Below are 55,835 nucleotides of genomic sequence, written 5' to 3'. Positions count from 1 at the left end.
CTGTCGGTCCTGCGCCCGCGAGGCATTGCCGTGCTGTTTGGCGGTTCGAGCGGAGCCGTGCCCCCTTTCGACCTGATCCGCCTGTCGACGATGGGATCGCTCTACGTTACGCGGCCCACGCTGAAGGACTACACCACGACTCGTCAGGAGCTAGAAGACAGGGCGGCAGCCGTGCTTGGCGCTGTCGCCAGCGGTGCACTGAAGCTGCGGATCGAGCACGTCTATCAACTGGCTGACGCCGCAGAGGCGCATCGCGACCTGGAAGGGCGTCGGACGACCGGCAAGCTGTTGCTGATACCCTGAGCGGGGCATCGTGTCGGATGTGCAGGTGTCTGCTGTCTCAAGGAGCGGTGATGAAGTCGAACTCCGTAACCAATCTGCTGCTTGCCGTGATCGCTGTCTTACTGGCCGTGATTGCCGTGGGGACGTTACGCGCGCCCGTGCCGGTGATGGCGCAGACGCCGGATGTGGATTATTTCTTCGAGCCGGGAACCTACATGGTGCGCGCTCCCGGATAACAGCCAGCAGGTCTATTCAAAGGTGGTCGTCGATCTACGCAACGGCCGCGTCTGGGCGTTTCCCACTTCGACGGTTTTGCCTTATCCGACTGACCCGATCAACAGCCGCCCGCAGGTCTCGCACCCGTTTCTGGTTGGCCGGTTTGCGCTCGAGGACACCAAGCGATACGTTCCTGACTCCACCCTGCGCTAGGTGTTTGGCAGTATCCCGTGCGCGAAGAAGTCTTTCTTTGACTTCCGTTGCGGCGATGCCGCACACTTAAGGTTCACCCAGTCCTGCGATTGTGCCCCTGCGCCGGTTGCGCCACATTTAAGTCTGTTCCGATACGGAGTGTTCGGGAAGCGCGGTGAAATTCCGCCACTGCCCCGCAACTGTAATTCGCGCATATTCATTCATTCGAGAGTGCAATATGAACGCCACCAGGCGAGTTTTGCCACTGACGGATACGTTGGGAAGGCGACTGGCCGGCCGGAAGACGGCGCTGGATGGCGTGGATCGCGAGAGTCAGGAGACCGGTTCCGTTACGCGCACATCAGCCACATTCCCGAGGGGGAATGGAGGAGTTGTCGTTCATGCAAGCACGTTCTGGCCGTACTGCGGCTAAGGTTTTTCTGCGCACGCCGGTTGCCCTGGTGCTGCTCTCACTCGCTGTACCCTCCGCTCATGCCGTGATCGTTCGCGGCACGGTCACCGACCCGCTTGGCGCGGCCGTTCCCGGTGCTCACGTTCAGCTGATGCAGGACAAATCTGTCGCTGGAACCGCCACGGCAGGCACCGATGGCTCCTTTGAGATTCGCAGCGCTGGCTCCGGCCGCTTTCGCCTCATGACCTCGGCGGCGACCTTCTCGCTGGGCATCGGACAGGATTTCTACGGCGGACGCACGGATGTCGTCACCCGCGACGTCGTTCTCAAAGCCAATACCGTGACCACGGACATGACCGTGACGGCAACAGGCATCGCGACGCCGCTCGAACAGACGAGCTCTGCGATCAACCTGATTCCGTTCAGCGCGCTGCAGGAGCGGGTCAACGTCACAGATGATCTGCGCCAGTCGCCTGGTGTTGCAGCCGTACAGTCCGGACAGTACGGCGGCGTGACGTCGCTGTTTATCCGCGGCGGCAACTCCGACGCGAACAAGGTACTGATCGACGGCATCACATCCGAGGACATCGGAGGACGCTTTGACTACAACACGGTCACCTCAACGGCTCTTGATGGCTTTGAGATGTATCGCGGACCGAACAGCGTTCTTTATGGATCGGACGCAGCCGCCGGTGTCGTGAACTTCCGCACGCCGCGTGGCGCAACCTCCAAGCCTGTACTGAACTACACCGGCGACGCTGGAAACTTTCACACCTGGCGCAATGAGGTCACCGGTGGCGGAACGTACAACCGCCTGGACTATTACGGTGCTTTCTCGCGCTTCGATTCGTCGAATGCTCTGCCGCTGGACCGTTATCACATCGCAACCAGCGCGGCGAACCTGGGCTATAACTTCACCGCAAATACGCAGCTGCGCTTTACCATCCGCGACGGCGTCTCGGCGACGGGTGTACCCAACGCGCACGACTTCTTTGGCATCTCCGCTGCCGGTAAGCAGGCCGATCAGAACCTGTATTCGGGAGCGACGCTTGAGAACCGTCACAACAACTGGCACAACCTGGTGCGTTACGGCATCGCCCGCAAGCGGGAACAGGCGGTTCAGTTCTACCCGGTCGGCGAACTGATCGACGTCTTCGGATTCGGAACGTACTTCGGCAACACCGTTAACATTCGCGGAGCCAATGGCTACAGCGCGACGGGACGCGCTGCCATCAACTACGCAGGCGTCTATCCCGCGGCGAACGATCAGTCGTCGCTGCGCGACGAGCTGTACTTCCAGTCCGACTACACCTTCAATCCGCACATGATCGCTCTGTTCGGTTTCCGTTACGAGGACGAGCGCGGTTCGTACAACAATCCGTCCTACTTCGAGAACGAGATCGTCAAGCGCACAAACTACCAGTACACGCTGCAGTTCCAGGGAGACATCAAGAATCGCCTGTTTTACTCGATGGGTGGAGCGATCCAGCGCAACAACCTCTACGGGACGGCGGGTACGCCGCGCTTCGGTCTGGCCTGGGTTCCGGTGCGTCCAGGCAACGGATTTCTCCGTGGCACCAAGCTCCGCGCCAACGCTGCGACCGGCGTTCAGGAGCCATCGCTCTCCTCGGAGTTCACTTCGCTCTATAAGCAGCTGCAACAGGCTGGCGCAACGGATCTGATCTCTGCGTATAACGTGCGTCCGCTGCAGGCACTGCGTTCGCGCACCTTCGATGTAGGTATCGATCAGAACATCATCGGGCAGAAGCTGGTGTTGAAGGCTGGCTACTTCCACAACCAGTTCAGCCACCAGATGGACTACGTCGACTCCGGCACACTGCTGCGTGTCTTCGGCATCGATACCAGCACAGCCTATCTGTACGGTGCGCTCCTCAACACGCTGGCCTTCCGTGCTCAGGGCTTCGAAGCAGAGGCGCAATACGCTCCCACGAATCACATCCTGGTGCGTGGCGGCTACACCTACCTGGCGACGGTGGTGGAGCAGTCGTTCTCGACCGATGCAGCGTACAACGGCAGCGCAGCCGAGAATCCAAACCTGCCGGGCGTGCCGATCGGATCAAGCTACCCTCTGGTTGGACAGCGCGCCTTCCGCCGTCCGCCGCAGACAGGCTTCTTCGCTGCACAGTATGAGGCGGCGAAGTGGACCGCAGCGTTGAAGGGTGCCTTCTCCAGCCGCTCGGACGATTCCACCTTCCTTTCGTATTCGGACCTGACTGGCGGCAACACGCTGCTGCTGCCGAACCGGAATCTTGCTTTCGGATACGCGAAGCTTGATGCCTACGGCACGTACGCGGCGACGCGTCGTGTAAACGTCTTTGTGGAGCTGTCCAATCTGCTTAGCCAGCAGCATATTGGGCCGATCGGCTATCCCGGACTTCCATTCACTTTCCGTGCCGGACTGAAGGTTCGTCTCGGAGGGAATTAAAACCCAAAGTCCGCTGCTGTGTTGCGGCATAGCAGCGGGCTTCTTTATGACATCGTGGCGTTGTTTTTCGCGTCTAATTGTTTAGGCAGTTGAAAGAGGACGACCATGATAGTTTCCCGCTTTTTTGCGATAGCATTTCTCGCCTCGGCACTCACCGTTCAGGCCCAGCAGGAAGGGCCAATTCCTACGCAATCTATCGTGACGATGGAGGCAAAGACGCCACAGCAGCTGACGTCTGCTGCGCTGACCGTGAAGGTCAACCGGCGTGCAGCGACGGTCTCGCGCGTCGAGGCTGTGAAGCCGAATGGAACGCAGATCGCCTTGCTGATCGACGATGGCCTGCGCACCTCGGTGGGAAGGCAGCTTCCTGATCTTAGAAACTTCATCACCTCGCTACCCGCAGGCGTGGAGATCCTTGTCGGATACATGCAGAATGGCCGCGTCGTTGCAGCGCAGCCGTTCACCACGGATCATGCCTCGGCAGCCGCAAACCTGCGCCTGCCATTCGGATCGCCAGGATTAAGTGCGAGCCCTTACTTCTGCGTCTCAGACTTCGTGAAGCATTGGCCCGGCGGGGAGAGCGCCGATGCCGCATCGCCGGTGGTGGGACCAAAGGCTCGCTTCGTGATGATGCTGAGCAATGGCGTCGATCCGTATAACGGCAGCGTCAGTCCGCTGAATCAGAACAGCCCTTATGTGGATGCCGCGGTCTCCGATGCACAGCGCGCAGGTGTTCCTGTCTATTCCATCTACTACGGCGACTCCGGTATTCGTGGCGGTGCGGCAAGCTTCAGCGGCCAGAACTATCTGACGCAGCTCGGCGAAAGTACGGGTGGCCGCGCCTATTACGTTGGGCTGGGAAATCCTGTCTCGCTGACACCGTTCCTGAAGCAGTTTGTCGCTTCGATTGAAGAGAGCTACATCGTGACGTTTAACGCGGAAGGAAGCAGGCTGGTCGAGGTCAACTTCTCGACCAAGCTGCCCAGGACGAAGCTCCACGCGTCGAAGATGGTGCGCCCGGGTACGGCGCTGGCGCAGGAATAACCGCTACGCCATGCTGATGCCTGCCGCCCGGTAGATCGACTGAATGCACTGCATATCACGCAGTCCTTCTTCCCCGGGCGTGTCGGGCGTCCTGTTCTCAAGGATGCAGTGGCTGAAGTGATCGGCCTGAGCGATGAAGTGGCTAGGGTCATGCGCCGGATTGGTCTCATCGACGTTGACGACAGGCGTTCCCGGACTGCTGCGATAGCTGGCCCGCAGCCGCTGCCCCTCGTAATGAAAGGGAGCCACTTCCAGCCATCCCTTTGATCCAAAGACCTTGTAGTAGCCGGGCATCTGCGCGCCATAGGTGGTTACGCAGCTGGCGACCGCGCCGGAGGGGAAGCGCATGGTCCACGCCAGGTTCTCTTCCACACCCTGAAAGCGGCCGTCGTCCTTGTCAGGCGTAGTTGCCACCGCGGTATACGCCACCGGCTCCTCGCCGGTTATCGCTCGAGCGGCGTTCAGCGAATAGATCCCGACATCCATCATCGGTCCGCCGCCGCCGAGGGCGCGGGTCGAACGCCACTCCCCGGGAGCGATATTGAAACCGTTGGCGCTGTCGAAGGCCTGTATTTTGCCGAGAGCACCGGAGCGGATGAGCGCGATCGTCTTCAGCGTGATGGGCTCGTAATGCAGGCGATAGGCGATCATCAGCTTCACGTTCGCCGCCTTGCAGACTGCGATCATGTCCTCGGCTTCGGTGACGGAGACGGACATCGGCTTTTCACAGAGCACATGCTTGCCGGCTTTGGCTGAGCGAATGGTGTACTCGGCGTGCATGCTGTTGGGAAGACAAACGATGACAGCATCGATCGCCTTGTTGTCGCGGATGCGCTCAAGCTGGTCATAGCTGTAGATGGAAGTCTTCGGAACGCCGTACTGCGCGGCGAGCTTCTCCGCCTTGTCGCGATGGCCACTGACGAGGCCCGTGATGGTAGAGGTCGATCCCTGAGCGATGCCGCGCATATGGTGGTCGGCGATGCGTCCTAGTCCGATGATGCAGTAGCCGATCTTGCGTTGGCCCGTCTGTGCCAGTGCAGGGAGGGGGACTGTATGGGCTGCAAGGCCGAGTGCGGACAGGCGGGCAAACTCTCTGCGGGAAATCGTCATTCGCATCACTCCGAAGGTCGGTTTTGTAGCGCGATAAGAATAGACACATTTCTTTTAGAACGGCAAAAGGCCCCGGATCGCTCCGAGGCCTTTTGTCATTACGGCTAAAGCCGCATGTCGCTGGACGCTACGTCCTAGTACATGCCGTCCATACCGCCGCCGTGGTTGTGTCCGCCAGCCGGAGCTTCCTTCTTCTCCGGGATCTCGGAGATGATGGCCTCGGTGGTGAGCAGCAGACCGGAGATCGACGCCGCGTTCTGCAGGGCAGTGCGGGTGACCTTGGTCGGGTCGATGACGCCGGCCTTGACCAGGTCCTCGTAGGTGCCGGTTCCGGCGTTGTAGCCGAAGTTCGCATCCTTGGACTCCAGGATCTTGCCGATGACGACCGCGCCCTCTTCGCCAGCGTTCGAGACGATGGTACGCAGCGGCTCCTCAATCGCGCGACGGATGATCGAAGCACCGATCTTCTCGTCACCCTCAAGGGTCTTGATCAACGCTTCAACCGCAGGAACCGTACGGATCAGCGCAACGCCGCCGCCGGGGACGATACCCTCTTCGACAGCCGCGCGGGTCGCGTGCATTGCGTCCTCGACACGAGCCTTCTTCTCCTTCATCTCGGTCTCGGTAGCAGCGCCAACCTTGATGACGGCAACGCCGCCAACCAGCTTGGCAAGGCGCTCCTGCAGCTTCTCACGATCGTAGTCCGAGGTGGTCTTCTCGACCTGCGCGCGAATCTCCTTCACGCGGCCCTCGATCTCAGCACCCTTACCGCCGCCGTCGACGATGGTGGTGTTGTCCTTGTCGATGGTGACGCGCTTCGCGGTGCCCAGGTCCTCGATCTTCACCGACTCGAGCTTGATGCCGAGGTCTTCGGTGATGGCCTTGCCGCCGGTCAGGATTGCGATGTCCTGCAGCATGGCCTTGCGGCGATCGCCAAAGCCGGGAGCCTTGACGGCAGCGACGTTCAGCGTGCCACGCAGCTTGTTGACGACCAGGGTCGCCAGAGCCTCGCCGTCCACGTCCTCAGCGATGATGACGAGCGGCTTTGCCGTGCGTGCGATCTGCTCGAGCAGGGGCAGCAGGTCCTTCATCGACGAGATCTTCTTCTCGTAGATCAGGATGTAGGGGTTCTCGAGAGCAGCTTCCATGCGCTCTGCGTCGGTGACGAAGTAGGGCGACAGGTAACCGCGGTCGAACTGCATACCCTCGACCACGTCGAGCTGCGTCTCCATCGTGCGCGACTCTTCAACGGTGATCACGCCGTCCTTGCCGACCTTGTTCATGGCAGCGGCAATGATGGTGCCAATCTGCTCGTCGCTGTTGGCCGAGATGGTGCCGACCTGGGCGATCATGTCGCCAGAGACGGGCTTCGAGAACTTGCTCAGAGCGCCACCCTGGATCGCACCATGCTCGTCACGCTTGCCGATGATGGCCTCAACAGCCTTATCGATGCCGCGCTTCAGAGCGGTGGGGTTCGCACCGGCTGCAACCGTCTTCACGCCCTCGCGGAAGATCGCCTGTGCCAGAACTGTCGCGGTCGTCGTGCCGTCGCCGGCGATGTCGGAAGTCTTCGAAGCAACTTCCTTCACCAGCTGTGCGCCAACGTTGGCGATCGGATCGTTGATCTCGATCTCCTTGGCAACGGTCACGCCGTCCTTGGTGATCGTCGGAGAACCGAACTTCTTCTCGATAACGACGTTGCGGCCCTTCGGGCCGAGCGTCACCTTTACTGCGTCAGCGAGGACGTTGACGCCACGTAGGATCGCTTGACGCGAATCTTCTCCATGCAGAATCTGCTTTGCCATTGCTTACTCCTGTATTCGACTAAAAGCCGAATCGAAATTTTTGATGTTGCCTGGAAATACCGTGTGCCGCAGTCTTCATTCCAACCGGAAATGGCGCCGAAAGGCGCGTCTGCCGCACGCAGTGCTTACTTGAGGATGCCGAGGACTTCTTCTTCGCGCATGATGAGGAACTCTTCGCCATCGAGCTTGATCTCGGTGCCGGAGTACTTGCCGAAGAGAATCTGATCGCCAGCCTTGACGTCGAGCGGGAATACCTTGCCCTCGTCGTTCGACTTGCCCTTACCAACCGAAACGACCTCGCCCTGCTGGGGCTTTTCCTTAGCGGAGTCGGGGATGATGATGCCGCCACGAAGGGTCTCGCCCTCTTCGATGCGGCGGACCAGGATGCGATCGTGCAGCGGTGTAAATGTCTTCGCCATTGTTTCCATCTCCTCAGTTACGGATGTTCCGGGCAAGCAGAATCGCCCGGGGTTACTGCACACGGACAAAACCGCTGGGCTGTTTTCGCAGGAGCGGCTGCCGTAAGATTGTCTGGAATTGCCGGAGACGCAGACAGTACGTGAGACCACCTGCGGGTCAGTCTGTCAGGCACTTTAGCACTCAAGCCTTCCGATTGCTAACGATAGGCGAGTGTCGTTGGTACTGTCAACTCTTCCGCGTGAAATGTGAGTGAAAGTCGCGCAGGTTCGCCGGTCGAGCTTCTTGCGCCGTGCTAAGTGTATGAAAGTTAAAGGCTAGCGTCTGCGCAATACGTACAGGCAGCAGTAGCGTTTCAGGAACCAGGGACGAGGAGGCGGATGCAGCTTTTGCCCGGAAAGGCGTAAAATATGCGTCATGCTGCAGTCGCGCCGTTCCTTCTTCTCCCGCCTCGCCATGGTTTCAATCTCTACGCTGGTTGCTTCGACCTGCCTGCTTGCGCAGGACTCCCCTGCCAAGCATGGCCGCAAGTACAAGCCACCACCGGAGACCTCGAAGGTCACGGTGATGGTGACCAAGCACTCGAACGGTAAGCCGATCATGAACGCGGCGGTTGTCTTCAATCCCTTCGATAAGGATGGCCACGACATCGGCAATCTCGAAGTGAAGACCGATCCGGACGGCAAGGCGACCATCGACATTATTCCGACCGGGTCCAGGGTACGGGTGCAGGTCATCGCCACCGGCTTTGCCACGTTTGCGCAGGACTATCAGATCGACGATCCTTCGCACGACATCGCCGTCGCTATGCTTCGTCCGCAGGAACAGGTCTCATCCTATCTCGATAACTCAGGAAAAGCGTCTTCCCGCAAGGCTGGTGTACAGGAACCGATTCGTCCAAAGGCATCGGGCTCGACGACGAAGCCTGATGCCGGATCGAGCAACTCTTCGGGCAGCAGTTCCTCCGGAAGCAGCACAACGCCAGCTCCACAGCAGTAACTGCATCGTTATGTCGAATCGTCCCCTTGAAGGTAAGACTGCGCTTGTGACTGGAGCGGCCAAACGAATTGGCCGCTCGATCGCGCTTACGCTCGCGGAGCAGGGCGCGAACGTTGCGATCACCTATCTCAGCTCTCAGCGCGAGGCTGAGCAGACAGTTCGTGACCTCGCGGAGTTTGGCGGCGAGGCAATGGGAGTCCGCTGCGACCTGCGCGAGCCCGAAGCGATCGAGGCGATGGTCGAAGAGGTTGCAGCTGAACTTGGCGGGATCGACATTCTGGTCAATAACGCCGGCATGTTCGAGTCGATTGCTCTTGAGGAGATTACGCCGGAGCTGTGGGATCGCATGTTTGCGACGAACACGCGGGCACCGTTCCTGGTGGCTCGTGCGGCGCATTCTTATCTGAAGTCAGCGCGGGGCAGGATCGTAAACATTGGCTCGCTGGGTGGACAGCATCCCTGGGCGACACATGGCCACTACTGCACATCGAAGGCGGCGCTGCACATGCTCTCGGAGACGATGGCGAAGGCGTGGGCGCCGGAGATCAGCGTCAATTGCGTGGCGCCGGGCATGATCGTGAATGGCGAGGTTGAAGAGGCTTACGAGCACTTCGCACAGAAGACGCCGATGCAGCGGAACGGATCTGCTTCTGACGTCGCCTCGGCGGTGCTGTACTTCGCAACGGCGCCGCATTTCATCACCGGGCAGCTGCTGACTGTCGACGGCGGGCTCGGTCTCTAGATCAAAAGTTATCTGGCCTCGTCGATTTCCATGCCGAAGCGCGAGAGTTCGCGCTTCTGCAGGTTGTAGTCGATGAAGAAGCCGATGCCGATGGCCAGCGGGATAAGCCCGGCGGCGGCCCCTGAGAGGACGTCGCGTTCCTGCAGGATGGCAGTCAGCGCAATAAAGAAGATAATGAGGCCCACGCCTGTCGAGGTAAGAACAATCCCGGTGCGGCGAGCGATACTGAGGCTGCGCAGCGGGTCTTTGATAGGCTTTTCTTCTTCCCGTACTTTGCCGAGCACCTTTTCGATGTCGTCGATGGCCATGCCGCGGGCCAGCATAGCCATGCGTTGATCGGCGCGGATACGCTTGGTCTGCATGTCGGACCAGATGCCGCTTACGATGGCGACGATGGCGACGACGAAGGCGCCGAGTGGAATGATGAATGGACTGTGCAGGACTTCCATAAGCAAGACCTCCCTTGATGTCAGCGTTAGACAACGAGTGGGCATTTAAGTTTCAGTCATCGTATTGAAACTTTCGCGAGGGTCGGAGGTCTAACGCTTCCTGTGAGTTTGGATCTCAGCTTCGAGCAGGTGGTGCGTGAGAACCAGGCGATGGTCTTTCGCACGCTGTATCGGTTGACCGGCAGCCGCGAACATCTTGAGGACCTCGCGCAGGATGTCTTTCTGCGCCTCTACAAAGCGCTGCCGAGCTTTCGCGGCGATGCGCTGGTTTCGACCTATCTGTACAGAATTACGGTGAACGTGGCGCAGAACGAGTGGAAGCGGCGCAAGCGTTCGGATCGTCCGCTGGTTTCGATCTCAGAGGAGACCAGCATGTGGGAGGATCGCCTCGAACACCCGGACAGGAATGCGGAGCAACTGCTGGAGGAGAGCGAGTTTCGTGTGCTGGTCGAGGCGCAGTTGCAGGAGTTGAGCGCGATTGAGCGTACGGTGCTCGTGCTGTATCACCAGGAAGAGCGGACTTATGAGCAGATCGCGGCGGCGCTCAGCATGCCGATCGGAACGATCAGGACGCATCTGCATCGCGGACGAAAGAAGCTGCGGGAGCGTTTGCAGTCATCCAAGGAAGGGAGGGCGGTATGCGGGACGACAGTCTGGAGCCGATGACGGAGGAGAAGCTTCGTTTGATGGAGGAGCGCGCCTTCGACGAGCGTGTGATCTCTGTGCTGGAGAAAGGGCCAGATTTTACGGTCACAATTCCTGAAGACTTTGCGGCTCGTGTGGCGGCGAAGGCTCCGGTGAAGAGGCCTGTCTCGGTGCGAGCGACGAGCTATGGGCGGGCGTCGATGTGGATCGGTCTGGCGGCGCTGCTTGCGGTGTTGATGGCTGTTTCGGCCAGCCGCCTTGGTCAGACGATGGGGACGATGACGGTGGAATGTGTGCTGCTGGCGCAGTTTGTGGCGATTGTCGGCTGGTTGAGCGTCAGGCGCTGGCGCGAGGGGTAGACCTGTCTACGCCGGATTTTCCTTGTGGTCGCGGACCATGTTGAGGAAGAGCTGGTGGACGCGGCTATCGTGGCTGAGCTCGGGATGGAAGGTCGCGGCCAGGAGGTGGCCTTCGCGGACGAGGACGGGGTTCTCGTCGCGGGAGGCGAGGACTTCGACGGGAGCGCCGGTTCTGGTGATGCGGGGGGCGCGGATGAAGACCATCTCCAGCGGGCCGCCGGGGAGTTTGGATTCGGCGTGGAGAATGGCGGAGTCGATCTGGCGGCCGTAGGCGTTGCGTTCGACGGTGACGTCGAGCGCGCCGAGGGACTTCTGGGCAGGATTGGTGACGTCTTTGGCGAGAAGGATGACGCCGGCGCAGGTGCCGAAGGTGGGAACCTTGTGGACGAAGTCCTTGAGAAGGTCGAAGAAGCCGCGCTGCTCGAGGAACTTGAGCATGGTGGTGGATTCACCGCCGGGCATGATGAGGCCGTCGAGTCCTTTGAGCTCGGTGGGCAGGCGGACGAGACGGGGCGTAGCTCCGAGGGCAGCGATGGTTTTAGCGTGAGCGTCGTAGGCGCCCTGCAGGGCGAGGACTCCTATGATCGGTCCTTTGGTCGCTGTCTCGGTGCTGCTGGTGGTCATGACCCTCCCCTTGTTTTTGCGCAAAATCTTCGAACGATTGAACTTATTTCGACGGTTACCAAAGTGGTATGCCGCTCGCGGCTCTTCACGATGGAAGGCCCCACTTCCAGTATAGAGAAACGTGGAGATGAATCGGCATCCGGCAAGTGTCTTACTTTGATGAGCTTGCACTGGAATGAGGCTTGACAGCCTGTTTCTGTGGATGGGCATCGTTCCTATCGAATCCGGCGGACCACCAAACATATATTTCAAACGAACGCAGAAGCTCATCTCCGCTTCGGCTGGTCGAAGGATTCGAGCTTCGCTCGAATGCCCACTCATGCGATGAGACTGCATGAATGGGGCACCCGGCTTGTGACTCCGCTCGAAGACGAGCAAGGACTCCAATCAATTTTGCGGATGGGCATCGTTCCTATCGAATCCGACGGACCCACCAAACATATATTTCAAACGAACGCAGAAGCTCATCTCCGCTCCGGTTGGTGGGAGGGTTCGAGCTTCGCTCGAATGCCCACTCATGCGATGAGACTGCATGAATGGGGCACCCGGCTTGTGAGCGAAGCTTGACAGCCTGGTCCGGTGTTTTGGCGATCAGGTGAGGGATGCAGGCTTATTCGATCCCTGAGCTTCGGCGAGCTGGGCGCGGAGATTTTTTACCTCGGTCTCGAGGGACTGGATGCGTGCGAAGAGGGGTGTCTGCTTCAGCTCGTCGACGGTCCAGCGTTGGGGGATGTGCTGGGGACAGTTCCAGTCGAAGGCGGCGAGGTGGATGAGGACGACACGCTCGGGGCGGCCGCGGTCCGGGAGAGGGAGCTGATCCTTCCAGGCAGGGGCTTTGCCCCAGGGGATGACCTCAGTGGTACCGAGGATTTTGAGGCGGGCCTGGTGCGGGTAGTCCATCAGGAAGAGGGCGGCGCGAGGATTGGAGCGCAGGTTGCCGGTGCTGATGTACTGGCGGTTCCCGGTGACGTCGGCGTAGGCCAGGGTGTGATCGTCGACGACGTGCAGAAAGCCGACGGGTCCGCCGCGAAACTGGATATAGGGCCAGCCGGTTTCACCGACGGTGGAGAGGTAGAAGCCGTCGCGGCGGGAGATGAAGTCTTTTTCGAAGTCGCCGAGGGTGTCGTTGGGGGAGCCGCGCTCGGTGAGCTTCTCGTTGGCGGGACGGCTGCCCATCTCGCGCTGGACGTCTTTGACGTTGTCGGTGAAGGTGAGTGCGGAGAACTGGTGGGCCATGTTTCCTGGCCCCTTCCTGAAGCGGTGGACGCACGCTCTGAATATTGGAGACGAAGAAAGCCGGGAACGATTCAAGAATCATTCCCGGCGGGTTGTAACGAAGAGGTTGCGGACGGAATTACTGGTTGGACTTGGGTGCCGTCTTGGGGGTCGGGTTCAGGGTGGGCGGGGGCTGGGTCGCCGCGGGCTTGGTGCTCTGCACGAAGTCCTGCGCCAGCTTCTGCAGCTGCGGCTGCAGGGTGGTCATCTTGGCCTGCACCAGCTGCATGCTCTGCGCGGAGAGCTCGGGGCTCTTGGTGAGCATGCTCTGCCCGGCGGGGGACTTGTAGAAGGAGAGGATGGCGTCCAGCTCGGGCTCGGTGTAGGTCTTGGCGTAGAGGTCGACGTATTCAGGTCCAAGAACCTTCCAGCCGATCTGGGCTTCGGTGGCCTGCTTCAGCTGCAGCTCGAAGGCATCGAACTTTGCCTTGGAGTCGGGCGGAACCTGGCCGCCGAAGAGCTGCTGCGGCATGGCCGCGGCCTGCTTCATGATGTTGCCTTCAATCTGCTGGCTGACCCGCTCTGTGTGCAGCATGGTCAACATCTCCTGCGCCTTGACACGCTTGGAAGCTTCGTCGGCGTGTGCTGCGGTGAATGAAGCGCAGAGAACGAGGGGGAGGAGAGCGATTCGACGCATAATGACCAACCTGTGTAGTTGTTTTTTTGAGTTAAAGAACATCGCCAGCACTACACATCGTGCTGGCGACAAGAATCTATAAGATTCTAACTTTTCTGGCGGATTTTAGAAGGGGGAACTCGAATTAAGTCCTGGATCTCCGGGATCTTAAAAAGAACCCAACGCTAAGTCCTATCCATTGCAACGTTCGTGTCATCCGCTCCGGAATCCGGGCTTCGTACGGCCGAACATTATCAAGCGCCCGGCTTGCGGCATGGGCCGGATTTCGGGCTGCAAAAGATTGCAGCCCGAGTCGTTTACCAGCCGCGGGTCTGCATCAGCTGTGCTTCTTCGATGGCAGCTGCGGCGAGTCCCTTCATGGAGCCGATGACCAGTTCGGAGGCCTCGGCGACGATCTTGGGATCGTTGAAGTGGGTGGTTGCGATGACGATGGCCTTGGCGCGGGAGACGGCCTCTTCGCGCTCGAGGGGGTTGTTCTCCACATCAAGCGGCGTTGCCCGCTCCTTCATGAAGATGCCGGAGCCGACGAAGACGGTCTCGGCGCCGAGCTGCATCATGAGGGCGGCGTCGGCGGGGGTGGCGATGCCGCCGGCGGAGAAGTTGGGCACGGGGAGCTTGCCCGCCTTGGCAACCATGCGGACCAGGTCGTAAGGGGCCTGAAGATTCTTGGCCGCGGCGTAGAGCTCGTCATCGGAGAGGACGGTGAGGGCCTTCATCTCGCGGACGATGGTGCGCATGTGGGTGACGGCGTGGACGACGTCGCCGGTGCCGGGCTCACCCTTGGTGCGGATCATGGCCGCGCCTTCGGTGATGCGGCGGAGGGCCTCGCCGAGGTTCTTGGCGCCGCAGACGAAGGGGGTGGTGAAGGCGTGCTTGTCGATGTGGTGCGCTTCGTCGGCAGGGGTGAGGACCTCGGACTCGTCGATGAAGTCGACGCCGAGGGTCTGGAGCACCTGGGCTTCGGCGAAGTGGCCGATGCGTGCCTTGGCCATGACGGGGATGGAGACGGCGCCGATGATCTGTTTGATGAGCTTGGGATTGGCCATGCGGGCGACGCCGCCTTCGGCGCGGATCATGGCGGGGACGCGCTCGAGCGCCATAACGGAGATGGCGCCGGCCTCTTCAGCGATGCGCGCCTGCTCGACGTTCATGACGTCCATGATGACTCCACCCTTGAGCATCTCGGCGAGGCCGGTCTTGAGGCGAAGGGTGGAGGATCCGAAGTTGCCGTTCGAGGTGTGGTCAGCCATGACAGTTTCTCCTTGGAGCAGCGCGGAACCTGTTGGGATGTGCAGGATTTGCCGCGGGAGGCTTCAGTTTATCAGTTTTGTTGACGCAGGATGAAGGCCCTGGGTGGAGGTTAATGGCTGGGGAACGCGGCGCGAGGTTTTGCAGAGAATTCAAATGGCGTTTATGTGGCTGGAGCGGCGTGGGCGCAAGGTGGGCAGAGGGAGCGGTGCAGCTCCCGAGAGGTGGTCGCATGAGCGCTGAACTGACGATCGTGATTCCGGCGAAGAACGAACGGGAGACGCTGCCGCGTCTGCTGGAATCGTTGACCAGGCAGGACTACGAGGGGATGTGCGAGACGAGGGTGATCGTCGCGGATGCGAAGTCGACGGACGGCACGGTGGAGGCGGCGCTGAGCTTTCGCGGCAGGCTGGCGGTTGAGGTGATCGAGGGCGGGCTGCCGTCGGTGGGACGGAACGCGGGGGCACGGCTGGCGACGACACCGTATGTGCTGTTTCTGGATGCCGATGTGGAGCTGCCGGAACCTACGCTGCTGCGGCGGGCGTTGTGGCGGATGCGAAGGAGACGGCTGCACCTGGCGACGACGAATATCTCGTGCAGGGAGGGGAGCGTCTTCGACGACGCGCTGTATGCGGGGAACAACTTTATGCAGTATGTGGGCTCGCTGCTGAAGCCGTTTGCGACGGGGATGTTTATGCTGTTCGACCGGGAGGCGTTCTGGCAGCTGGGTGGGTTCAATGAGCGGGCGCTGTTTGCGGAGGACTACCTGTTGTCGAAGGGCGTGGCGCGGGTGCGGTTCCGGATCGTGCGTGGCGGGGTGGTCACGACGAATCGGCGGTTTCAGAAGCTGGGGCATGGTCGCATGGTCTGGATGTTCTTCAAGACGATGCTGCACAGCTGGAACGACAAGTACTTTCTGAAGGACCAGGGGTATTGGGAGGAGTCGGAGGTCTAGGCTGTCTCTTCGGTTGGGGGTGTGAGGCCGGCAGCGGCGAGGAGTTTTTCGTCGATGGCGATGAAGAGGCCCTGGGCTTCGGCGAGCACGGTGCCGTTGGCGAGGGTGATCTCGGCGCGGTGGAAGAGCTTGCGGCCTTCGCGGCGAAGGTGGTGTCCGGTGACGGTGAGGGGCTGGTTGAGGGGCACGGGACGCCGGTAGTCGATCTGCATGTTGCGGGTGACGGCGATGAGGCCGAGCGGGCGGTTGAGCTTGCTCATGGCCTCGTCGAGCAACGTGGCGATGATGCCGCCGTGCAGGTAGCCGGGTGGGCCTTCGTAGCGTCGGTCGAAGGTAGCCTGCGCGGAGGCGGTGGGCCTGGCGTTTGTGCCGGTGTCGACGGTAAAGGTGAGATGGAGGCCGCTGGGGTTGTCGGGGCCGCAGCCGAAGCAGTGGTTGGCGCGCTTGTCGAGCGTGGACAGCGCGGTGGCGTGTGAGGTGGTGGTTGTAGTTTCCGGGGATGTGGCCATCTTCTGGAGGGACGGCAGATGACGGGAGAAAGATGCCTGACGGTTGGCGTGAGGCGTCGTGATCTGCGAGGATGACCTTCGTCGGAGGATGTGTTCATGAGGGGATGGAGAGCGTGGCTGTTCGCAGCCATGACGGTAGGCCTGACGGCGGGAGCGAAGGCCGCAGAGAACGATGCGCGTGTCGTTCTGGTGATGACGGACGGGATGCGTTGGCAGGAGATCTTTCGCGGCGCCGATGAGAGTCTGCTGACCAAGGAGCGTTACTACAACGGTCGCAGCGTGGACGAGTTGAAGACGAAGTACCTGGCGGCGACGCCGGACGAGAGGCGACAGAAGTTGATGCCGTTTCTGTGGAGCACGTTTATTCCGCAGGGGCAGATTTACGGCGACCGCGATGCCGGATCGGAGGCGTCGGTGACGAATGGGTTCAACTTTTCGTATCCGGGATATAACGAGACGCTGACGGGGCACGGCGATTCGCGGATCGATTCGAACGACGACAAGCCGAACCCGAACCTGACGGTGCTGGCGTGGGTGGCGAAGCAGCCGGGGTTCCAGGGCAAGGTAGCGGCCTTCGGAGCATGGCATGTGATCGCCAACGTGGTGAACCCGGAGATGTGCATGGCCTGCATGGTGAACGCGGGCTATGATCCGGTGGCGATGTCTCCGATGACGAGGGAGATGAAGATCCTGAACGACGTCAAGGCGAACTCGCCCAGAGGGTGGGAGGACGAGGCGTACGACGCTCCCGTGTTTGAGTCGGCGATGGAGTACATACGGATCAAGAAGCCGAGGGTGATCTTCCTGTCGCTGGGGGAGACGGACGAGTGGGCGCATGCTGGCAACTATGGCGAGTACCTGGAGGCGTCGCATCGCGTGGATGGTTATCTAAAGCGCATGTGGGAGACGCTGCAGGCGATGCCGGAGTACAAGGGCAAGACGACGATGATCTTCATGGTGGACCACGGACGCGGTTCGGCTCCGGAGGAGTGGAAGTCGCATGGGCAGAAGGTGCCGGAGTCGAAGTCGATCTTTATGGGCTTTACCGGGCATGGCGTGCCTGCGGTGGGCGTCGAAAAGAACGTGGCACCGGTGACGCAATCGCAGGCGGCGGCGACGCTGGCGAAGTACCTGGGGCTGGATTGGGATGCGGCGGAGAAGCAGGCTGGAAAGCCGATCGATGCGGCGGTGAAGTAACTCAGGCGATACAGAGCTCGATGATGGCGGGGCCGAAGCGCTCTGCCTTGTCGAGGGTGAGGCCTTCGATTTTGCGGAGATCGGCCAGCGTCTGCGGGCGGGCGAGGACGATGTTGCGCAGGGCGGAGCTGCCGAGGACGAAGAACTGCGGCAGACCGAGGCGCTCGGCTTCGCTGGTGCGCCATTGGCGTAGTTTTTGATCGAGGGACTGCTGGGTAGGGGAGAGATCTGCCTCTGGCGCTTTTTGTGTCGGGGCGACTGGCCGCGTGAACTGCTGCGGACGCGGGGCACTCTCGGCGGTGCGAGCAAAATGCGGGGGTTCCTCGGCTGCGCTTCGCTTCGCTCGGAAGGACACATCTTTATCTTGCGATGAGGCGTTTTGCTTCGCGAAGGGCAGGTCTTTGCTGCGAGAGGGTGGCGGGGTTGTGGAGCTGCGTGAGGAGGCGGCTTTGCGTTCGGGTTCGGCTTTGCGCTGAGTCGCGTTCGCAGAAGGCTCAGTGCCGCGGCAGAGGGCGATGATCTCTGCGCCGTAGCGGTCGGCTTTTTCGGGGCCGATGCCGTTGACGGTGAGGAGCTCGTTGATGGTCTGCGGGGCGGCGATGACGATGTTGGTGAGGACGGCGTCGCCGAAGATGATGAAGGCGGGCTTGCCGGTCTTGGCGGCCTCGGCCTTGCGCCAGTCGCGGAGGCCTTTTTCGAGGGTCTGCTGGGCTGGAGTCAGAGGTGGAGAAGCAGGTCTCTCCGCTCCGCTGCGCTCCGGTCGAGATGACAGATGTTTCGATGAGGAAGAGGAACGGCCGTTGCGTTTCCGCGAGCTGGAGGCAGTGACGGCGCTGTCGGTGAGGTGTACGCCGAGCGGATCGCCGGCCTCGATGTTGCGGCCTTCGTAGGTGAGGCCGGCACGCTTGAAGTTGATGGTGTCGCCTTCGGCGTTGGTGAAGCTGTCCTGTGTGAGCGAGACGAGACCGGCGCGGGTGAGGGCGTTGAGATAGGCGTCGAACTGGCGCCGGTCGACACCGAGGGCGAGGTCGGAGTGGAGCTTGCCGGTGGCGCGCGGGGACTGGCCGTCGAGGGTGCGCAGGATGGCGCGAAGGTGGCGGTCTTCCTGGGAGCTGGGTTCGCGAAAGGTCTGCGCGGTGGCGCGCTCGGGGGAACAGAAGTCGCAGTGACCGCAGGGGCGGAGGCCGTCTTCGGTGTCGCCGAAGTGCTGGATGAGTGCGCTCATGCGGCACTGCGGGGTCTCGGCGAAGCGGGCCATCATGTCGATCTGTGAGCGGCGGAAGGAGAGCTGACGATCGTAGCCGGATTGCCAGCTCTTGTTCTCGCCGGCGCGAAGGTTTCCGGCGATGTCGAAGGCGGCGGCGGACTGGGCGACGAGCTTTTCGGCGGTGCGTTCGAAGGTCTCGAGGTCCATGCGGAGCTTCTTGCGCAGCGCTTCGGGCTCCTGGAACTCTTCGGAGAGGACGCGGGCGAGGCGGGCGAGCTCGGTGGGCTCGGGGTAGTCGCGCTCGAGGAAGAAGTCGTGCATCTTGCGATCGGCGAAGGAGTGCAGGAGCACGGTGCGGGAGGGGTTGCCGTCGCGTCCGGCGCGGCCGATCTCCTGGTAGTAGGCCTCGACGGAGCCGGGAAGGGCGATGTGGACGACGGTGCGGACGTCGGCTTTATCGATGCCCATGCCGAAGGCGATGGTGGCGACGACGACCTCGAGGTTACCGCCGAGGAAGTGACGCTGGATGCGCTCGCGTGTGGCTGGCTCGAGACCGGCGTGGTAGGCGGCGGCACCGCGACCAAGTTGCGAGGCAAGCTCTTCGGCGGCCTTGCGCGATGGGGCGTAGACGATGGCGGGGCGGCTCTCGGAGGCCTTGAGCAGGTTGACGGTGAACTGGCTGCGCTGCGGCTTCGACATCTCGACGACCTCGATGGCGAGGTTGTGGCGGCGGAAGCCGTGGATGAAGAGTGCAGGGTCTGAGAGGCGTAGCTGTGCGGCGATGTCCTTCTGCACGGTGGGGGTGGCGGTGGCGGTGAGGGCGATGACGGGCGCGGGGCGCAGCGCGGGCAGGTGGTCGCCGAGGGTGCGGTAGTCGGGGCGGAAGTCGTGGCCCCATTGCGAGATGCAGTGGGCTTCGTCGATGGCGATGAGGGCAGGCTTGCGTTTGGCGAGCATCTCGGGGAAGCCGGGAACGCGCATGCGCTCGGGTGCGATGAAGAGGAACTGGAGGTCGCCGGAGAGGTAGTCGCGGCAGGCCTGGCGGGATTCGTCGCGGGAGAGGCCGGAGTGGATGCGGGCGACTTTGAGGCCGAGGGCGGAGAGCTTGGCGGCCTGATCGTCCATCAGAGCGATGAGCGGGGAGATGACGAGGGCGGTGCCTCCTCGGGCGATGGCGGGGAGCTGGTAGCAGAGAGATTTGCCCGCACCGGTGGGCATGACGAGCAGCACGTCGCGGCCGTCAGAGGCGGCGCGGCAGACGGCCTCCTGATTGGCACGAAAGCCGGGGAAGCCGAAGACCTGGTGAAGCAGCTGAGAGAGGTCCTGGGGACGAGGTGCGGAGTGCATGGGCCTTGGGTCATCTTCGCATATTGTTTGCCTGCGGGTGGGCCGGGGAATCCGTGAAGGCAATTAGAGGCAGGCCGGGGAAGGAAGGGACGGTGTGTGGACTGATCTGCTCGTTCTTTGTCAGAATCCGAGCAGGCGTGAGGAGAATCTGATAGTCGTACAGGACAGGAGGCTCGAAATGCTCTGGGTTGTGGTGGCTGTTGTTCTGATTGCTGTGGTCTTCGGCGCGGTGAGCGCGAAGAGAGCGAAGGATGCCCGCGAGTACAGGGAGAACACGATCGATGCGGATGCGCTACGGGCTCTGCTGGAGCAGCAGGCTTCGGTGAAGCTGTTCGACGTGCGTCAGCCGCTGGACCTGCTGGCGTACTCGGAGATGATTCCAGGGGCGCTGCGGCTGCCGCCGAAGCAGGTGGAAGCCGATCCGGCGTTGATTCCGCGGGATACGGACGTTGTCCTGTACTGCACATGCGACGGGCAGAAGACGAGCCTTGAGATTGTGCGCAAGGCAAAGGATCTGGGCTACTCGCGTCTGAAGGTGCTGCACGGCGGGCTGGCGGCGTGGAAGGCGAAGGGATATCCGGTGGAGGTGTACCGCGAAGCTTTCCGTTTAGATACAGCGGTATGACCGTGACGGTATGATGGCTGCACGGAAGATCGCTGCAGTCTGAATACAGACACGGGAGTGTTGGTTTGAACAGATTTGCGAGGTTTGGCGGGGCGGTGCTACTGGCGCTGCTGGCGGGGACGGCAGTTGCGCAGACGGCGAAGGCGGATGACAAGCCAGCAGCCAAGGAAGCCAAGGACGATGCCGGGATTCCGATTCCTCCTGAGACAAACACCACGACCAAGCACGACCTGACGGTTGGCGGGCGGACGATCCACTACACGGCGACCGCCGGGAATCTGCTGATTCGGGACGAGCAGGGCAAGGCGAACGCGAGCCTCTTCTACGTGGCCTACACGGAGGATGGCGTCGATGCCAGGAACCGGCCGGTGACGTTCTTCTACAACGGCGGGCCGGGTGCGGCGACGATCTGGCTGCACATGGGGTCGTTTGGGCCGGTGCGGGTGGTGACGCAGGCTCCGGAGGCGACGGCTCCCGCGCCTTACAGCTATGTGCCGAACGAGCACAGCCTGCTGGACAAGAGCGACCTGGTGTTTATCGACGCGCCAATGTGCGGCTTCTCGCGGGCGGTGGGCAAGGGAACGATCAAGGACTTTGCCGGAACCGATCAGGACATCGCGGCGTTCCGGAAGTTTATCGAGCGGTACATTACGGCGAATCAGCGCTGGAGTTCGCCGAAGTTCCTGTTTGGCGAGTCGTATGGGACGACGCGGTCGGCTGGCCTGGTGGCGGCTCTTCAGAACGATGGCGTGTCGTTCAATGGCGTGGTGCTGCTGTCGTCGATTCTCAACTACAGCATTCGAAATCCAGGCTATGACATAGAAAATATTGGGTATTTCCCGTCGTATGCCGCTATCGCCTACTACTACAAGAAGGTCAAGGCTCCGGGGTCGCTGGCGGAATGGGTGCAGCAGGCGAGAGAGTTTGCCCGGGGGCCGTATGCCCAGGCGCTGGCGCAGGGGGACCGGATCTCGAAGGCGGAGCTGGATTCGGTGGCGGCGAAAGTGGCAGCATTTACCGGTTTGAATGTGAATTATGTGAAGGAAGCGCGGCTGCGGATCTCTGCGTCCCGGTTCCGCAAGGAGCTGATGCGTGGGGATGACCGGACGCTGGGCCGCTACGATGCCCGGTTCCTGGGCTGGGATGTGGATGAGGCAGGAGAGACGCCGGGGTACGATCCATCGGATACAGGGATCAGCGGGGCGTTTGTCGGGGCGTTCCATGACTACCTGGAACGGGAGTTGAAGTACATGAGCCAGGAGACGTACTACACGTCGGGGCCGGGGGTGAACGGCGCCTGGGACTTCAAGCACAAGCCCTCGGGCGGGCAGGGAGGCCGGGGGGACCAGGCGAACCCGGATACGGCGATGGACCTCGCGGATGCGATGCGAAAGAATCCGAAGCTGAAGGTGTTTTCGGCGAATGGGTACTTCGACCTGGCGACACCGTTCTTTGCGACGGAGTATGACCTGAGCCATATGAGCCTGCCGGAGCCGCTGGTGGGGAATGTGAGTTTTGGGTACTATCCGGCGGGCCACATGGTGTATCTGAATGTGGAAGCGCTGCGTGAGCTGAAGGCCGATATGGTGAAGTTTTATGCCTCGGCCCAGCACAACTGAAGCATTGAAAGAGTTTGCGCGGAGTGCACCTTTCCTGGTTAAGGAACACGGTATACCGTGAAGGCGAAACCCTTGATTTTCAAGGGAAAATGGCCTAAACTGTAAGGCGTGGTCTTGTTCTCTCCCCCGACCATTTCGGGTAGGACATCATCTAGGAAGAGGTAACTGTTAACCTATGGCAAAGCGTCGTGGAAATCCGAATTGGGGTAAGCCGGAACCTATTGGACCGGTTGTCCCAACGGTGACATCGTTTGAGCAGGTTGTGAAGGAGTTCAAGCTGACCCCGGACCAGTACATCCGGTCGACCAGATTGCGTGAGTGGGCTCGGCGGAACAAGAATTCGAAGTATATCCCTGAGGCGCTGCTTGAGGCCTGGGGCTTCGAGATCGAGTCAACACTCTAAACTGTAGACTTCCTGAGTAGAGATTTCTGAAAGAGATGCCGTCCAGATGGGCGGCATCTCTTTTTGCGTCGAACGTATGATGAAGTGAGTCGAAAGAGACAGATACAACGGCCGGGCCCGGATGCCTGCCGGAGAGGGTTGAACGACGATGTTTGCGAATGTAAAAGACGCGATTGCGGCGATTCGGGCGGGCAAGATGGTCGTCGTGGTCGATGACGAGGACCGCGAGAACGAAGGCGATCTGACGCTGGCGGCGGAGTTTGTGACGCCGGAGGCGATCAATTTCATGGCCAAGTACGGTCGCGGACTGATCTGCCTGACGCTGACGGAGGACCGTGCCGATTATCTGCGGCTGGGGCCGATGACGCAGGACAACACGTCGCGGTTCGGGACAGCCTTTACGGAGACCATCGAGGCGCGAGAGGGCGTGACGACGGGTATCTCGGCTGCAGACCGTGCGCATACGATTCGTGTGGCGATCGATCCGAAGTCGACGGCGCAGGACCTGGCGCGGCCGGGACATGTGTTTCCGCTGCGGGCGCGCAAGGGCGGTGTCCTGGTGCGCGCGGGACAGACCGAGGCGTCGGTGGACCTGGCACGCATGGCCGGGCTGGTTCCTGCGGGGGTGATCTGCGAGATCATGAACGACGACGGCACGATGGCGAGGGTGCCGGACCTGGTGACGTTCTGCCAGGAGCACGATCTGCTGATGGTGACGGTGGCCGACCTGATCCGCTACCGGCTGCAGAACGAGCGCTACATCCATCGCGTGGCGGAGTCGGTGATGCCGACCCAGCATGGCGAGTTTCGCATGATTGCGTACGAGAGCGAGGTACAGGGCGGTGAGTCGCACGTTGCGCTGGTGTACGGCGATGTGACGGGGGACGAGCCGGTGCTGGTGCGCGTGCATACGCACTGCCTGGCGGGGGATGTCTTCGGGACGACGTTATGCGATTGCAGGGAGGTGGTGGCGGGGGCGCTGGAGAAGATTGCGCGGGCCGGACGCGGCGCGTTGCTGTATCTGCATAACGGTGGCGCTGGATTCGGGATCGACCGCGGCGTAACGCCGCACCGCGTGGTGCTGCATCGCGAGCAGAGGGCGAAGGATTCGACCGAGGAGAAGAGCCAGAGAACGCTGCGCCAGGTTGGTCTGGGCGGGCAGATTCTCTCTGACCTTGGCATTCATAAGATCCGACTGCTGACCAACACGCCGACCCACGTACCTGCGCTGCAGGGCTTCGGAATCGAGATTGTGGAGCAGGTTCCGGTTACGGAGACACGGACGGTCGTGCGGTAAATTTTTCAGGGGATGATGGAGGAGCGGCGGCAGATTTTCTGCCGCCGCTCTGTGTTTAAGGAAATTGCTTTTTGATTGCCTTACAGCCTTTCTTGAGTGGCCGGGGAGGCGCTGAGAAGGTGGCTGAATCCGCGCTGCTGCATCTGGTTGAGGAAGAGATCGTGGTCTGTGTACTGGATGGCCTGCATGCCGGAAGCCTGGGCGGCGGCGATGTTCTCGGGCTTGTCGTCGATGAAGAGGATGTTGGCGGCCGGGGTCTCGAGTCCGCGCGCGGCTGCTTCGTAGATGGCGATCTCGGGTTTGGCGAGCAGGAGACGGTAGGACCAGGTGTGATGGTCGAAGCCGGAGAGCCATTCGAGCTTGCGGAGCAGGCCATCGGTCATGGCATCGCCGATGTTGGAGAGGATGCCGGTGCGGATGCCTGAGTCCTGCAGCTTCTGCGCCCACTCGATCATTGGCGTGTTGGGGATGGTCCAGAGCTCGACGTCGGCGTCGATGAGCTGCTCGATCTGGGAGGCGTCGAAGGAGACACCGGCGCTCTCTGCGACCCTGGGCCAGTAGTCGGCGGCGTTGAGCTCGCCGCGGTCGTAGGCGTGGCGGTAGGCCCAGTAGCCGTGTTCAAAGGCCTGCTGTCCGAGGCCGGAGACATCGAGCATGCGCTGCCACTGGCTGGGATCGGGGGGAGCGGAGAGGACCATGCCGTAGTCGAAGAGGATGGCGTGAACAGGTGCAGTCTGATTGGAAGTCATGGGTTGATGCCATTGTAGGGCTATCGCAGGGGAGGCGTGGTCACCGCTACATGAAGAAAAGCGTCGAGCCGATTACGGCGGCTCGACGCTTTTTCTGTTGGGGGAGGGCTGCGGTTGGGTTGCGGGTTGACGGTTTGATTAGTGAGCGTTCATCGCGGTGGTCGGTGCGCCAGACTGATCCATGTTGGTCATCAGCTTGACTTCGACGCGACGATTCTTGGCACGGCCTGCGGAGGTTGCATCGGTCGCAACCTGCTGATCCTTGCCGATGCCGATCAGGTAGAACTTGTGGGGAGCGATGCCATACTTGGTCGCCAGGTAGTTGACGACGGCGTCGGCGCGACGCTGGCTGAGGCCGTAGTTGTAGTTCGCGTCGCCGGTGGAGTCGGTGCCGCCGGTGACGGCCAGGATATAGCTGCGCTTGTCGGCGAGGCCGGCGGCGAAGTCATCGAGGGTCTTCTTGTCGTTGGCGGTGAGGGCAGACTTATCGAAGCCGAAGGTCACGCTGACATCGCCGATGGACTTGTAGTTGTCGAGGTTGGCGATGACGCCGTTGAGCGTGTCGACACGGTTGTAGGCTTCCTGCGCGGAGCGGCCTGCGGTGTCTGCGGACTGGCCTGCTGCCATGGCGTGCTGGTCGGCGGTATCAGCCGCACCCTGTGCCTTGGCGATGCCCTTCTGGGCGCGGTCGTCGGTGTCGACGATGGTGCGGTGATCGGAGGCTGTCTTGGCGTCGAGGTTGTTGGTCTGGTTGACCAGGGGAGCGGTCTGCGACTTGACGTAATTCTTGCTGGAGCAGCCGGTGGTAAAGGTGAGCAGAAGGGCTCCGGCGATGGCCGCAGTGGCCAATGAACCGGGCTTGATGATAGAAGCTACTGCAAGTTCCGTGCGCTGGGTGGAGCTCATTTGCGTCATCTCCTCTTATGTTGCAGCGACCTGCTTGATGCAGATGAACTGTCAACTACATCATGTTGAGATGCAATCGTTGTGCCAAATGCTTTTTGCTTGTAAGTGGTTGCATATAAATTGGTTATCTTTTGATGATTTTTAGGGCCTGTCGTTGGGGTTGGGGCGGCACCTGGAACTTTTGTTGCAGATTTGCGTCAAATCTACCCGGGCAACCCGGCGACGAAAACACGAATAGACTGGTGAGGTAAGTGCACACTCCGCCGTCACTTGCGTTTCCGCGGCCTAAAGAAAACTGCTATGGACCTGCACCAGAAGATACGAACGCTTCCCACCTCTCCCGGCTGCTACCTGTACAAGAACGCCGAGGGAGAGGTGATCTATGTCGGCAAGGCCAAGAACCTGCGGGCGAGGGTGCGGTCGTATTTTCTGGAGGCGTCGCAGGCGAACGCGAAGACCGGCACGCTGATGCGCGAGGCCGTCGATGTGGACTACATCACGGTGGCCAATGAGCACGAGGCGCTGGCACTTGAGAACAACCTGATCAAGCAGCGCAAGCCGCGCTTCAACATCCTGCTGCGGGACGACAAGACATATCCATACATCAAGCTGACGATGGGGGACCGCTACCCGAAGGTGTTTGTGACGCGCAAGCTGCGCAAGGACGGCAGCGCATACTTCGGCCCGTACTTTCCGGGGAACCTGGCTTACCGGCTGGTGGACCTGATCCATCGCAGCTTTCTTATTCCGAGCTGCAAGGTGGATCTGTCGCGTTATCATCCGCGGGCCTGCCTGCAGTACTACATCAAGCGCTGCCTGGGGCCGTGCGTCGAGGGGCTGACGACGCCGGAAGACTACCGGCAGGCGATTCGGGATGTGCAGTTGTTTCTCGAAGGGCGTCCGGGGGAGCTGGAGCGTCGTCTGACGGAGCGAATGCAGGAGGCGGCTGCAGCAGAGCAGTATGAGATGGCGGCGCGCCTGCGGGATCAGGTGACGACGGTCCACCAGATGCTGGACAAGCAGAGGATTGCGACGGCGGAGAACGAAGATGCCGATGTCTTCGGCTTTCATTATGAGAACGAGATGCTGGCGGTGAATCTGTTTCATATGCGCTCGGGCAAGATCGTGGACCGTCGCGATTTTTTCTGGGAGGATCTGCCGGACCTTGCGAACCTGGGCGATGTCGCGGAGGAGAGTGATGAGGAAGAGAGTTCGTCGATGGAGCCCGATCCTCGCGTCTCCGCACCGGAGGCTGGAGAGGGAGCAGCGGCGATGCAGCATGGCGCAGTGTCCGAGCCGGGAGTTCCGTTCAGTCCGTCCGGATTTTTCTCGGCTCTGCTGAAGCAGCTGTATCTGGACCAGGGGTATGTGCCGCGATCCATCCTGGTGCCGGTGGACTTTCCGGATCGCGCGGTGCTGACGGAGCTGCTGGCAGAGAGAACGGGGCATCGCGTAGAGATCGCCGCTCCACAACGCGGCGAGAAGCGTTCGCTGGTGGATCTAGTGGGGCAGAATGCGAAGCAGTCATTCGATCAGCGGTTCCGTGTGCTGCAGCCTTCGCAGAAGATGATCGCGGAGGCGTTGCAGGATGCGCTGATGCTGGAGGAGACGCCGAAGCGGATCGAGTGCTTCGATATCTCGCATATCCAGGGAGCGGAGACGGTTGCTTCGATGGTGGTGTGGGAAGACGGCGCGATGAAGAAGTCAGACTACCGCAAGTTCCAGGTGAAGACGGTGACGGGCGTGGATGACTTTGCTTCGATGCGCGAGATTATCCATCGCCGGTACAAGCGCCTGCTGGAGGAGAAGAAGCCGTTTCCTTCGCTGATTCTGATCGACGGTGGCCTGGGACAGCTGCACGCAGCGGCGGATGCGTTGAATGAGATTGGCGTGACGCTGCAGCCTTTGGCGTCGATTGCGAAACGAGAGGAAGTGATCTACGTGTACGGGCAGGAGAATGATCCTGTGGTGCTGGATCGTCGATCGCCGGTGCTGCACCTGGTGCAGAAGATCCGCGATGAGAGCCATCGGTTTGCGATCAATTATCACCGCAAGCGCCGCGAGATGCGCGACCGCGACTCGGAGCTGCTGGCGATTCCGGGAGTGGGGCCGCGGACGAGGCAGCGTCTGCTGGAGCACTTCGGAAGTTTGCGCGGGATTCGACAGGCGTCGCCAGATGCGTTGACGGCGGTGGTGAATGCAGCGACTGCGGAACGTATCCGTGGCTACTTCGAGCAGGAGAGCCGCGCGGTGCTGCCGGTGTGGCCGCAGGAGCCGTAGCGGGAGACGAGTGTCAGCATGCAGTTACTGTCTCAGGGCGACCTGCGTGGGTGGTGTGGTGTGATCGAGTGACATCTTTGCCTGGCGATAGATGCTGATGCCGGTGAGATAGATGATGCCCTGGTGATCGGCGATGGAGCGAAGGTTGTCGTCCTGCTGCTGAAGGCGACCCTGCTGGCCGAAGGCGCAGGCGCGCAGGTACGGGAGCAGGGTGGGGTCTGACGGTGAGTCGGCGCGATCGAGAAGCCGCAGCGCCTGCTCAGGCTCTTTGTGATTGATGGCGATGGCGGCGCGAAGCTCCGCCGGTCCGTAGTGGGTGACGGGAGAGCTGTTGGCGGGGATGCGCTGCAGAGCGTCGATGGCGGCTACGGCCTCTTCGTCGTGACCGCAGATGGCAGCAGCCATGCCACCCCGGAAGGTGGCGACGGGCCCGCGATCGACGGTGTTGTTCATGCGAAGCAGATCTGCGACGTCGGAGCAGCGGCCTGCGAGGGAGCGATTGAGGGCGGCGAGATTGAGGATATAGACGGCCGCCGATTGCAGGCCGGGCACGGTGGAAGCCATGGCGGCGGCGCGGGTCCAGACCTGCTCGGCCTCATCCCATCGCTCGGCGTTATCGAGGGAGACGGCGTAGGCGGCGAGTTCCCCGGGGGTGGGCGAGCGGTGAGCGGAGGAGGGATCTTCGATCGCGTGCGCCTGCTGCAGGAGCAGATCGGGGCGGTTGGCGAGGTAGCTGGCGGGGATGCCGGCGTGTTCGGGAAGGACGCCGAGGGTGCTGGCGTGCTGCTCAAGATGAAGTGCATCGAGGAAGCGATCGAGCGCGATCATGTCGAACTCCGCTTCAGTGTAGGCGCCGCCGCGGAAGGGGTCGTCGCTGTAAGCCTGTTGCGCGGCGAGGAGGGATTCGACGGGATGGCCTTGAGCGCGGAGGACGCGGGCGAGGCCGAGCATGCCGTCTGGATCGTTGGGGAAGCTGCGGTTGTAGTCGCGGATGGTCTGCTCGGCGCGGCTGTAATCTCCGGACTCAAGCATCTGTGAGGCAAAGCTTGCCAGCAACTGTATGCGTTGGCCGCTCTCCTTCGCATTGGAGCTGGCAAGCTTCGCCGATTCGGCGGCTGCGACCTCGGCGTGCTGCGCCGAGTAGAGCCACGCCAGTTGGAGATGCGCCTGCGAGAAGGCTGGAGCTTGCGCTGTGGCGTTGCGGAAGGCCACGATGGCATCGAGGGGGCGGCCGGACTGAGCGGCGATATCGCCTTCGGAGTAGCTGCGCAGAGCCGCGAGGTTGCTGGTCGCCATCACGCGAAGAGGTTGGTCGGAGCGAGTGAGCGCTGTGCGGGGCTCGCCGAGCTGGCGACGCAAGATATGGCTGATCCGGTCGAGCGCGGAGGGGATCTCCGCGGGAGTTGCCGCCTTCTCCGTCAGTGAAGAGAGGATGGCGTCGGAGCTGGTTCGCCGCACCTCGATGTGGAGGCTGTAGGCCTTGTGATCGGGTCCGTCTGGGTGGGTCACTTCGCCTGTAAGGTACGCGCTGGCGTTGACCCGTTGCGCGACGGCGCGCGGGAAGGCGGTGTCGCTGGTGCTGGCATTGAGCTGACGAAGCCCGGCCAGGTAGGTGCCTTCGCCGCGCGTGGCCAGGGTCTGCGATTGGGAGAGCGAGAGCGAGAGCCCTTCAAGGGCTACGCCATCGAGCTTTTCGCCGGTTCGATCTTCGATGCGCGTGAGCAGGAGGACGTCTCTGGAGTCGAGCGAAGAGGGGTGGAAGGGGCCACCGTGGCTGATGATGCTGGCTCCAGCGACGACGGCGAGGGCAGCGGCCAACCCGATGAGGCGTAACGTCACTCGGCGTCGAGAGGCGGGTGGAGGGGAAGAGGGAGCAGCGCTCATTGCGACGGGATCCCTGTCTTCGAATTCGAACTGATTGATGCCTGAGCCGCGAAGTACGGGAGCGGGCGGGAGGGGGTCTATCTTGTTGGCGTCCGAGCTATGGATGGTAGCTGCTTGAGAGGCGAGCTGCGGCGCCGGGGATGGTTCATTGGGAGTCTGGCCTGCCGCGATGTGATGAGAGCCGCTGCTGCGACGGCTGCGACGGCGGTCGCGCGCGACCGGCTCGAAGGCAGGAACGAGCGGAACGACGGGAGCGGCCTCCTGCTTTCGGAGCCAGCTGCCGAGAGAGATCCGGCCGGGAAGGCGGTCGAGCGCCGTCAGAAGTTCGGTGGCGGACTGGAAGCGTTCGCCACGTTCCTTGGCGAGCAGCTTCAGGATGATGCGTTCGAGGTCGCGCGAGATGGAGTCGTTCCAGTTGCGCGGGGACTCCGGTTGGCCGTTGAGGATCTGCGCGTAGACGTCGTCGTTATTGTTGCCGACAAAGGGCAGGCGGCGAGTCGCCATCTCGTACATGACGACGCCGAGCGAGAAGAGGTCGGAGCGGATGTCGAGATCCTCGCCGCGAGTCTGTTCGGGCGACATGTAGGCCACGGTGCCGACGGTGAGGCCTTCGACGGTGAGGTCGAGTGAAGAGGATGCTGTGGTACTGGAAAGTACACTCGGCGGTGCAGCCTTGCGATCGATCTTGGCGAGTCCGAAGTCGAGCACCTTAACCTGCGCGGGGGCTTTGGGGTTGCGGACGAGGAAGATGTTGGCTGGCTTGATATCGCGATGCACGATATTGCGGGCGTGTGCGGCAACGAGGGCATCGGCGACCTCGCGGGTGTACATCAGCAGTTCGTCGATCGTCAGAACGCTGCGGCGGATGCGTTCTTTGAGCGTCTCGCCTTCGAGCAGCTCCATGACGAAGTAGGGAATGCTGTCCTGCTCCCCGATGTCGAAGATTGTGCAGATGTTGGGGTGGTTGAGACGGGAGGAGGTGCGCGCCTCCTGCAGAAAGCGCTGCTCGATTCCGGGGAGGTGGTGGTTCTGCCGAATGACCTTGATGGCGACTTCACGGTGAAGGCGGCGATCCCAGGCCAGGAAGACGATGCCCATGCCGCCGGAACCGAGTCTGCCGAGAATCTCGTAGGGCCCGAACATCTGGCCGACTTCAGGTGTCATGCGCCTCTGAGAAGCAGGAGGGATCGAGGACCGGAATCTCCGGCCGCGTGGACAGGATATCGACCCAGGGGAGGGGGAGCCATGACCCGTTAGCGGTGTTTACTAAAGAGGTAATGGGTCTTTTATAATGCCGTGTGAACTTTCCCCTGACCCGCACGCTGCCGCAGACCCTGCTGATCGACGCCGACGATACGCTGTGGGAGAACAATGTCTACTTCGAGCGGGCGATTGCGGGTTTCATCTCGTATCTCGATCACAAGGTGCATACGCCGGCAGAGGTAAGAGAGCACCTGAATCATTGCGAGCACAGGACGATCGCAGCGCGGGGCTATGGGCTGGTGAGCTTTCGCCAGTCGCTGGCGGACTGCTTTGCGGAGCTCTCGTCGGAGACGGTGACGGGCGAGCAGCGGGCGCAGATCGACAGGTTTGCGGACATCATCCATGAACACGACATTGAGCTGCTGCCTACCGTGGGCGATACGCTGGCGGAGCTTGCGAGGCGTCATCGTCTGGTGCTGGTGACCAAGGGCGATAGTGCGGAGCAGACAGGGAAGCTGAAGCGCTCCGGGCTGGAGCGCCACTTCGCGGGTGTCGAGGTTCTGCCGGAGAAGCATCCCGAGGCGTATCTGGAGCTGACAGAGCGGCATCTTTTTGAGCGGGAGCGGACGTGGATGATCGGGAACAGTCCGCGGTCGGATATCAATCCGGCGCTGAGCGCGGGGCTGCATGCGGTCTTTATTCCGCACGAGTTTACGTGGGTACTGGAGCATGAGACGGTGCAGGTCGCTCCGGCAGGCCAGCAGCTGCTGCAGTTGAGCCGGTTCGGCGACCTGCTGGATCATTTCTAGCAGCTACGTTCGTTTGGTGGCCTTGGAGCATCTGTTTAAACAGGGATGTGTGGAGAGACGGTGCGTGAGCAGGCGACAAAGGCGGTCATCGAGGAGCTGCTGGCGGAGCGTGAGCAGTTTCTGGGGTTTGTGCAGCGGCGTCTGAACGATAGGGCAGCCGCGGAAGACCTGTTGCAGACGGTGTATCTGCGTGCTCTGGCGCAGGTCGAAGGCCTTCGAGACCTGGCGGCGGGGCGGGCGTGGTTTTACCGGATGCTGCGCAACGCCATTATCGACGACTACCGGCGTCGCGCAGTGGAGACTCGGGTGGTGGAACCGATGGCAGAGGGGTTTGATGCGGCCGCAATTCCGGTGATACAGCCGAACCTTTGCCGATGCATGGATCGGGCAGTTGATGCGATGAAGCCGGAGTATGCGGACGCGCTGCGGGGCATCGATCTGACTGAGGGCGGGGTGGACCGGTACGCGCAGGGGGCGGGGATCACTACCGGTAATGCGGCGGTGAGGGTGTTTCGTGCGCGAAAGGCGCTGGCGAAGAGCCTGCAACAGATATGCGGAAGCTGCGCAGGGGCGGGGTGCCTGGATTGCAGCTGTGCTCAGCCGACGCAGCCGTAAAGGGCAGGAGCCCCGGGGCATTTTTTGAGGTACGAGTTGTTGAAAAGGAAACCCCTAACTCACTCGCACACAAACAGCTTCGTGGTGCTATACTGAATCTCGGATTGCTCACCGCTTTACATGGCAGCCTGCAGTGCAGAGCCAATGCGGAGGTGGCGAAATTGGCAGACGCACAAGCTTGAGGTGCTTGCGCCGCAAGGCATAGGGGTTCAAGTCCCCTCCTCCGCACCAATCCACATATTTTCTGGGAAGGGTTTACCCCACCGATGGTTATCGCGCTCGTCGTCATTCATGTTCTGGTCGCGCTGTTCATGGTTGGCGTGGTTCTGTTGCAGCAGGGCAAGTCGGCTGATCTGGCAGCAGCATTCGGTGGCCAGGGTTCGCAGACCGCATTCGGTCCTCGCGGCGCAGCCAACCTGCTGACGCGCCTCACGACCTACTCGGCGATCGTCTTCATGCTGACCTCGATCGGTCTCACGATACTTATGTCGCGTGCTTCGGCGAACGACTCGGTCCTCTCGGGGCACACGCCGACTCAGCAGAGCACCCCGGCCAAGTAATCGGCAAACGGATTTTGAAAAGAACGCAGGCCTTGTGCCTGCGTTTTCTTTTTGCCGTAACCTTTTCCTATGATTCACGAGATTCTGCCCGTCGGCCTGCTGCAGTGTAACTGTTCGATTCTTGGAGACGAGACCTCACGCGAGGCGATCGTCGTCGATCCCGGAGATGACATTCCGGCGATTCAGGCGGTGCTGGATCGTCATGGCTTGACGGTCAAACAGATTGTCATTACGCACGCCCACATCGATCACATCGCCGGGGCGCAGGAGCTGAAGCGGCTGACCGGAGCTCCGATTCTCTACAACCAGAACGACATCCCGCTGGTGAAGATGATGGACGAGCAGGCCTCGTGGCTGCGCATCGCGACCCCCGAGGTTCTCCCGCCTGATATTGCCATAACGGATGGGCAGACGGTGACGGTGGAAGGGATCTCAGGCGTTGTGCTGCACACGCCGGGGCATACGCAGGGGAGCAGCTGCCTGTACCTGCCGGAGCATTCGGTTCTGATCGCGGGGGATACGCTGTTTGCGGGATCGGTGGGGCGTACGGACCTGCCGGGTGGGGATACGAGGCAGCTGATCCGGTCGATTCATGACCGGCTGCTGGTGCTGCCGGATGACGTGTACGTGGTTCCGGGTCACGGCCCGAACACGACGATCGGTGAAGAGCGTGTCATGAATCCATTTCTTCAAAACTAGCTTTTTCAGATACTTATATTGAATTTAGTGAAGTTAAACTTGATGTGAACCAAGGGCGCTAACCGATTATTTTGCGTCTTTTTCGATCTGTGCAATTCCGGCACGAAATACCTCTTCCGGGGTGATGAGGCTGACGACGATGCGTCCGGCTTCGGCGATGCCGTAGAAGGAGCCGGGGTGGACGATGACGCCTGCGTCGAGGAGGTCGTGGGTCTCGAGGCCGAGGCGAGGCAGGCGGAGGATGTTGCTCCAGCCTCCGTCGGAGGCGAGCGCTGTGAGGCTGGAGCGGCGCAGGGTGTCCAGGTTAGAGGAGACGCGCTGGAGGATCTGTTGCTGGATCTTCGCGCGGGACCCCAGCCAGTGCGGCAGGGCGTACTGGGCGGGGGCGTTCATGGAGAGGAAGGTGTCGGCGATGACCTCGAGGCGGGCGAGGGCCTCGTCGCGGAGGTCGGCGGGGCCGAGGGAGGCGATCCAGCCGACCTTCATCTGGGGGAGTGCGGCGATCTTGCTGATGCCGCTGAGGACGAAGGTGAGGGCGGGATGGGGGCCAAGGGTGAAGCTCTCGACGGCGCTGGAGGGATGGGGGTAGTCGAGGAAGACTTCGTCGACGATGAGAGCGAGGTTGTGGCGGAGGCAGATGGCCTCGAGGCATTCGCGTTCGTGGCGGCGGGTGGCGTGGCCGGTGGGGTTGTTGGGGTGGACGAGGAGGATGGCCCGGGTGCGGGAGGTGATGCGCTGCTCAAGGAGCGCGAGGTCGATCCACCAGCCGTAGTCGTAGAAGAGGGGGTAGGGCTGGAGGCGGACGTCCTGGAGGTCTGCGAGGTAGTCGAAGAGGGGGTAGCTGGGCTGGGGGACGAGGATCTCGTCGCCGGCGTTGCAGAGGAGGCGGAAGAGGTAGCCGTAGGCCTCGCTGGTGCTGGTGGTGAGGTTGATGGCGGCGGGATCGACGGCGGCGCTGTGGTCGGCGTAGTAGGCGGAGACGGCCTGGCGGGCGAAGAGCATGCCGCGAGGGTCGGGATCGTAGTCGAGGGCGCGGGGATCGGAGAGGGGGGCGAGAATGGCGTCGCGGTCGTAGGTAAAGCCGCAGGCGGTGGGGTTGGAGGCGGTGAGGTCGAGGAGGGGCCGTCCGGCGGCGCGGGCCTCGCGGATGGAACGGGCGAAGCTGCTCTCGCCGAGGTCCCAGCTGGTGCGTGAAGAGAAACGCTGCGTCACGTAACTATGTTAGCTGGATAGGGCGGGGGTCAGTCGTTCTGGGGGTCTTTGAGCTTGAGGTAGATGAAGCCGAGGAGGGCAGAGGTGAGGATGACCCAGAGGAACTGGTACCAGTAGAAGAAGGGGAATCCAAAGAACGTGGGCGTGAGGCGCGCGTAGAACGCCGGGAAGCAGAGACCCAGATAGGGGATGATGAGCAGCAGCTTCCAGCCGATTTTGCTGCCGCCAGCGGTTGGAGGCGTGACTGGCCGGGGGGCGCTGGATGAGGGCGTGTGCATGCAGGCACAGGATACTTGAATTGATGGCCGGGGGCGAGCGAAATTGCCCGGAAGGGCATCGGGTAAAGTAATGAAAGCGATGGCTTCAAACGATCAGAAGGATAAGGCGCCGCTGGCTGAGGCGGTGGCGATTATGGCTCGCCTGCGCGGGCCGGATGGTTGTCCGTGGGACCGGGAGCAGACCTTCGATACGATCAAGCGGCATACGCTGGAGGAGACGTACGAGGTCTTCGACGCGATTGAGCGCCGGGCGTGGCCGGAGCTCAAGGATGAGCTGGGCGATCTTCTGCTGCAGGTGCTGTTTTATGCGCAGATGGCGGCAGAGGCCGGGTACTTCGATATCGACGATGTGGCGGCGGGTTTGAACGCGAAGCTGATCCGGCGGCATCCGCATATCTTCGGCGACGTGAAGGCTGAAGATGCCGACACGGTGCTGAAGAACTGGGACGCGATCAAGCGCGAGGAGAAGAAGGCATCCGCCGTGGGGGAGCAGTCGCTGCTGGCAGATGTGCCGCGAACCATGCCGTCGATGCTGGAGGCGGGAAAGCTGGGATCGCGTGCGGCGAAGGTCGGATTCGACTGGCCGGATGCTGAGGGACTGTTTGCCAAGCTGGATGAGGAGATTGGCGAGCTGCGGGCAGAGCTGACGGCTGAGACGAAGAAGCAGGATGCGATAGAAGGCGAGCTGGGCGACCTGCTGTTTACGGTGGTGAACCTGGCACGGCATTTGAAGGTGGACCCGGAGTCGGCGCTACGGGCGACGAATGCAAAGTTCCGGCGACGGTTTAGCGCAATGGAGAGATCCGCAGGTGGTCAGGATGAGCTGCGGGCGATGAGCGCCGACGCGTTGGAAGATGAATGGCGCCGGGCAAAGACAGACGAGATACGGGACGAGAAGGCATGAGTACGAAGACTGGCGACAACATTCGCATTGAAACGCTGACGACGATGGAGCAGTTTGAGCGCTGCGTGGTGCTCCAGCTTGAGGTGTGGGGTTACAGCGATGGCGACCTGATTCCGCGGCGGGTGTTCCTGGTGGCGCAGAGGATTGGCGGGCAGGTACTGGGCGCCTTCGATGGCGACACGATCATCGGCTTTGCAATGGGGCTGCCGGGATACCGGAATGGGTACTCGTATATCCACTCGCACATGCTGGCGGTACTGCCGGAGTACAGAAACTTCGGGCTGGGCCGGAGGTTGAAGCTGGCGCAGCGTGAGGATGCGATGGCGCGTGGGTTCGACCTGATGGAGTGGACCTTCGATCCTCTGGAGATTAAGAACTCGTATCTGAATATTGCGCGTCTTGGGGCGATCTGCAGGCGGTACAAGGCGGATTTTTATGGGCCGTCGTCGTCTCCGTTGCAGGGCGGTCTGCCGACGGATAGGCTGTATGCGGAGTGGTGGTTGAACTCGCCGCGCGTGCTGGAGACGCTGCGCGGGGAGGCGACGCCGAGAGAGTCGGTGGAACGCATCGACGTTCCGCACACGATTTACCAGTGGAAGCAGGACCCGGAGCTGAGGGGAAAGGCGCAGCAGGTGCAGATGGACAATCGCCACGCGCTGGAGTCGGCGTTTGCGCGGGGCCTGGCGGTCGTGGGATATGAGCGCGACGGTGAGGGCAATGGAAGCTTTGTGCTGGCACCGTGGAACGACGAACTGGAGCAGACCCGCAGCTACGATGCGAGGCGTCCTGAAGAGAAGAGCAGGTAACGGAACGGCGACGTTCGGAAAGACGGGATGACGATGATTCACATTGATGCGATTCACATGCGGGAGATCAATATGCCGCTGGCTCATCCCTTTGAGACCAGCTTCGGGCTGACGACGACGCGCAGGATCCTGCTGGTAGAGATTGAGGCCGAAGGGCTGACGGCGTGGGGCGAGTGCGTGGCCGGCGAGCATCCGTACTTCAGCGACGAGATGATCGATACGGCGTGGATCATTACGGAGACAGAGCTGATTCCGCGTCTGCTGGAGGCGGAGCTCGATGGTGGCGGGAGTGTGCCGGATGCGCTGAAGCAGGTGCGCGGGCACAGGATGGCGAAGGCCGCTCTGGAGAGCGCGGTCTGGGATCTTGAGTCGCAGATGGAGAAGATTTCGCTGGCGCAGCTGCTGGGCGGTACGCGCGAGGTAATTCCGTGTGGGGTCTCGATCGGGATTCAGCCGACGCCGGAGAAGCTGATGGAGAAGATCGAGACGGAGCTAGCGGCGGGCTATCAGCGCATCAAGCTGAAGTGCAAGCCGGGCTGGGACACGAAGATCTTCGAGATGGTGCGGAAGCGATGGCCGGAGATCCTGTTGAGCTGCGATGCGAACTCGGCTTACCGGATGAAGGACTTCGACCATATTGCGTCGTGGGACCAGTTCAAGCTTCTGATGGCAGAGCAGCCGTTGTGGTTCGACGACTTTTACTTCCACTCGATGCTGCAGAAGAGGATTGAGACGGCGATCTGCCTGGATGAGTCGATTCGCAACCGGCGCGATGCGCTGGCGGCGATCGATATGGAGTCGTGCCGGATCATCAACATCAAGGTAGGCCGCGTGGGTGGCTTCAGCGAGGCGATCGCGGTACACAACGTCGCGGCAGAGCGCGGGATTCCGGTGTGGTGCGGTGGCATGCTGGAGACGGGCATCGGCAGGGCGCACAATATCGCGCTGTCGTCGCTGTCGAACTTCAAGCTGCCGGGCGATGTCTCCGCCTCGGCGCGCTACTGGGCGCAGGACATCATCGAGCCTGAGGTGACGGTGAGCGGCAAGGGCGAGATCGTTGTGCCTACGACGATCGGTTCCGGATACACCGTTTTGCCGGAGCGCATCGAGGCGCTGACGGTGCGGCGGCAGACGCTACGGGCGAAGGCGCGGGTCTCAGCGTAAGCAAAGCTATTTTGTGGGCAGGGGAGTGCTAAGCAGAAGTTGGATAGCCTCCTGGTAGCTCATGGACGGAATGCTCTTGAAGTCGCTGGCATCGACGTCGGTGCTGATGTTGAGCGACTTCACCATGAGGGCGCGCACGCTGATGCGTTCGACGAACTTTGAGTAAACCCAGCGCCCGTTGCCGGCGTCGGATTGTTCGTAGACGAGCTTGCCGCCAGGATAAATGTGGGCCAGCATGCCCCATCCGAAGTTGATGCCCTTGAAGATGGTTCCTTCCATCCGGACGATCTGACGCGATTGGGGGTCGATCCAGGTGCGTCCCCTGAGGCCTGTGAGCGACTCGGCCGTGGTGGTCGGCGGGTGAAACTTCGGGTTCGGCTCAAAGTCGATGACAATCTCGGTCACCGCCGGATTGTGGCCCGTCTGCGGCTGACCTGGGACATAGGTGTAATTCATGGCTTCCGGCATGAGATGGATCAGCTGATCGGCGATCTTCTTGCCGGAGTCGTCTCCCCTGGCGTGTTTGGCAAATCCTGAGGGATCGCTGAGCATCGCGGTGAGACGGTCGCGCTCGGCTTTATCCTGCTCCGGGGTGAGTGGTTTTCCGTTGAACAGGATGAGTCGGGCGACGTTGCCGTCGCGGCTTTCGATGACCTCCCGCACACGGTCGCTTTTTGCGTCGACGATATGGACGCGGTAACGCAGGAAGGAACCTTCGCGGTGGAGATTGTTGAGGGTGTTCGCGGTGACGTCGGAGGCCCAGGTGCGGGGCGGGATCTTCTGCAGCCAATCGGGTATGCCGGGACTAAGGGTAGCTGTCTGCGCACAGGCTGCGAGAGCGTTTAGAGCCACAACGAGCACGAAAGCGAATGCTGCGGGCAGAGCTGAGAGAGAGCGCAGACGATGCGATGTCGAAAGCGATGTCGAAACGAGGTGGCGATCCCCGACGGTGTACCTTCCTGCTGAATGTAAACGAACCAATCGGCCCCCGCGTGCTCTTTGCCTGCCGAGCTGCTCCTCTTTAAAGAGTGACAACCCCATCTTACGTGTGACGCTGAAGAGGCCTGAGAAGTTTTCAAGTTTGCTTCACGGGGTGGGCGTTGGGTATTCTTCCGCCAGACGTAATCGTGCAGATCGACATAAGAGAGCGAGAGACAGATGAAGCCAGCAGAGGGTTCTACCGTGATTGGGAAGTCGGTCACCATACGAGGCGAGGTCTCGGGGAACGAAGATCTTGTGATGGACGGAGATATCGAAGGCACGATCTCGCTGCCGGAGAATAGCCTGACGATCGGCCCGAATGCACGGGTGGCCGCGGACATCAAGGTACGGAACCTGGTGGTGTACGGACGGCTGAAGGGCACGCTGCATGTTTCGGGCCGTGTCGATCTGAGGCATTCGGCGGTTGTGGAGGGAGATATCTTCGGCGGACGCCTTTCGATCGAGGAGAACGCCCAGCTGAAGGGCAAAGTAGAGCTTTCGGGCGCGCCGGAGCGGCAGGTCGAAGTGATGCCGCCGGTTGCTCACCATACAGAGACGCATGCGGGGCAGAAGCCGCTGATTCTGGAATCGCAGTCCTAGACAAGAAGGGAACCAAGCGACGATATGCGTAATATCTTCGGTGGCAGTGAAGGCTCCGGTGGGAATAAAGGCGCCTCTGCAAACCGCGTACCGAGGCATTCCAGTGGGTGGAAGGAACTTTTGAAGCACCTGAAGTCGCAGGAATCGCTGCGGGTGCTGGATATTGGACCAACGTCTTCGACCAATATCAATTACATTACGAGCCTCGGCCACAGCATCTACATGGCGAATCTTGTGGAAGAGGCTCTGAAGCCGGAGTGGATGGTTGCGGGTGAGGACGGAGAGACGAAGTTCGATGTAGGAAGCTTTCTGGAATCGAACCTGAACTTTTCCGGACGCAAGTTCGATGTGGTCATCCTATGGGACACAGCCGATTATTTGCCGGAGTCCCTGGTTGAGCCTGTGCTATCGAGACTGCATGAGGTGATGGAGCCCGGCGGTCTGATGCTGGCGTTCTTTCATGCCACGGCAGATCCTGCGGCTAGCTTTTGCCGATACCACCTCACGGACACTGAGATGGTGGAGATTCAGAAGGCGGGGAGTTATCCGGTGGTGCAGATCTATAGCAACCGCAAGGTGGAGACTTTGCTGAAGGACTATAGCGCGTACCGGTTTTTTCTGGCGAAGGATAATCTGCGCGAGGTGATTGTGACGCGTTAGTGTCACGGTGCTTTCCGGTAAGTCGAATGTAGCAATAAATAGAGCGCGGCGATGGCCGCGCTCTATTTATTGCTACAGGATGTGTTAGCTCTTGGCTGCCTGCTTACGCCTGTCTGCCCAGCGCTTTTTCATGGCGTCTGCGATGCGCTTGCGGCCTTCCGGCGTGAGCTTTCTCTTGCCCTTAGGCTTGGCGGCTGCGGCCTTGACGGTAGCTGCCTTCGTGCTTCCCTTGGGACGGCCGCGGCCGATGCGAACGGGCGCATCCGCTCCCGCAAGGAGTGCACGGGCTTGCTGCAGTTTGAGAATCTGAGCATCAATCTCAGCGAGAATGCGACTAACTTCCACGAAGAGCCTCCTGGAACTTCAACCTAGAACATATGAAATTGTTGTTAGGAGATCTTACAGCAAGTTACTCGGAGAGTAAGATCTCTCACATTGACCATACAGAAGTCAGATAGAACCTGCAAATCACGGCAGAGAATGGGTTAGGCTTTTGAAGCCGTACTAACTTCTTTGGACTGGCTAACTTCTGGCCGGGGGCGGATTGCATAGCCAGGTCCAGATTCGTCCATCTCTTCGCGATAGGTGCTGCCTAACTTGCGTCGATGGTTCGTCTGTTCGATGCACTGCTTCAGGCCCTGCAGCGTGGCTTGCTTGTCACGGGAAAATTCGTTGGCCATGCGTGTGAGTGCATAGGTGACGATATCGCTGTGATGCAGGTTGCGCATCTCGGGCTGGCGGCGGAGATTGAGCCAGAGGCGATGTACTAACTGAACCTCATCGGGCTGGATCGTGGGAGCGTGCGGACCGATGTGGAAGCTGAGGGATTCACCGTCTGGCTTGATGACGTAGAAGGTGAACTGACGCTTGGGTTCGGCGAGAGCCTCCCATGCCTGGCCGACGTGGTAAGCCTGCTCTTCAGCGGTGAGTTTGCTGGAAAGGCCGGAGATGACGGCTGCGGCGTCGAGGGAGTTTGCGGTCTGCACCAGTGCGGCGAAGATATCGCCCGCGGGGACGACGAGCAGGGAAATGTGCTTGCCGAAGCTCTCTGCGACAGACACCGCCTTGGTAAAGAGCATTTGCTCGTGCTCGCTGAAGAGCTGTTCGGAGGCGTCGACGTACTCGGGACCTCCGGCGCCCATCATGCGCGCGGCGAGGACGACGATGTCCTGCTCTTCGGCGTTGGTGTGGGTGAGGGCCCACTTGAGCGCGAAGGGAGACGCGGAGTCGCGCATCGTGACGATGACGGAGCCGGGCCGGATCTCAAGAGCGGAGCAGCCGACGGTGTCCTGGTGCTCGAGCTGGAAGTGCTCGCGCATCTGGCGGGTGGCGAGATCGTGGCGCTTTTTGTTGTTGCGTTCTGAGAGCGAGAAGATGATGAAGAACGCGGCGGCGAAGATGATGCCGCTGACCGTGGCCACAGATTTGGTGAAGAGATTGACGATAGCCGTGGTGAGCAGAACAAGGAAGACGGAGAAGAGGCCGAAGGGAATCTCTACCTTACCGAGACGAAGGTTCAACGGAACCTTGGAGCCGCGTTCGCCCTTGTACTTCCAGCGCAGTACGAGCATGGCGAGGGCGTTGAAGGTGAAGCTCCAGATAACGCCGAAGGCATAGGCCTCGCCGATGACGACGACGTTGCCGTGTGTCATCAGGATGACCAGCAGCTGCATTCCCGCGACGAGGTTCACGATGCGGTAGCTGGTGCCGTACTTTTTCTGCGGCTTGCGAAACCAGTCGGTGAGCACGCCGTCTTCGGCGATGCGCATGAGGACGCCGGTGGAGCCGACGATGGCGGTGTTGACCGCTCCGCCGAGGATGAGGAAACCGACGACGACGACGAAGCCGCGGAAGATAAGCTTCAGCACATCGGGGCCGACCATGTACATGGCCATGCCGGCGATGAGATTGTCACGATAGACGTGAACGCGGACGTCGTCGGGGATGATCATCACGGCGAGCAAAGAGCAAAGGCCGGTGAAGAAGAAGCTGTAGGTCGCGATGACGAGAGCGGCGCGCTTGAGGTTCTTGAGCTTGGGGTGCTCGATCTCGCGATTGACCTGGGCGAGCGACTCTTCGCCGCTCATGGCGAGGACGGAGTGGCCAAAGGCCATCAGAACGCCGAAGAGGCCGAGCGAGGTGGCAAAGTGGGTGCCCTTCAGGAAGCCGAGTGCGTCGGCGCTGAAGTGAAGATTGGAGGGGAGGGGCAGCGGGGGCAGCTGCGCTCCGCGATGAACGACGGTATAGGTTCCCCAGCCCAGAAGGATGACCACCATGACGGTGGTGATCTTCATGATGTCGAGGGCGCGCTGGCTGGACTCCTCGATGCCCTTGATGTTTTGCCACCAGAAATAAATGGTGATGATGACGGCGATGCCAGCCGAGGAGAAGTCGGGCCTCATATAGGGGATGGTCACCCAATGGAAGTAATGCGCTCCGTAGGCGAAGAGATCGTTCAGCATGCCAACGATGTATTGGCCGGCTGAGACGCCGGAGATGGGGCCGGTGAGAACGTAATCGAACATCAGCGCCGAGACGCTGATCTTGGCGAAGGTGCCGCCGAGGGCTTCCTTGACGATGCGGTAGACTCCGCCGCGGGTGTACATCGAACAGCTTTCGACGTACACGGCACGCACGGCGTAGGCAAAAAAGACGACGCCGAGGATGAGCCAGGGGGCGGATTTGCCGACGGCCTCTTCCGCGAGACCGCCCGCATAGAATGCGGAAGAGCCTAAGTCATTGAGAACAATCGCCGCTGCACGCCAGAAAGAAATAAACGTGAGCATCACCGAGGACGCCACCACCAGGCGCACGCGGTTGGATTGTGGGAGAGCGACAGTTTGCTTTTCAGAAGCCATTATTATGCGGACGCCGTTGCAGCCTTTGCGTCCATAAACCACCCATCCATCAGCTATCTAGTTTAAGAGGGCCGCATCGCAGCGTCAATGATCTCTTTTGCGGGAGGAAGCCGCAGCGGGAGATTATTCCGCCTCGTCGTCGCTGGTAAAGATCTCGCTCAGGTCGCGGATGACCGTAAAGATCACGACCAGAAGAGAGCCGATCATCCCGGCGAAGAAGAGCGGAACGAGGATCGCGGACAGAAGGCGGACGAGGGCATCCATACGTGTCCTATTGTAAGCCGCTTGAAATGCGGATGCTAGACTTCATCTGCGATGCGAGTTCTACCAGCGCGATTATGGGCTGCGGCGGTTCTTTCGGGGATACTGCAGGTCCTGCCATTTCCGATCGCGGGACCGGTTCCGGTCTGGCGGACAGGGTTTTGCTGGGTAGCGACGCTGCCGCTGTTGTGGGCGTTGACGCGCACCGATAGCAACGGAAAAGAGCTTACCGCGGGAGCGTGCGCCGCGCTTGGATATGCCTCGGGCATTGTCTGGTACCTGGGAAACTGTTACTGGATCTACCAGACGATGTATCTCTACGGCGGTCTGGCAAAGCCGATCGCGGTGATGATCCTGGTGCTCTTCTGCCTGTACTTAGGGCTTTATCATGCGCTGTTCGGCTGGCTGATCGGTCTGGCGCGCCGCAGGTTCGGGGTGCAGGGTGCGCTGCTGCTGAGTCCGTTCGTCTGGGTGGCGGTGGAGCTGGCTCGGGCTCGGATCACCGGACTGCCGTGGGACCTGCTGGGGATTACGCAGGTGGATAATCCTCTGCTGATTCGCCTGGCTCCGTTTACGGGAGCTTATGGCATTTCGTTTGTGATCGCCGCAGTGAATGCGTTGTGGCTGGTGCGGATCAGGATTCGCGAGCGCCGGTATACGAGGGTGACGCTGACGGTGGCGGGGGTGGCACTGGTCGTGTTCTACATGCTGGGGTTGCGACGTATCCAGACGCCGGGACGTTCGGCTGCGACGGCAACGGCAACGCTGGTGCAGGAGAATCTCGAGGTGGGCGCGGCGGCGACGGGGCCAGAGAACTCGGAGCAGGAGCTGCTGGAGTCGTTCTCGTACCTGAGCCGGTATCCAGGAGAGCGGATGTACCTGGGGATTCCGGAGATGCCGCATACGCCGGCGGTGCGGTTTTTAGATAGAGGCGAGCCGCGCGATGTGGATCTGATCGTTTGGCCGGAGTCGCCCGCACCGTTTGAGGAGAAGGACTCTGGGTTTCAGGCTGCGCTGGCCAGGCTGGCTCAGGAGGCGAAGGCTCCGGTGATCGTCGGAAATATCGGCATGGACCGTGATCCCGGGACGAAGCGCGGATTTCAGTTGTACAACTCCGCCTCGTTCGTGACCCCGCAGGGAGAGTTCGCCGGCCGTTACGACAAGATGCACCTGGTGCCATTCGGGGAGTATGTGCCGTTCAAGGATCTCTTCTTCTTTGCGCAGAATCTTCTGCATGAGGCCGGGACCTTTGATGCGGGGAGGCATCGGGTGGTGTTTGCGGTGAACGGCCACAAGTACGGCACGTTTATCTGCTACGAATCGATCTTTGGAGATGAGATCCGCCAGTTTGTGAAGTCTGGTGCGGATGTGCTGGTGAATATCTCGAACGATGGATGGTACGGAGACACGAGCGCGCCGTGGCAGCACCTGAATATGGTGCGCATGCGTGCCATTGAAAATCACCGCTGGGTTCTGCGCGCAACGAATACCGGGGTGACGGCTTCGATCAACCCGTACGGCCGCGTAGTGGAGGCGGCGCAGCGGCATATCCGGACGAGCATACGGGTGGGGTTTGGCTATGAGCACGACGTGACGTTCTATGCGGCGCACGGTGATCTGTTTGCGTATCTCTGCGCGTTGGTAACGGCAGCCGCTGCCTGGACGGGGCTGCGCAGGCGCTTTGCCGTAAACTAATGGCTATGCTGAGTGACCTGGAATACACGTACTCCCCGGTGCGCGAAAAGATTCGCGATCTGCGGGAGTATCTTTGACGCGCCCCGCCTTCGTCGTGAACTAGCCGTTATCGAAGAGAAGACCTCCGATCCTTCCGTGTGGGCCGATCCCGCGCGTTCGCAGCCGCTGATGCGCGATCGTAAGCGGGTGGAGAACCTGCTGGCGGATGACACGGAGCTGGCGCGACGGACCGATGATATCGAGGCCTACTTCGAGCTTGCCCGCGAGGGCGAGGATACGGAGGCCGAGCTGGCGCGGGAGATTCCGGCGCTGGTGGATTTTGCCGAGAAGCTGGAGTCGAAGACGATGCTGTCGGAGGAGAGCGATCCTCTGAACGCGGTTGTCGTCGTGCATCCTGGCGCGGGTGGTACGGAGTCGCAGGACTGGGCAGAGATGCTGATGCGCATGTACGTGCGCTGGGGCGAGCGACAGAGCTTCAAGGTGGAGATCAACGAAATTCAGGATGGGGATGAGGCCGGGATCAAGTCGGCGACGTTCACCATCTCGGGCGAGTTTGCCTATGGCCTGCTGTCGGGTGAGACCGGCGTGCACCGGCTGGTGCGCATCTCGCCGTTCGATTCGGCCAAGCGGCGTCATACGAGCTTCGCTTCGGTGTATGTGTCGCCGGAGATCGACGATACCATCGTGATCGACATCAAGCCGGAGGATCTCCGGATCGATACGTACCGCTCGGGTGGTAAGGGCGGTCAGCATGTGAATACGACGGACTCTGCGGTGCGTATTACGCATCTTCCGACCGGACTGGTGGCGGGCTGCCAGAACGAGCGGTCGCAGCACAAAAACAAAGAGAAGGCGATGAAGCTGCTGCGTTCGCGCCTCTACGAATATGAGCTGGAGAAGAAGAAGGCTGTCAGTAAGAAGCTGGAAGACTCGAAGCTCGACATCAAGTTCGGTTCGCAGATTCGCAGCTACGTGATGCAGCCTTACCGGATGGTGAAGGACCTGCGCACGCGGGTGGAGATCGGCGACGTGGATCGCGTGCTGGATGGCGACCTGGAGCCGTTTATCCGTGGCTACCTGCGGGCTCGCCGTGAGGGTGGTATTCCAGCGGCCGAGGCGGCGGACGACGAGTTGTAGAGATAACTGCCATTGGCTACGAGCTTGCAGTAAGGCATACTCGTAGCCACTATGGCGGGTTCGTCTTCGTTGCAGGCAAAACCGGACTATGGCATCGATGCGCCAGCGGTGCTTCGCAATCTTTTCCTGTTCGGCGGTCTATGCCTCGTCCTGGGTTTGTCATTACCGAGGACTCTTCATATGGGGCCGGTGCTTTTTGTTCCACGGCCGATGTTTCTATGGACCTCGTTCTTTTTGCTGGCCGAGGGGCTGCTCTATCTCCTGTATGTGAAGTGGGGTAAGTTCAGGCATCGCGACCGGATGCTGGCGCTTCACTCCTGGACGGGCGCGGAGCAGGTTCTGGACGTGGGATGTGGACGCGGTCTTCTGCTGGCTGGGGCGGCAAAGAAGATCCGGGATCTGAAGGGCAGCGGTCATGCCTTTGGCATCGATATCTGGTCGAGCGTCGATATGGGCGCCAACTCCGAGGCGGCGACGTTGCGCAATCTTGAGATTGAGGGCGTCAGGCAGCTGTGCAGCCTTGAAAGCGTAGCGGCTCAGGAGATGTCGTTTGCCGATGAGAGCTTCGATGTCATCGTGTCGAACCTATGCCTGCACAACATCTATGATCGGCCGACGAGAGAGCTGGCGCTGCGAAACCTTGTGCGGGTGCTGAAGCCGGGAGGTGTCGCGCTGATCTCGGACTATAAGAAAACGGGCGAGTATGCCAAAGCTTTTGAGGGCATGGGGCTTGCTGTCTCGAAGGAGCGCGGAGGCTTCTTTTCGACCTTTCCTCCGCTCACGATTGTTGTAGCGCGAAAGCCGTTGTGACCAGAGGTGGGCGTCGAGCATCCAAAGGCTGAGCGGTATGGAGGTGTTGATGTCGGAAGCAAAGGGTTTGCCGGAGTTGCAGAAGGAGCTGCTGGCGCTGTTGCGGGGCGGACAGGCTCATGCCAGCTTCGAGGATGCAGTAAAGGACTTTCCGAAGGAGAAGCGGGGAGTGGTGCCGGAGGGGCTGCCCTATTCGGCCTGGCAGATTGTCGAACATATTCGCATTACGCAGCGGGACATCCTGGACTTCAGCTCGCCGCCGACAGGTGGATATCAGCCGATGGAGTGGCCGAAGGGGTATTGGCCGGAGACGGCGGTACCAGCATCGGCGCACGCCTGGGACGCTTCGGTCGATGCCATCGAAAAAGACAGGAAGACATTTGAAGCCTTGATTACGAAGCCGGGAGTCGATCTGTACAAGCCGTTTCGTTGGGGCGAAGGACAGAACCTGCTGCGCGAGGCGATGTTGATTGCGGATCACACCTCGTATCACACGGGCGAACTGATCGTGTTGCGGCGTTTGCTGGGAATCTGGCATAAGTAATCTGGCGCAGGTGCAAGTCTGACGCGGTGCAAGTAAGGACGAGTGCGATGAATGAAGCTTCGGTGGTGCGCGCCATGCTGGGAAGGCCTCCCGAGGAGCCACGCACGATTGCGGTGATTGGGCTTTCGGAAAACCCGGATAAGCCGAGTCATTATGTGCCGGCCTATATGCAGGAGTACGGATACCGCATATTGCCGGTGAATCCTTCGATCGAAAGCGTGCTGGGCGAAAAGGCCTATGCTTCGCTGTCGGAGCTGCCAGTGAAGCCGGATGTGGTGAACGTGTTTCGTCTGCCGAAGTTTATTCCGGCGATCGTCGAGGAGATGGTGGCGTTGGGGCTGAAGAATATCTGGGTGCAGCAGGGAATTGTGCACCAGGAGGCGGCGGCTCGAGCCGAGGCGGCCGGGATCGGCGTGGTGATGGATCGCTGCATCATGGTGGAGCACCGGATGATCCTCGGATCGATGCGGGTTTGAGCGATGCCTGTCCGAGCCCTACAATTAATGTTTATGAAGATTAGCCGTCACGTTACCGCGCTTTTGGGGTTGGTGTGTGTCCTTTTTGCATGTGCTCCTGCGCGGGCGCAGATTCAGCCGGTGGGCGATGGTGGCCCGGGTCCGGTGAAGGCGCAGCACATGACGGTCGAGATGGTCTCTCTCGCGCCATCGATTGCTCCGGGCGGCACGCTCGAAGTGGGACTGGTGATCACGCTCGAAGAGAAGTGGCACGTTTACTGGATCAACGCCGGCGATTCGGGCGAGCCACCGAAGATTACATGGGGACTGCCGAAGGGTGTTACGGCAGGGCCGATGCGCTTTCCCATTCCGTCGCGGCTGCCGCTTGGACCGTTGATGGACTTCGGCTATGAAGATGAAGTTGCGTTTCCGGTACAGCTCAGCGCGGCCAAGGATCTAAAGACGGGCCCGGTCCATCTGGATGCGAAGGTGAGCTGGCTGGTCTGCCGCGAGGTCTGCATTCCGGGCAAGGCGAACCTGGGGCTGAACCTGACGGTCGATGCGCAGGCGCCGACTGCTCCTGCGCGCGTTGGCGCGCTGGGAGAGGCACTGGGGCTTCTGCCGCAGAAACCCGGGCCGGAGACGAAGGTCACGGTTCATGGCGGACAGAAAGAATTTGTACTGGATCTGATCACCGGCCAATCGACGGACGATGCCGAGTTCTATCCCTTTGACGAAGAGCAGATCGCGAATGCAGCGGATCAGGATGTCGACGCGCTGCCGAACGGTGTCCGGATCAGGATTCCGCGGGCGCCGGAGCTGACCAAGCTTCCTGCAACGCTGCATGGCGTTGTGAAGCTGGACGACGAGCATGCCTTCGATGTGACGGCTCCGGTCATTCCGGGTGAAGTGGCGCGATCGGGCAGTCCCGCGGCCAAGGGCGGAGGGCAGCAACTGACGGCGGTTGCTGCGATTGGGCTTGCGTTTGTCGGCGGCATCATTCTGAACCTGATGCCGTGTGTCTTTCCGGTGCTTTTCCTGAAGGGGCTGTCACTGGTGCAGTCGTCGAATGAGGAGCGCGGGCGCATTCGACAGCATGGGCTGGTCTACGCGCTGGGCATCCTGGTCTCGTTCTGGGCGATTGTGGCGGCGTTGTTGATTGTGCGTGCGGGCGGCAGCGAGGCGGGATGGGGCTTCCAGCTGCAGTCTCCGACGTTCCTGACGATTCTGGCGTCGGGAATCTTCCTGTTTGCTCTCTCGCTGGCGGGATTGTTTGATATTGGTCTGTCGCTGACGAGCGTTGGTGGCGAACTGGCGCAGAAGCAGGGTTATGCTGGCAGCTTCTTTACCGGAGTGCTGGCTACCGTGGTGGCGACGCCTTGCACGGCTCCGTTCATGGGCGCGGCGATCGGTTTTGCGATCTCGCAGCCGGCGTGGATTACGTTTGCGGTCTTCACGGCTCTTGCGGCAGGACTTGCAGCACCCTACCTGTTACTGAGCTTCCAGCCTTCGTGGACGAAGCTGCTGCCGAAGCCCGGGGCTTGGATGGAGATCTTCAAGCAGGTTACGGCGGTGATCTTCTTCGCGACGGTGATCTGGCTGGCCTACGTCTACGGAAGCCTCTTCCCGACCGGTGGAGTCTATCGCATGGCGCTGCTGTTGACCTGCTTCCTGCTGCTTACGGTGGCGGGCTGGGTTTTGGGCAGATGGCCGGCGCGGTGGTCGAGTTCAATTGCTGCACTGCTCATCGGTGCGGTGGCGCTGTCGGTGCCGCTGTATCAGCCGAAGGACACGACGCTGGTGTGGCAGCCTTACACGCAGCAGGCGCTTGACCAGGCGCGAGCGGCGGGGCATCCCGTGTTTATCGACTTCACGGCGGCATGGTGCCTGAGCTGCCAGGTGAATGAGCGCGTGGTGTTGAAGTCGTCGGATGTTCAGAAGGAGTTTCGCGATAAGAACGTGACGCTGTTGCGCGCCGACTGGACGCAGTACGATGCCGAGATCACCAAGCAGCTTGCTTCGGTAGGACGCAGCGGAGTGCCGACATATGTGATCTATCCGATGGGAAGCAAGCCGGCGGATGTGCTGCCGGAGTTGCTTACCAAGGCTGTTGTGTTAACTGCGTTGAAGAAGGATACGCAATGACCGACGATCAAAAGGCTGTCCGGGACGTGATCGACGCATGGCTGATTGCGTCGAAGGCAGGCGATCTGGATAGCATCCTGTCGCTGATGACGGATGATGCGTTGTTCTTTACCCGGAATGGGTTGATGACGCGGCAGGACTTTGCAGCATCGTTCCGCGGCATGGCCGGGAAGGTAGAGATTGACGGAACTCCTGATGTTCAGGAGGTTACGGTTGAGGGTGATCTGGCGGTCTGCTGGAACAAGCTCGAGATCAGAATCAAGCCGCCGGGTGCGAGTGAGATGCTGCACGCAGGGAACGTGTTGACGGTCTTTCGTCGCGGTGAGGATGGCCGCTGGCGGCTGTGGCGCGACGCTAATCTGCTGGCTCCGGCGTAGGCCACGGCGAGCATTGCGGCGTCTGAAGGATTGAGCGCACAATAGCAGCGTGGAGGTGCCGTGCCATGATTCCTCGCCACTCTCTTTCCATCGCATTCCTGTTCGCAGCCATCCCGTTGCTGGCCTTGACGCCTGGGACGCAGGCACCGGACTTCAAGGGAACAGACTCTAACGGGGTCGCTCACACGTTATCGCAGTACCGCGGTAAGTATGTTGTTCTCGAGTGGGCGAACAAGGGCTGCCCATTCGATCAAAAACACTATCTGAGCGGCAACATGGAGGCTCTGCAGAAGGAGTGGACCTCCAAGGGCGTTGTGTGGCTCTCAGTGTTGTCGTCAGGGCCGGGCGAGCAGGGAAATATGACTCCTGCGGAGGAGAACCAGTACCTGAAGCAGATGAAGGCTTCTCCGACGGCGGCGCTGCTGGATGGCGATGGTGCGATCGGTCATCTTTATCAAGCGAAGACGACGCCGCACATCTTTGTTATAGACCCGAAGGGACAGCTGATCTACCAGGGTGCGATCGATGACAGGCCGACGACCGATCAGGCAGATATCAAGGGCGCCAACAACTATCTGAACGATGCTTTGAATGCTGCGATGGCGGGTAGGCCGGTGGCGACACAGAGCACGCGGCCGTATGGTTGTTCTGTGAAGTACAAAGATTGAGACGTACAGAACCGGCTCTGCGAAAGATAAGACCTAGCGGCCGCGCTTTTCGGCTTTGATACGCGCAATCTCTTCCATGCGTTGCGCGAGAAGTTTCTCGCGTCCTTCTCCGGCCGGCTGGTAGTAGCGGCGTCCCTTGAGTGAGGGCGGCAGGCACTCCATGTCAGCGATGCGGCCTTCAACGTCGTGCGCATACTGATAGCCCTTCCCGTAGTCGAGCTCCTTCATCAGTTTGGTGGGTGCGTTGCGCAGATGCAGCGGAACGGGCTCGGCGGCAGTGGCCTGGATATCGCCGCGTACGGTGTTGTAGGCGCTGTAGACAGCGTTGGACTTTGGTGCGAGCGCAAGGTAAACGACGGCCTGTGCGAGGGCAAGTTCGCCTTCGGGATGACCGAGGAAGTGCATGGCGTCTTTTGCGGAGAGACAAAGATTGAGGGCTTCGGGGGCGGCGAGGCCGATGTCTTCGATGGCCATGCGCACGACGCGGCGGGCGACGTACATGGGATCTTCGCCGGCCTCGAGCATGCGGCCCAGCCAGTAGAGCGCAGCGTCGGCGTCAGAGTTGCGAACGCTCTTGTGAAGCGCGGAGATGATGTCGTAGTGCTGCTCGCCCTGCTTGTCGTAGAGCAACACGCGCTGCTGCAATGCCTCGGCCGCGATCTCCTTGGTCAGCACGGTCTCTTTGCGTCCACGCGTGAGACGGGAGGCTGCATCGAGAGCGTTGAGGGAGTGACGGGCGTCGCCGCTGGAGTACGAGGCGATCAGCGCGAGGGCTTCGGGATTGGCGGATAAACCGAGGGTGCCGAGGCCGCGTTCCTTGTCTTCGAGAGCACGCTCGAGGAGAGCGACGATCTGCTCCTCGGTGAGCGCGCGCAGCGTGTAGACGCGGGAGCGTGAGAGGAGCGCGGCGATGATTTCGAAGGAGGGGTTCTCGGTCGTCGCGCCGATCAGACGGATGGTGCCGCGTTCGACGTAAGGAAGGAAGGCGTCCTGCTGTGCTTTGTTGAAGCGGTGAATCTCGTCGATGAAGAGGATGGTGCGCGAGCCGAGGTGAGAGGCCTTCTCGGCGTCGGCCATCACCTGCTTGATCTCCTTGATGCCGCTGAGCACGGCGGAGAACTCGATGAAGCTGGACTGGGTGCGGTGCGCGATGATCTTGGCGAGCGTGGTCTTTCCGGTTCCCGGAGGTCCCCAGAAGATCATGGAGGTGGCGTCGTCGTTTTCGATGGCGATGCGAAGAGGCTTGCCGGGGCCGAGGAGATGCTCCTGGCCCATGTACTCCTCGAGCGTGCGAGGGCGCATTTTCTCAGCGAGAGGCGCTTGCCTGTCCGGTACTGATGAGGCGATGGGAGTTGCGTCGAAGAGGCTCATCGTGTTGCCCCTGTGGGACGCCGCTGCTGCGGGTTGGGAATGCGTTGGGTCTTCTTCACTGTCGTATGGATCGAGAGGCTGCGTTGCCTTGATGCCTCGTAGAGAAGCAGGGAACCGGCGATGGCGGCGTTGAGGCTTTCGACGGGGCCAGGACAGGGGATGGTGATACGGGCCGTCGCCATGCGCAGCCATGTCTCCGAGAGGCCGCTTCCTTCGTTACCGATCATGATCGCGGAAGCAGGGCGCATGTCGGAGTCCTGTGCGGGGAGCACGCCGGCATCCTGCGCTCCGACGGCGGCGAAGAGGCGGATGCCGCGGCGTGGGAGAGCGGCGATCTCATCTTCGTCGCAGGCGATGACGGGAAGACGAAAGACGCTGCCGACGCTGGAACGTATCGCCTTCTGATTCCATGGGCTGACCGTGCCGGGGGTGGTGATGATGCCGGAGGCACCGAAGGCTTCGGCGGAGCGGACGAGTGTGCCCAGGTTGCCGGGGTCCTGAAGGCCTGCGGCGATGAGCAGGAGAGGTGCGTTGTTCTGGAAGAGATCGTCGATCGACTGCAGGGGCGGCTGGATGAGCGCGGCGATGCCCTGTGGGGACTGGGTCTCGACGGCGCTGCGGAAGACGTCGTCGCTCAGGCGGATGATGTCGACGCAGGAGGGAATGCCTGCGGGAAGAGGGCGTTGTGGCGTGAGATAGAGCGTTTGCGGAACGATGCCGCTGCGCAGGGCCTCCTCGAGCAGGTGTTCGCCTTCGATGGCAATCAATCCCTCGCTGAGACGGGGATTTGCGGTGAAGGCTGCTCGCAGCTGTTTGACGCGTTGATTGGAGCGGCTCGAGATGATCTCGGAGGATACAGCCATCTGATGATTTTACGATGGTCCGCATTGTGCGTTTTGAGCGCTCCACGGCAGTGTGCTATGTTCCGAGATGGCCGGACACGGCACAGGAGTGTTGGAAACGTTGACTGCCGAAACCCTCCGCATTCATCCCGATGAGCCAGAACCAGGGCTTGTCTCCCAGGTTGCCGATCGACTTCAGAGCGGTCACGTAGTTGCCCTGCCTACGGACACGTTTTACGGACTTGCCGTCGATCCTGTGAATCTGCATGCCGTGGACCGTATCTACGAGATCAAATCGCGCGCTCGGCATAAGCCGCTATCGTTGCTGATCGGCGAAGTTGCGCAGGCGTATGAGCTTGCACGCGGATTGGATACCGCATTCGATCGGCTGGCGGAGCGATTCTGGCCGGGGCCGCTGACGCTGGTGGTGAAGGCAGGATCGAAGTTGCCGCTGCGGGTTACGGCCAATACCGGTAACGTGGCTCTGCGTGTGCCGGAGGCCGCGATTCCGCGTGCCGTGGTGAAGGCATTTGGACTGCCGATTACGGCGACGTCGGCGAATCTGTCGGGGATGCCGGAGTGCACTTATGCCAATGGCGTGCGGGACCAGTTGGGCGACAAGATTCCGCTGATCGTCGATGGCGGTCCGACGGCTCGTTCGGTCGCTACAACAATTGTCGACCTTTCGGGCGGCGGCAACTCCTGGATGATCCTGCGTGAAGGGGCGATCCCGACACATGAGATCGCATTGACGTTGCAGCGCTGACCGTTTTGTCACATCGACTCATCATCGTGTGGACGATACCGTACACTCAAGACGCACACTGACATGACCGTTTCGGATAAAAAACTGCGCGGTAGCCAACCGTCTGCGGCGCTCGTTATTGCTCGCAGCCTGATCCTGGCGCTGGTCCTGGTGGGGATTGGCTGGAGTATGTATGTCGCACAGCAGATCTCTGCGGTTGCGGACCAGGATGAGGCGCAGAAGGCGGATGCGATTGCCGTCTTTGGCGCCGCGGAGTATGCGGGACGTCCCTCGCCAACGCTACACTTTCGCCTGGATCATGCGGTGGATCTCTACCGGATGCAGATTGCACCGATCGTTATTACGCTGGGTGGCGGTGCGGATAAAGACCGGGGCAATACGGAAGGGGCCGTGGGACGGGATTATCTGCTGGCGCATGGCATCCCGTTCGGCAATATCATCGCGGAGACAAACTCTTTCGATACGGAACAGCAGGTTCATCGGCTTGCCGCGATCGCGCGCGAGTACAACCTGCACCATATTGTGGTGGTTTCGGACGGGACGCATCTGTTCCGGATTCGAGAGATGTGCCGGGATGTGAATCTGGATGTCTATACTTCACCGCGGGCGACGGTGGGGCACCTCGGATGGTTTGAGTCAGCCAAGCGCTATCTGCATGAGATTGCGAGCTACACGGCGTGGAAGCTTCATCTGGACGTTGGGCTTCCTCGGCGATGGATTACCGGGGAAGACGACTTTTAGCTCAACGCGACGGCAATGAGAGCGGCAGCGACGGTTGACAGGAAGTTGACGAGATCATTTCCCAGCCAGCCTTTTCGCTCAACGGTCGCGCCGAGCAGACTGTCGAAGAAGAGCCCCAACCACGCGGCCAGGCAGATGATGATCCGCTGATGCCAGGTGGTATGACCGATGGTGCTGAGGGCTGCTACAACGATGGCGGCGAGGATGCCTGCCATTGTGCCGCGGATAGTGATGCCCCCATCGGTGCCGGGCGGAACGGTTTGCCAGGTGGTGATCATGCGGACGGGGCCTCCCAGCGCCTGGCCGATCTCAGAGGAGTTGGTATCGGCAGCGGCTTCGGCGAGGGCCGCGATGCAGCCGACAGGGCTACCCGCAGCGGCGAAGAGGGCTGCTGCACCGAGGTTGGCGACGATCTGCGAGGCCTGCCGTCCCCGGCGTCCCTCGGCCAGGCCTCGAGCCTCTTTGCGGGAGCGACCGAACCTGGTCGCGGCGAAAGAGAGCAGGAACAGGACGATCAAGGCGATGAGTCCCGCATATGAGGTTTGCGGCGCCCCAGTTGCAGCAGCGGGCCTGGGTTCAATGAGAACAAAGCAAATAAGGGTTCCCGCGGCGATACCCCCCGGCGTGGCGGCCCGAAGGCTCCAGACGATAGCGCCGAAGACAACGCTGATGGCTGCGGGGATAGCAAAAAACCAGAGATCGTGGCCGTTCCGGAGAGTGATTGCCATACGCCACAGGGCACAGAGGCCGAGCAGCAGGCAGACGAGCGCGGTCAGAGCCGCGGACTGCGCCCG

General features: G+C 61.1%; 57 protein-coding genes, 1 tRNA gene and 1 riboswitch (1 of these 59 running past the window's edge). Of the genes, 36 read left to right on the top strand and 22 right to left on the bottom strand.

All coding sequences use genetic code 11. From position 1 onward, the window contains the following. The 5 genes from PW789_RS02680 to PW789_RS02660 form a co-directional block, all read left to right on the top strand. On the top strand, positions 1-303 hold the 3' portion of the coding sequence (locus PW789_RS02680) for a quinone oxidoreductase (RefSeq protein WP_299370946.1). Its footprint begins 672 nt before the window's first position; 303 of the gene's 975 nt are visible here — the last part of the coding sequence; its start codon lies beyond the left edge, outside the window; the stop codon is at positions 301-303. Between the two features lie 50 nt (positions 304-353). Beyond that, positions 354-518 carry a hypothetical protein gene (locus PW789_RS02675; protein WP_299370944.1) on the top strand — a complete coding sequence of 55 codons (165 nt, stop codon included), beginning with the start codon at positions 354-356 and terminating at the stop codon, positions 516-518. A 22-nt stretch (positions 519-540) separates the two neighbouring features. After that, positions 541-711, top strand: coding sequence for a hypothetical protein (locus tag PW789_RS02670; protein ID WP_299370942.1), 171 nt, complete (start codon positions 541-543; stop codon positions 709-711). Positions 712-830: 119 nt separating this feature from the next. Further along, positions 831-1,055: riboswitch (cobalamin riboswitch) on the top strand. A 36-nt stretch (positions 1,056-1,091) separates the two neighbouring features. After that, the gene (locus tag PW789_RS02665) at positions 1,092-3,548 is read left to right on the top strand and encodes a TonB-dependent receptor (protein WP_299370940.1); all 2,457 of its coding nucleotides are present in this window, start codon (positions 1,092-1,094) and stop codon (positions 3,546-3,548) included. 105 nt (positions 3,549-3,653) lie between these two features. Next, positions 3,654-4,592 carry a hypothetical protein gene (locus PW789_RS02660; RefSeq protein WP_299370938.1) on the top strand — a complete coding sequence of 313 codons (939 nt, stop codon included), beginning with the start codon at positions 3,654-3,656 and terminating at the stop codon, positions 4,590-4,592. A gap of 3 nt (positions 4,593-4,595) precedes the next feature. On the opposite strand, the gene PW789_RS02655 is transcribed toward PW789_RS02660, so the two are convergent. The 3 genes from PW789_RS02655 to groES form a co-directional block, all read right to left on the bottom strand. Further along, the gene (locus tag PW789_RS02655; protein WP_299370936.1) at positions 4,596-5,702 is read right to left on the bottom strand and encodes a Gfo/Idh/MocA family oxidoreductase; all 1,107 of its coding nucleotides are present in this window, start codon (positions 5,700-5,702) and stop codon (positions 4,596-4,598) included. A gap of 134 nt (positions 5,703-5,836) precedes the next feature. After that, on the bottom strand, positions 5,837-7,507 hold the full coding sequence (groL, locus tag PW789_RS02650; RefSeq protein ID WP_299370934.1) for a chaperonin GroEL: 1,671 nt from the start codon (positions 7,505-7,507) through the stop codon (positions 5,837-5,839). Between the two features lie 125 nt (positions 7,508-7,632). Beyond that, positions 7,633-7,926: a co-chaperone GroES gene (groES, locus tag PW789_RS02645; protein ID WP_299370932.1), complete on the bottom strand. Its 294-nt coding sequence runs from the start codon at positions 7,924-7,926 to the stop codon at positions 7,633-7,635. A 415-nt stretch (positions 7,927-8,341) separates the two neighbouring features. Between groES and PW789_RS02640 the strand changes: the two genes are divergently transcribed. Both PW789_RS02640 and PW789_RS02635 read left to right on the top strand, forming a co-directional pair. Beyond that, positions 8,342-8,923 carry a carboxypeptidase-like regulatory domain-containing protein gene (locus PW789_RS02640; protein WP_299370930.1) on the top strand — a complete coding sequence of 194 codons (582 nt, stop codon included), beginning with the start codon at positions 8,342-8,344 and terminating at the stop codon, positions 8,921-8,923. A 10-nt stretch (positions 8,924-8,933) separates the two neighbouring features. Continuing rightward, entirely contained in the window at positions 8,934-9,665 is a 732-nt protein-coding gene (locus tag PW789_RS02635) for an SDR family oxidoreductase (protein ID WP_299370928.1), read from the top strand. Positions 9,666-9,673: 8 nt separating this feature from the next. Here the strand turns inward: PW789_RS02635 and PW789_RS02630 are convergent, their stop codons facing one another. Continuing rightward, positions 9,674-10,114, bottom strand: coding sequence for a DUF6249 domain-containing protein (locus tag PW789_RS02630; protein ID WP_299370926.1), 441 nt, complete (start codon positions 10,112-10,114; stop codon positions 9,674-9,676). 102 nt (positions 10,115-10,216) lie between these two features. On the opposite strand from PW789_RS02630, the gene PW789_RS02625 reads away from it, so the two are divergent. Together PW789_RS02625 and PW789_RS02620 are read left to right on the top strand one after the other, a co-directional pair. Continuing rightward, a complete protein-coding gene (locus PW789_RS02625; protein ID WP_299370924.1) occupies positions 10,217-10,780 on the top strand; it encodes a sigma-70 family RNA polymerase sigma factor in 564 nt (187 codons plus the stop codon). Then, positions 10,753-11,118 carry a hypothetical protein gene (locus tag PW789_RS02620; RefSeq protein ID WP_299370922.1) on the top strand — a complete coding sequence of 122 codons (366 nt, stop codon included), beginning with the start codon at positions 10,753-10,755 and terminating at the stop codon, positions 11,116-11,118. Before PW789_RS02625 ends, PW789_RS02620 begins: the two co-directional genes overlap by 28 nt. 6 nt (positions 11,119-11,124) lie before the next feature. On the opposite strand, the gene pdxT is transcribed toward PW789_RS02620, so the two are convergent. From pdxT to pdxS, 4 genes are all read right to left on the bottom strand, one after another. Continuing rightward, positions 11,125-11,742 carry a pyridoxal 5'-phosphate synthase glutaminase subunit PdxT gene (gene pdxT, locus PW789_RS02615; RefSeq protein ID WP_299370920.1) on the bottom strand — a complete coding sequence of 206 codons (618 nt, stop codon included), beginning with the start codon at positions 11,740-11,742 and terminating at the stop codon, positions 11,125-11,127. Positions 11,743-12,333: 591 nt separating this feature from the next. Next, complete coding sequence (locus tag PW789_RS02610) at positions 12,334-12,978, bottom strand: pyridoxamine 5'-phosphate oxidase family protein (protein ID WP_299370918.1); 645 nt, start codon at positions 12,976-12,978, stop codon at positions 12,334-12,336. A 118-nt stretch (positions 12,979-13,096) separates the two neighbouring features. Beyond that, a complete protein-coding gene (locus PW789_RS02605) occupies positions 13,097-13,552 on the bottom strand; it encodes a DUF2059 domain-containing protein (RefSeq protein ID WP_299370916.1) in 456 nt (151 codons plus the stop codon). Positions 13,553-13,950: 398 nt separating this feature from the next. Beyond that, complete coding sequence (pdxS, locus tag PW789_RS02600) at positions 13,951-14,904, bottom strand: pyridoxal 5'-phosphate synthase lyase subunit PdxS (protein ID WP_299370914.1); 954 nt, start codon at positions 14,902-14,904, stop codon at positions 13,951-13,953. Positions 14,905-15,134: 230 nt separating this feature from the next. Here pdxS and PW789_RS02595 point away from each other — a divergent pair, with 230 nt between their 5' ends. After that, complete coding sequence (locus PW789_RS02595; protein WP_299370912.1) at positions 15,135-15,857, top strand: glycosyltransferase; 723 nt, start codon at positions 15,135-15,137, stop codon at positions 15,855-15,857. Here PW789_RS02595 and PW789_RS02590 read toward each other — a convergent pair. Then, on the bottom strand, positions 15,854-16,366 hold the full coding sequence (locus PW789_RS02590) for a PaaI family thioesterase (protein ID WP_299370910.1): 513 nt from the start codon (positions 16,364-16,366) through the stop codon (positions 15,854-15,856). The genes PW789_RS02595 and PW789_RS02590 overlap by 4 nt on opposite strands. 96 nt (positions 16,367-16,462) lie before the next feature. Between PW789_RS02590 and PW789_RS02585 the strand changes: the two genes are divergently transcribed. Beyond that, positions 16,463-17,563, top strand: coding sequence for an alkaline phosphatase family protein (locus tag PW789_RS02585; RefSeq protein ID WP_299370908.1), 1,101 nt, complete (start codon positions 16,463-16,465; stop codon positions 17,561-17,563). Position 17,564: 1 nt separating this feature from the next. Here the strand turns inward: PW789_RS02585 and PW789_RS02580 are convergent, their stop codons facing one another. Further along, positions 17,565-20,117, bottom strand: coding sequence for a RecQ family ATP-dependent DNA helicase (locus PW789_RS02580; protein ID WP_299370906.1), 2,553 nt, complete (start codon positions 20,115-20,117; stop codon positions 17,565-17,567). A 178-nt stretch (positions 20,118-20,295) separates the two neighbouring features. Between PW789_RS02580 and PW789_RS02575 the strand changes: the two genes are divergently transcribed. The 4 genes from PW789_RS02575 (at position 20,296) to ribB (ending at position 24,061) form a co-directional block, all read left to right on the top strand. Beyond that, a complete protein-coding gene (locus PW789_RS02575; protein ID WP_299370904.1) occupies positions 20,296-20,742 on the top strand; it encodes a rhodanese-like domain-containing protein in 447 nt (148 codons plus the stop codon). Positions 20,743-20,807: 65 nt separating this feature from the next. Next, positions 20,808-22,361 carry a peptidase S10 gene (locus PW789_RS02570; protein WP_299370902.1) on the top strand — a complete coding sequence of 518 codons (1,554 nt, stop codon included), beginning with the start codon at positions 20,808-20,810 and terminating at the stop codon, positions 22,359-22,361. Positions 22,362-22,536: 175 nt separating this feature from the next. Continuing rightward, the gene (locus tag PW789_RS02565) at positions 22,537-22,764 is read left to right on the top strand and encodes a hypothetical protein (RefSeq protein WP_020713518.1); all 228 of its coding nucleotides are present in this window, start codon (positions 22,537-22,539) and stop codon (positions 22,762-22,764) included. A 148-nt stretch (positions 22,765-22,912) separates the two neighbouring features. After that, positions 22,913-24,061, top strand: coding sequence for a 3,4-dihydroxy-2-butanone-4-phosphate synthase (gene ribB, locus PW789_RS02560; protein ID WP_299370890.1), 1,149 nt, complete (start codon positions 22,913-22,915; stop codon positions 24,059-24,061). Positions 24,062-24,141: 80 nt separating this feature from the next. Here the strand turns inward: ribB and PW789_RS02555 are convergent, their stop codons facing one another. Together PW789_RS02555 and PW789_RS02550 are read right to left on the bottom strand one after the other, a co-directional pair. Further along, positions 24,142-24,810 (bottom strand): HAD family phosphatase, encoded by a 669-nt coding sequence (locus PW789_RS02555; protein ID WP_299370888.1) that lies wholly within the window; start codon positions 24,808-24,810, stop codon positions 24,142-24,144. A 138-nt stretch (positions 24,811-24,948) separates the two neighbouring features. Beyond that, positions 24,949-25,716 carry an OmpA family protein gene (locus tag PW789_RS02550; RefSeq protein WP_299370886.1) on the bottom strand — a complete coding sequence of 256 codons (768 nt, stop codon included), beginning with the start codon at positions 25,714-25,716 and terminating at the stop codon, positions 24,949-24,951. Between the two features lie 300 nt (positions 25,717-26,016). On the opposite strand from PW789_RS02550, the gene uvrC reads away from it, so the two are divergent. Further along, entirely contained in the window at positions 26,017-27,996 is a 1,980-nt protein-coding gene (gene uvrC / locus PW789_RS02545; protein WP_299370884.1) for an excinuclease ABC subunit UvrC, read from the top strand. A gap of 24 nt (positions 27,997-28,020) precedes the next feature. Here the strand turns inward: uvrC and PW789_RS02540 are convergent, their stop codons facing one another. Then, positions 28,021-31,044, bottom strand: a complete 3,024-nt coding sequence (locus PW789_RS02540; RefSeq protein ID WP_299370882.1) for a serine/threonine-protein kinase — start codon at positions 31,042-31,044, stop codon at positions 28,021-28,023. A gap of 134 nt (positions 31,045-31,178) precedes the next feature. Here PW789_RS02540 and PW789_RS02535 point away from each other — a divergent pair, with 134 nt between their 5' ends. From PW789_RS02535 to PW789_RS02515, 5 genes are all read left to right on the top strand, one after another. Then, entirely contained in the window at positions 31,179-31,892 is a 714-nt protein-coding gene (locus PW789_RS02535) for an HAD family hydrolase (protein WP_299370880.1), read from the top strand. Between the two features lie 60 nt (positions 31,893-31,952). Further along, the gene (locus PW789_RS02530) at positions 31,953-32,507 is read left to right on the top strand and encodes a sigma-70 family RNA polymerase sigma factor (protein WP_299370877.1); all 555 of its coding nucleotides are present in this window, start codon (positions 31,953-31,955) and stop codon (positions 32,505-32,507) included. A gap of 146 nt (positions 32,508-32,653) precedes the next feature. Continuing rightward, a tRNA-Leu gene (locus tag PW789_RS02525) sits at positions 32,654-32,738 on the top strand. A gap of 35 nt (positions 32,739-32,773) precedes the next feature. Then, positions 32,774-33,067, top strand: coding sequence for a preprotein translocase subunit SecG (secG, locus tag PW789_RS02520; protein WP_299370875.1), 294 nt, complete (start codon positions 32,774-32,776; stop codon positions 33,065-33,067). A gap of 69 nt (positions 33,068-33,136) precedes the next feature. Further along, positions 33,137-33,766 (top strand): MBL fold metallo-hydrolase, encoded by a 630-nt coding sequence (locus PW789_RS02515; RefSeq protein ID WP_299370874.1) that lies wholly within the window; start codon positions 33,137-33,139, stop codon positions 33,764-33,766. A gap of 66 nt (positions 33,767-33,832) precedes the next feature. Here PW789_RS02515 and PW789_RS02510 read toward each other — a convergent pair whose 3' ends face one another. After that, the gene (locus PW789_RS02510; protein ID WP_299370873.1) at positions 33,833-34,978 is read right to left on the bottom strand and encodes a pyridoxal phosphate-dependent aminotransferase; all 1,146 of its coding nucleotides are present in this window, start codon (positions 34,976-34,978) and stop codon (positions 33,833-33,835) included. A 29-nt stretch (positions 34,979-35,007) separates the two neighbouring features. Beyond that, entirely contained in the window at positions 35,008-35,256 is a 249-nt protein-coding gene (locus tag PW789_RS02505; protein ID WP_299370872.1) for a DUF3311 domain-containing protein, read from the bottom strand. A gap of 79 nt (positions 35,257-35,335) precedes the next feature. Between PW789_RS02505 and mazG the strand changes: the two genes are divergently transcribed. The 3 genes from mazG to menC are packed head-to-tail and all read left to right on the top strand — an operon-like array spanning position 35,336 to position 38,130. Further along, positions 35,336-36,160: a nucleoside triphosphate pyrophosphohydrolase gene (mazG, locus tag PW789_RS02500; protein ID WP_299370871.1), complete on the top strand. Its 825-nt coding sequence runs from the start codon at positions 35,336-35,338 to the stop codon at positions 36,158-36,160. Continuing rightward, positions 36,157-36,966 carry a GNAT family N-acetyltransferase gene (locus PW789_RS02495; protein WP_299370870.1) on the top strand — a complete coding sequence of 270 codons (810 nt, stop codon included), beginning with the start codon at positions 36,157-36,159 and terminating at the stop codon, positions 36,964-36,966. The genes mazG and PW789_RS02495 overlap by 4 nt, the downstream gene beginning before the upstream one ends. A gap of 36 nt (positions 36,967-37,002) precedes the next feature. Further along, entirely contained in the window at positions 37,003-38,130 is a 1,128-nt protein-coding gene (menC, locus tag PW789_RS02490) for an o-succinylbenzoate synthase (RefSeq protein WP_299371617.1), read from the top strand. Positions 38,131-38,136: 6 nt separating this feature from the next. Here the strand turns inward: menC and PW789_RS02485 are convergent, their stop codons facing one another. Next, positions 38,137-38,991: a hypothetical protein gene (locus PW789_RS02485; protein ID WP_299370869.1), complete on the bottom strand. Its 855-nt coding sequence runs from the start codon at positions 38,989-38,991 to the stop codon at positions 38,137-38,139. 297 nt (positions 38,992-39,288) lie between these two features. On the opposite strand from PW789_RS02485, the gene PW789_RS02480 reads away from it, so the two are divergent. Both PW789_RS02480 and PW789_RS02475 read left to right on the top strand, forming a co-directional pair. Continuing rightward, entirely contained in the window at positions 39,289-39,711 is a 423-nt protein-coding gene (locus tag PW789_RS02480) for a polymer-forming cytoskeletal protein (protein WP_299370868.1), read from the top strand. A 120-nt stretch (positions 39,712-39,831) separates the two neighbouring features. Beyond that, positions 39,832-40,371, top strand: coding sequence for a methyltransferase domain-containing protein (locus PW789_RS02475; protein WP_299370867.1), 540 nt, complete (start codon positions 39,832-39,834; stop codon positions 40,369-40,371). Between the two features lie 84 nt (positions 40,372-40,455). Here the strand turns inward: PW789_RS02475 and PW789_RS02470 are convergent, their stop codons facing one another. The 3 genes from PW789_RS02470 to PW789_RS02460 form a co-directional block, all read right to left on the bottom strand. Continuing rightward, positions 40,456-40,716: a hypothetical protein gene (locus PW789_RS02470; RefSeq protein WP_299370866.1), complete on the bottom strand. Its 261-nt coding sequence runs from the start codon at positions 40,714-40,716 to the stop codon at positions 40,456-40,458. 140 nt (positions 40,717-40,856) lie between these two features. Next, on the bottom strand, positions 40,857-43,229 hold the full coding sequence (locus PW789_RS02465) for an APC family permease (RefSeq protein WP_299370865.1): 2,373 nt from the start codon (positions 43,227-43,229) through the stop codon (positions 40,857-40,859). 123 nt (positions 43,230-43,352) lie between these two features. After that, the gene (locus tag PW789_RS02460) at positions 43,353-43,493 is read right to left on the bottom strand and encodes a hypothetical protein (RefSeq protein ID WP_299370864.1); all 141 of its coding nucleotides are present in this window, start codon (positions 43,491-43,493) and stop codon (positions 43,353-43,355) included. Between the two features lie 51 nt (positions 43,494-43,544). Here PW789_RS02460 and lnt point away from each other — a divergent pair, with 51 nt between their 5' ends. The 8 genes from lnt to PW789_RS02420 all read left to right on the top strand — a co-directional run bounded on the left by lnt (position 43,545) and on the right by PW789_RS02420 (position 51,321). Continuing rightward, positions 43,545-45,185 (top strand): apolipoprotein N-acyltransferase, encoded by a 1,641-nt coding sequence (gene lnt, locus PW789_RS02455; protein ID WP_299370862.1) that lies wholly within the window; start codon positions 43,545-43,547, stop codon positions 45,183-45,185. A gap of 5 nt (positions 45,186-45,190) precedes the next feature. Further along, a protein-coding gene (prfB, locus tag PW789_RS02450) for a peptide chain release factor 2 (RefSeq protein ID WP_299371614.1) occupies positions 45,191-46,322 on the top strand; the annotation gives its coding sequence in 2 pieces (ribosomal slippage) (positions 45,191-45,259 and positions 45,261-46,322; 1,131 coding nt in all). Between the two features lie 180 nt (positions 46,323-46,502). Further along, on the top strand, positions 46,503-47,132 hold the full coding sequence (locus tag PW789_RS02445) for a class I SAM-dependent methyltransferase (RefSeq protein ID WP_299370860.1): 630 nt from the start codon (positions 46,503-46,505) through the stop codon (positions 47,130-47,132). A gap of 49 nt (positions 47,133-47,181) precedes the next feature. Continuing rightward, on the top strand, positions 47,182-47,676 hold the full coding sequence (locus PW789_RS02440; RefSeq protein WP_299370858.1) for a DinB family protein: 495 nt from the start codon (positions 47,182-47,184) through the stop codon (positions 47,674-47,676). 47 nt (positions 47,677-47,723) lie between these two features. Continuing rightward, entirely contained in the window at positions 47,724-48,152 is a 429-nt protein-coding gene (locus PW789_RS02435) for a CoA-binding protein (RefSeq protein ID WP_299370856.1), read from the top strand. A gap of 33 nt (positions 48,153-48,185) precedes the next feature. After that, positions 48,186-50,276: a thioredoxin family protein gene (locus PW789_RS02430; protein ID WP_299370855.1), complete on the top strand. Its 2,091-nt coding sequence runs from the start codon at positions 48,186-48,188 to the stop codon at positions 50,274-50,276. Next, the gene (locus PW789_RS02425; protein ID WP_299370853.1) at positions 50,273-50,653 is read left to right on the top strand and encodes an SgcJ/EcaC family oxidoreductase; all 381 of its coding nucleotides are present in this window, start codon (positions 50,273-50,275) and stop codon (positions 50,651-50,653) included. The genes PW789_RS02430 and PW789_RS02425 overlap by 4 nt, the downstream gene beginning before the upstream one ends. A 65-nt stretch (positions 50,654-50,718) precedes the next feature. Then, positions 50,719-51,321: a redoxin domain-containing protein gene (locus PW789_RS02420; RefSeq protein WP_299370851.1), complete on the top strand. Its 603-nt coding sequence runs from the start codon at positions 50,719-50,721 to the stop codon at positions 51,319-51,321. A 33-nt stretch (positions 51,322-51,354) separates the two neighbouring features. Here PW789_RS02420 and PW789_RS02415 read toward each other — a convergent pair whose 3' ends face one another. Then, positions 51,355-52,692 (bottom strand): replication-associated recombination protein A, encoded by a 1,338-nt coding sequence (locus PW789_RS02415; protein ID WP_299370849.1) that lies wholly within the window; start codon positions 52,690-52,692, stop codon positions 51,355-51,357. After that, positions 52,689-53,555, bottom strand: a complete 867-nt coding sequence (locus PW789_RS02410) for an RNA methyltransferase (protein WP_299370847.1) — start codon at positions 53,553-53,555, stop codon at positions 52,689-52,691. The genes PW789_RS02415 and PW789_RS02410 overlap by 4 nt, the downstream gene beginning before the upstream one ends. A 100-nt stretch (positions 53,556-53,655) precedes the next feature. On the opposite strand from PW789_RS02410, the gene PW789_RS02405 reads away from it, so the two are divergent. Continuing rightward, complete coding sequence (locus tag PW789_RS02405; RefSeq protein WP_299371611.1) at positions 53,656-54,300, top strand: L-threonylcarbamoyladenylate synthase; 645 nt, start codon at positions 53,656-53,658, stop codon at positions 54,298-54,300. Between the two features lie 63 nt (positions 54,301-54,363). Then, a complete protein-coding gene (locus PW789_RS02400) occupies positions 54,364-55,041 on the top strand; it encodes a YdcF family protein (protein ID WP_299370844.1) in 678 nt (225 codons plus the stop codon). On the opposite strand, the gene PW789_RS02395 is transcribed toward PW789_RS02400, so the two are convergent. After that, positions 55,038-55,769 (bottom strand): DUF92 domain-containing protein, encoded by a 732-nt coding sequence (locus PW789_RS02395; RefSeq protein ID WP_299370842.1) that lies wholly within the window; start codon positions 55,767-55,769, stop codon positions 55,038-55,040. The genes PW789_RS02400 and PW789_RS02395 overlap by 4 nt on opposite strands. Positions 55,770-55,835 lie beyond the last annotated feature (66 nt).

This window comes from Edaphobacter sp. (genome assembly GCF_028283685.1).
GTDB lineage: Bacteria > Acidobacteriota > Terriglobia > Terriglobales > Acidobacteriaceae > Edaphobacter.
Note: the sequence above shows the minus strand (reverse complement) of the source record. Positions and strands in the feature narration are given on the sequence as shown.

Bases quoted from the DNA above. Each gene is read 5' to 3' on its own strand.
- PW789_RS02675 (WP_299370944.1), top strand. From the start codon at position 354: ATGAAGTCGAACTCCGTAACCAATCTGCTGCTTGCCGTGATCGCTGTC.
- PW789_RS02665 (WP_299370940.1), top strand. From the start codon at position 1,092: ATGCAAGCACGTTCTGGCCGTACTGCGGCTAAGGTTTTTCTGCGCACG.
- PW789_RS02660 (WP_299370938.1), top strand. From the start codon at position 3,654: ATGATAGTTTCCCGCTTTTTTGCGATAGCATTTCTCGCCTCGGCACTC.
- PW789_RS02655 (WP_299370936.1), bottom strand. From the start codon at position 5,702: ATGACGATTTCCCGCAGAGAGTTTGCCCGCCTGTCCGCACTCGGCCTT.
- groL (WP_299370934.1), bottom strand. From the start codon at position 7,507: ATGGCAAAGCAGATTCTGCATGGAGAAGATTCGCGTCAAGCGATCCTA.
- groES (WP_299370932.1), bottom strand. From the start codon at position 7,926: ATGGCGAAGACATTTACACCGCTGCACGATCGCATCCTGGTCCGCCGC.
- PW789_RS02640 (WP_299370930.1), top strand. From the start codon at position 8,342: ATGCTGCAGTCGCGCCGTTCCTTCTTCTCCCGCCTCGCCATGGTTTCA.
- PW789_RS02635 (WP_299370928.1), top strand. From the start codon at position 8,934: ATGTCGAATCGTCCCCTTGAAGGTAAGACTGCGCTTGTGACTGGAGCG.
- PW789_RS02630 (WP_299370926.1), bottom strand. From the start codon at position 10,114: ATGGAAGTCCTGCACAGTCCATTCATCATTCCACTCGGCGCCTTCGTC.
- PW789_RS02620 (WP_299370922.1), top strand. From the start codon at position 10,753: ATGCGGGACGACAGTCTGGAGCCGATGACGGAGGAGAAGCTTCGTTTG.
- pdxT (WP_299370920.1), bottom strand. From the start codon at position 11,742: ATGACCACCAGCAGCACCGAGACAGCGACCAAAGGACCGATCATAGGA.
- PW789_RS02610 (WP_299370918.1), bottom strand. From the start codon at position 12,978: ATGGCCCACCAGTTCTCCGCACTCACCTTCACCGACAACGTCAAAGAC.
- PW789_RS02605 (WP_299370916.1), bottom strand. From the start codon at position 13,552: ATGCTGCACACAGAGCGGGTCAGCCAGCAGATTGAAGGCAACATCATG.
- pdxS (WP_299370914.1), bottom strand. From the start codon at position 14,904: ATGGCTGACCACACCTCGAACGGCAACTTCGGATCCTCCACCCTTCGC.
- PW789_RS02595 (WP_299370912.1), top strand. From the start codon at position 15,135: ATGAGCGCTGAACTGACGATCGTGATTCCGGCGAAGAACGAACGGGAG.
- PW789_RS02590 (WP_299370910.1), bottom strand. From the start codon at position 16,366: ATGGCCACATCCCCGGAAACTACAACCACCACCTCACACGCCACCGCG.
- PW789_RS02585 (WP_299370908.1), top strand. From the start codon at position 16,463: ATGAGGGGATGGAGAGCGTGGCTGTTCGCAGCCATGACGGTAGGCCTG.
- PW789_RS02580 (WP_299370906.1), bottom strand. From the start codon at position 20,117: ATGCACTCCGCACCTCGTCCCCAGGACCTCTCTCAGCTGCTTCACCAG.
- PW789_RS02575 (WP_299370904.1), top strand. From the start codon at position 20,296: ATGCTCTGGGTTGTGGTGGCTGTTGTTCTGATTGCTGTGGTCTTCGGC.
- PW789_RS02565 (WP_020713518.1), top strand. From the start codon at position 22,537: ATGGCAAAGCGTCGTGGAAATCCGAATTGGGGTAAGCCGGAACCTATT.
- ribB (WP_299370890.1), top strand. From the start codon at position 22,913: ATGTTTGCGAATGTAAAAGACGCGATTGCGGCGATTCGGGCGGGCAAG.
- PW789_RS02555 (WP_299370888.1), bottom strand. From the start codon at position 24,810: ATGACTTCCAATCAGACTGCACCTGTTCACGCCATCCTCTTCGACTAC.
- PW789_RS02550 (WP_299370886.1), bottom strand. From the start codon at position 25,716: ATGAGCTCCACCCAGCGCACGGAACTTGCAGTAGCTTCTATCATCAAG.
- uvrC (WP_299370884.1), top strand. From the start codon at position 26,017: ATGGACCTGCACCAGAAGATACGAACGCTTCCCACCTCTCCCGGCTGC.
- PW789_RS02540 (WP_299370882.1), bottom strand. From the start codon at position 31,044: ATGACACCTGAAGTCGGCCAGATGTTCGGGCCCTACGAGATTCTCGGC.
- secG (WP_299370875.1), top strand. From the start codon at position 32,774: ATGGTTATCGCGCTCGTCGTCATTCATGTTCTGGTCGCGCTGTTCATG.
- PW789_RS02515 (WP_299370874.1), top strand. From the start codon at position 33,137: ATGATTCACGAGATTCTGCCCGTCGGCCTGCTGCAGTGTAACTGTTCG.
- PW789_RS02505 (WP_299370872.1), bottom strand. From the start codon at position 35,256: ATGCACACGCCCTCATCCAGCGCCCCCCGGCCAGTCACGCCTCCAACC.
- mazG (WP_299370871.1), top strand. From the start codon at position 35,336: ATGGCTTCAAACGATCAGAAGGATAAGGCGCCGCTGGCTGAGGCGGTG.
- PW789_RS02495 (WP_299370870.1), top strand. From the start codon at position 36,157: ATGAGTACGAAGACTGGCGACAACATTCGCATTGAAACGCTGACGACG.
- PW789_RS02480 (WP_299370868.1), top strand. From the start codon at position 39,289: ATGAAGCCAGCAGAGGGTTCTACCGTGATTGGGAAGTCGGTCACCATA.
- PW789_RS02465 (WP_299370865.1), bottom strand. From the start codon at position 43,229: ATGGCTTCTGAAAAGCAAACTGTCGCTCTCCCACAATCCAACCGCGTG.
- PW789_RS02460 (WP_299370864.1), bottom strand. From the start codon at position 43,493: ATGGATGCCCTCGTCCGCCTTCTGTCCGCGATCCTCGTTCCGCTCTTC.
- lnt (WP_299370862.1), top strand. From the start codon at position 43,545: ATGCGAGTTCTACCAGCGCGATTATGGGCTGCGGCGGTTCTTTCGGGG.
- PW789_RS02445 (WP_299370860.1), top strand. From the start codon at position 46,503: ATGGGGCCGGTGCTTTTTGTTCCACGGCCGATGTTTCTATGGACCTCG.
- PW789_RS02440 (WP_299370858.1), top strand. From the start codon at position 47,182: ATGTCGGAAGCAAAGGGTTTGCCGGAGTTGCAGAAGGAGCTGCTGGCG.
- PW789_RS02435 (WP_299370856.1), top strand. From the start codon at position 47,724: ATGAATGAAGCTTCGGTGGTGCGCGCCATGCTGGGAAGGCCTCCCGAG.
- PW789_RS02430 (WP_299370855.1), top strand. From the start codon at position 48,186: ATGAAGATTAGCCGTCACGTTACCGCGCTTTTGGGGTTGGTGTGTGTC.
- PW789_RS02425 (WP_299370853.1), top strand. From the start codon at position 50,273: ATGACCGACGATCAAAAGGCTGTCCGGGACGTGATCGACGCATGGCTG.
- PW789_RS02420 (WP_299370851.1), top strand. From the start codon at position 50,719: ATGATTCCTCGCCACTCTCTTTCCATCGCATTCCTGTTCGCAGCCATC.
- PW789_RS02415 (WP_299370849.1), bottom strand. From the start codon at position 52,692: ATGAGCCTCTTCGACGCAACTCCCATCGCCTCATCAGTACCGGACAGG.
- PW789_RS02410 (WP_299370847.1), bottom strand. From the start codon at position 53,555: ATGGCTGTATCCTCCGAGATCATCTCGAGCCGCTCCAATCAACGCGTC.
- PW789_RS02400 (WP_299370844.1), top strand. From the start codon at position 54,364: ATGACCGTTTCGGATAAAAAACTGCGCGGTAGCCAACCGTCTGCGGCG.
- PW789_RS02395 (WP_299370842.1), bottom strand. From the start codon at position 55,769: ATGGCAATCACTCTCCGGAACGGCCACGATCTCTGGTTTTTTGCTATC.